Genomic DNA, 57671 nt, shown 5'->3' with positions numbered 1-57671 from the left:
CTGGCATGTGCTGATCTTGTGTGAAGGGATAAAGACGCGACGACTATAACCAGCCGCAATCACATTTAGCAATCACTTCACCCAAGCGTTTTTCGTGGAGGAGGTTTCATGCCGCCGAAGAAGGTCGATCGCTATAATGCCGGTCAGTTTTTTCCAAGGACTTTCAAATGCTCGAACTGCCCTGGCTGTACCTGGCGCTTCTTTCCATTGGCTATGTACTCGCCTTGACCTACGGGCAACTGGGCGTGCTGGCGGTTGTGTCCGTCGCCCTGCTGCTGATTGCCGGGTATGCCGTGCGCCAACAACGCAACCCTTGGGCGCGCTACCTTGGCCACGGGTTGTTCATCGTGCTGGCGCTGGGCCTGGCGATGCATTGGCTGCCGGGGTTCTACAACGGGCGCGGTATCGACCCGCAGCGGTTTACCCCGGACGCCGTGCCCTTCTCGATGTACCTGAACCAGGACAAACCCCTGATCGGCTTCTGGCTGCTGCTGGCCTGCCCGTGGATTGTGGCGCGCCGCTCATTGCGCCTGTCGATCTGCGTGACCGCCCTGGCCCTGACCCTGACCGCCATTGCCGCCCTCGGTGGCGCGGCGTTACTGGGAATTATCAGCTGGGCGCCGAAATGGCCGGAACAGGCGTGGCTGTGGGTACTGAATAACCTGCTGCTGGTGACGCTGGTGGAAGAGGCGCTGTTTCGTGGCTACATCCAGGGCGGCCTCAACCAGCGCTTCAAACATTTGCCCTACGGCGAGAACCTCGCACTGTTGCTGGCCTCACTATTATTTGGCTTGGTGCACCTGGGCGCGGGCTGGCAATGGGTGCTGCTGGCGAGCATCGCCGGTGTCGGTTACGGCCTGGCTTATCGCTTCGGCGGGCTGGGCGCAGCGATTGCCACGCACTTTGGTTTGAATCTGCTTCACTTCGGGTTGTTTACCTACCCGATGCTGGCCAGCTGATTATTACAAAATTAAGCTAAATAAAAGCCCTCTACGGCCGACAACACCTGAAAGCCTTGCGGATTGAACAATCATGCGTAATAACCAACCCGTTACCCAGCGCGAACGTACCTTCCCCGCTCAGCAACGGTTGATCTCCACCACTGATGCCAAAGGGGTGATCACCTACTGTAACGACGCGTTTGTCGAAATCAGTGGGTTCTCCCGTGACGAACTGGTGCGTGCCCCGCACAACCTGGTGCGTCACCCGGACGTTCCGGCGGCCGTCTTCGCGCACATGTGGTCGACGCTCAAACAAGGCTTGCCATGGATGGGCATTGTCAAGAATCGCAGCAAGAGCGGTGATCACTACTGGGTTAACGCCTACGTGACACCGGTCTTCGACGGCAACCAGGTGGTCGGCTACGAATCGGTGCGCGTCAAGCCCACCGCCGAGCAGATCCGTCGGGCCGAAGCGCTCTACCAACGCATCAACCAGGGCAAGTCTGCCATTCCCCAGCGGGACAAGTGGCTGCCGGTGTTGCAGGACTGGCTGCCGTTTATCCTGGTCAGCCAACTGAGCTTCATGATCGGCGCGTCGCTCAATTCCCACTGGGGCTTTGCCCTGGCGGCGGGGTTGTCGGTGCCGTTGGGCCTGTTGGGCCTGAGCTGGCAACAGCGTGGTCTCAAGCGCTTGCTGCGCCTGGCCGAGCAGACCACGTCCGACCCGTTGATCGCGCAGATGTACACCGACAGCCGTGGCGCTCAAGCGCGACTGGAGATGTCGATCCTCAGCCAGGAAGCGCGTCTGAAGACGTGTCTTACACGTTTGCAGGACACCGCCGAGCACCTCAATGCCCAAGCGGCGCAGTCCAACACCCTGGCGCATAACAGCTCCAGCGGCCTGGAACGCCAGCGTGTCGAAACCGAACAGGTGGCGACTGCGGTCAACCAGATGGCCGCGACCACCCAGGAGGTCGCCAGCCATGTACAGCGCACCGCCGATGCTACCCAGGAAGCCAATCGCCTGACTGGCCGTGGCCGCGACATCGCAGGCGAAACCCGCGAAGCGATTCAGCGTCTGTCGGCGGCGGTTGGGGAAACGGGTATCACCGTCACCCAACTGGCCAAGGACAGCGATGAAATCGGCGGCGTTGTCGACGTGATCAAAGGCATTGCTGACCAAACCAACCTGCTGGCGCTGAACGCCGCCATCGAAGCGGCGCGTGCCGGTGAGATGGGCCGGGGGTTTGCGGTGGTGGCTGACGAAGTTCGCCAACTGGCCCAGCGCACGGCCGAGTCGACCGGGCAGATCCATGCCCTGATCGCCAAGCTGCAGCAGACCGCCAGCGCCGCCGTGCAAACCATGGACGCCGGGCATCGCCAGGCCGAAGAAGGTGTGGCGCGGGTGATGGAGGCGGATGCGGCGTTGGTGGGCATCAGTGAAGCAGTGGCCAATATCACCGACATGACCACCCAGATCGCCGCTGCCACCGAAGAGCAAAGCGCCGTGGCCGAAGAGATCAGCCGCAACATCAGCACCATTGCGCTATTGGCCGATCAGACCTCGGAACAGGCGTTGAGCTCGGCGCAGTTGAGTGAAGAGCTGACGCATACGGCGAATACCCAGTATTCGTTGGTCGAGCGTTTCAACCGGTAGACCGCTATCGGGAGCAAGCCCCCTCCCACAGTTAACCGCGTACATCCCTTGGAATGCGGTCGAATGTGGGAGGGGGCTTGCTCCCGATTGGCCCTAACAGGCGCCAAGAAACCCAGCCACTTGCACCGCCGCAGCCTCCAAATGCTGCTCATGCGTAAATCCCGAAGCCTTCAGCGGCTTCAAGTCATGATCCCCCGCCACCCGCCACATCACCTCGATGCTCGGCGACAACACATACCCTTCCACCGCCGCCCGATTGCCCAGTGCATCGCGCTCGCCCTGCACAATCAACGTCGGCGTCTTCAATCCGGCCAAATGCGCTACACGTGGTTTCTCCGGCTTGCCCACCGCATAAAACGGATAACCCAGGCACACCAGCCCATCGACGCCCAATTCATCGGCCAAAAGACTGGCCATTCGCCCGCCCATCGACTTCCCCCCAATCGCCAGTTTCCCAGCGACATGGCGTCGCACCTCGGCATACACCTCACGCCACGCTTCCAGCAGTTTCGGTGCCGGGTTGGGTGGCCGCCTGCCCCCGTCCACACGGCGCTGGGCCATGTACGGAAACTCGAACCGCAACACGTTCACGCCATGCCCGGCAAGGCGTGCAGCCATGTCGTTCATGAAGGATGAGTCCATCGGTGCGCCGGCGCCGTGGGCCAGGATCAGCGTGACCGGCGTACCCCCGGCAGCGCCAGAGGCGACATCCCACAACCAGCCGTGTTCCCGCACACACTGCGCCCATTGATCCCCGTCAATACTGGCCTTGTGCTCTTTGCCCATGCTTGCCTCGCATTTTAGTCTGCCTATAACTCCAGCCCAAGTGCCACATTTGCTTGGGTTGAACCGTGGATGGGGAACCATGAACACTACTTTAAGTACCGCCTATAACTACAAGGTGGTCCGCCAATTCGCCATTATGACGGTGGTGTGGGGCATCGTCGGCATGGGGCTCGGGGTTTTTCTCGCTGCCCAATTGGTTTGGCCTGCACTCAACTTCGACTTGCCTTGGACCAGCTTCGGCCGCTTGCGCCCGCTGCACACCAACGCGGTGATCTTCGCCTTCGGCGGCTGCGCGCTGTTTGCCAGCTCGTTTTACTCGGTGCAGCGTACCTGCCAAACCCAGCTGTTCGCGCCGAAAATCGCCGCGTTCTGCTTTTGGGGCTGGCAGCTCGTCATCCTCTTGGCCGCAATCAGCTTGCCGCTGGGCTACACCAGCTCCAAGGAATACGCCGAGCTGGAATGGCCGATCGACATCCTGATCACCATTGTCTGGGTGGCCTACGCCATCGTGTTCTTCGGCACCGTGGCCAAGCGCAACACCAAGCACATCTACGTCGGTAACTGGTTCTTCGGTGCGTTCATCATCACCGTGGCCATCTTGCATATCGTCAACAACCTGGAAATCCCGGTCAGCCTGACCAAGTCCTACTCCCTCTATGGCGGTGCGACGGATGCCATGGTGCAGTGGTGGTATGGACATAACGCGGTAGGCTTTTTCCTCACCGCCGGCTTCCTCGGGATGATGTATTACTTCGTGCCGAAACAGGCCGAGCGTCCGGTGTATTCGTATCGCTTGTCGATCGTGCACTTCTGGGCACTGATCACTTTGTACATCTGGGCCGGCCCGCACCACTTGCACTACACCGCGCTGCCGGACTGGGCACAGTCGCTGGGCATGGTGATGTCGCTGGTGCTGCTGGCACCGAGCTGGGGCGGCATGATCAACGGCATGATGACGCTGTCGGGCGCGTGGCATAAGTTGCGCAGCGACCCGATCCTGCGCTTCCTGGTCGTCTCGCTGGCGTTCTACGGCATGTCGACCTTCGAAGGTCCGATGATGGCGATCAAGACCGTCAACGCCCTCTCCCACTACACCGACTGGACCATCGGCCACGTACATGCCGGCGCCCTCGGTTGGGTGGCGATGATCTCCATCGGCGCGCTGTACCACATGATCCCGAAAATCTTCGGCCGCGAGCAGATGTACAGCATCGGCCTGATCAACGCGCACTTCTGGCTGGCCACCATCGGCACCGTGCTCTACATCGCCTCGATGTGGGTCAACGGCATTGCCCAGGGCCTGATGTGGCGCGCGATCAACGAAGACGGCACCTTGACCTACTCCTTCGTCGAAACCCTGGTGGCCAGCCACCCAGGCTTCATCGTGCGACTGGTGGGCGGTGCGATCTTCCTCAGCGGCATGTTCCTGATGGCTTACAACACTTGGCGCACCGTGCGTTCGGCACAACCTGCCGAAGTCACCGCTGCGGCGCAGATGGCCTGAGGAGTCGATGATGAAACACGAAACGATTGAAAAGAACGTCGGCCTGCTGATGCTGCTCATGGTGCTCGCCGTGAGCATCGGCGGCCTGACGCAGATCGTCCCGCTGTTCTTCCAGGACGTGACCAACAAGCCGGTGGAAGGCATGAAGCCCTACACCGCGCTGCAACTGGAAGGCCGCGACATCTACATCCGCGAAGGCTGCGTACAGTGCCACTCGCAGATGATCCGCCCGTTCCGCGCAGAGACAGAGCGCTACGGCCACTACTCGGTAGCGGGCGAAAGCGTGTGGGACCACCCATTCCTGTGGGGTTCCAAGCGCACCGGGCCGGACCTGGCCCGCGTCGGCGCGCGCTACTCGGACGACTGGCACCGCGCGCACTTGTACAACCCGCGCAACGTGGTACCGGAGTCGAAAATGCCGGCCTACCCATGGTTGGTCACCGCAGCCGTCGACAGCAGCCACACCGAGACCAAGTTGAAAGTGATGCGCACCCTCGGCGTGCCGTACACCGACGACGACATCAGTGGCGCAGTGGCCAGCCTCAAGGGCAAGACCGAGATGGACGCGCTGGTTTCGTACCTGCAAGTGCTCGGCACTGCCATCAAGAGCAAGAGGTGAGCCATGGGATTTGAAATCGATGCGGGCACCATTCGCGGCCTTGGCACGCTGGTGGTGGCCATCGCCTTTATCGGCCTGTCGCTCTGGGTGTTCAACAACCGGCGCAATGCGGACTTCGAGCAGGCACGCCTGCTGCCGTTCGCCGATGAACCTTCTCCATCCGACGCTCAAGAAGAGCCTGTAACAAGGAGCAACCGGCCATGACTACCTTTTGGAGTACATGGATCTGCGTATTGACCCTGGGCAGCCTGATCGGCCTGACCTGGCTGTTGTTCGGCACCCGCAAGGGCGAGACCAAGGGTAGCGTCGACCAGACCATGGGCCACGCGTTCGACGGAATCGAGGAATACGACAACCCGCTGCCGCAGTGGTGGTTCATGCTGTTCGCCGGCACCCTGGTGTTCGCCGTCGGCTACTTGATCCTCTACCCGGGCCTGGGCAACTGGAAAGGCGTGTTGCCGGGCTATGAAGACGGCTGGACATCGGCCAAGGAATGGGACAAGGAGATGGCCAAGGCCGACACCAAGTACGGGCCGATCTTCGCCAAATTCTCGGCCATGCCGGTAGAAGAAGTAGCCAAGGACCCGCAAGCGCTGAAGATGGGCGGTCGCCTGTTCGCGTCTAACTGCGCGGTGTGCCACGGCTCGGATGCCAAGGGCGCCTACGGCTTCCCCAACCTGGCGGATACTATCTGGCGCTGGGGCGGTTCGGCCGAAGCCATCAAGGCTACCATCATGGGCGGTCGCCACGCGGCGATGCCGGCTTGGGGTGAAATACTGGGCGAGGACGGTGTGAAGAACGTCGCGGCCTACGTGCGTCATGACCTGGCCAAGTTGCCATTGCCGGCCGACAGCAGCGCCGACCTGGCTGCCGGCCAAGCGGCGTTCAACACCACCTGCGTGGCCTGCCACGGTCCGCAGGGCCATGGGATGGAGGCCATGGGCGCGCCGAACCTGACCCTGCCCGGTGGTTATATCTACGGCACCAGCCTGGCGCAATTGCAGCAGACCATTCGCCATGGCCGCCAAGGCCAGATGCCTGCGCAGGAAGTGCTGCAAGGCAATGACAAGGTGCACCTGCTGGCAGCTTACGTGTATAGCCTGTCCCATCAATAGCAGCAGGTGAGCCGAAAGTTTTAAGCTTCAAGCTGCAAGAGAAGAGTTCCCAACTTGGATCTTGCAGCCGCTTTTTCTTGCGGCTTGCAACTTGCCGCTTATGGCTGCCGCTCTGCGGCAGTTCGTCACACCCTTCCAAAGCACAACTTTCCCCTCTTGCCATTCGGGTCTACGCTTGCTTGCACAGCGGACCGGTTCCAGCGTACGCGGCGACTACCGTTGCGACCTGAAAATTTTCCTGTCCACTTGATCAACTTTCTATTTCGAATTTTATCCTTACACCAAACATGGAAAGGGCGCAGAATCTGGCGTGGAACGCATTGATACAGGTCAGCCATTGCGTTGCAATGGCCCCTTGCTTTCTACATACTTGCGGCCGAATTTTACCTATAAAAAAACCTAAACCGTGGAACCTTAGAATGAGCACAGCAATCAGTCCGACTGCTTATAACTATAAGGTAGTCCGCCAGTTCGCCATCATGACGGTGGTCTGGGGGATCCTTGGCATGGGGCTCGGGGTGTTCATCGCCTCGCAACTGGTTTGGCCGGAATTGAATTTCGGTTTGCCATGGACGACCTTTGGCCGCCTGCGCCCGCTGCACACCAACCTGGTGATTTTCGCCTTCGGCGGATGTGCACTGTTTGCCACCTCCTACTATGTCGTGCAGAGAACCTGCCAGACGCGACTGATCTCCGACAGCCTCGCTGCCTTCACCTTCTGGGGTTGGCAAGCGGTCATCGTCGGCGCCATCGTCACCTTGCCGCTGGGCTACACCACCACCAAGGAATACGCCGAGCTGGAATGGCCGATCGCGATTTTGCTCGCTATCGTCTGGGTGACCTACGCCTTGGTGTTCTTCGGCACCATCGTCAAGCGCAAGACCAAGCACATCTATGTGGGTAACTGGTTCTACGGTGCGTTCATCCTGGTGACGGCGATGCTGCACATCGTCAACCACGCCTCGTTGCCGGTCAGCCTGTTCAAGTCCTACTCGGCGTACGCCGGGGCCACGGACGCGATGATCCAGTGGTGGTACGGCCACAACGCCGTGGGTTTCTTCCTCACCACCGGCTTCCTGGGGATGATGTACTACTTCGTGCCGAAACAGGCCGAACGTCCGATTTACTCCTACCGCCTGTCCATCGTGCACTTCTGGGCGCTGATCACCCTGTACATCTGGGCTGGCCCCCACCACCTGCACTACACCGCGCTGCCGGACTGGGCGCAGTCGCTGGGCATGGCGATGTCGATCATCCTGCTGGCCCCGAGTTGGGGCGGCATGATCAACGGCATGATGACCCTGTCGGGCGCCTGGCATAAGCTGCGCACCGACCCGATCCTGCGCTTCCTGGTGGTCTCGCTGGCCTTCTACGGCATGTCGACCTTCGAAGGGCCGATGATGGCGATCAAGACCGTCAACTCGCTGTCCCACTACACCGACTGGACCATCGGCCACGTACACGCCGGCGCCCTCGGCTGGGTAGCGATGATCTCCATCGGCGCGCTGTACCACATGATCCCCAAACTGTTCGGCCGTGCACAGATGCACAGCGTCGGGCTGATCAACACGCACTTCTGGCTTGCGACCATCGGTACCGTGCTCTACATCGCCTCGATGTGGGTCAACGGCATCACCCAGGGCCTGATGTGGCGTGCGATCAACGATGACGGCACCCTCACCTACTCCTTCGTCGAAGCGCTGCAAGCCAGTCACCCTGGTTTCATCGTCCGCGCCATCGGTGGTGCATTCTTTGCCAGCGGCATGCTGTTCATGGCCTACAACGTGTGGCGCACCGTGCGTGCCTCCGACCCTGCGCAAGCTGAAGCCGCCGCCAAGATCGCCGTTGTGGGAGCCCACTGATGAAGCATGAAGTAGTCGAGAAGAATATCGGCCTGCTGGCCTTCTTCATGGTCATCGCCGTGAGTATCGGCGGCCTGACCCAGATCGTTCCGCTGTTCTTCCAGGACGTAACCAACAAGCCGGTGGAAGGTATGAAGCCGCGCACCGCCCTTGAACTGGAAGGCCGCGATATCTACATCGCCAACGGTTGTGTCGGCTGCCACTCGCAGATGATCCGCCCGTTCCGCGCCGAAACGGAACGCTACGGCCACTACTCGGTCGCCGGTGAAAGTGTGTGGGACCACCCGTTCCTGTGGGGTTCCAAACGTACCGGCCCGGACCTGGCCCGTGTTGGCGGGCGTTATTCCGATGACTGGCAGCGTGCGCACTTGTACAACCCGCGCAACGTAGTGCCTGAGTCGAAAATGCCGGCCTACCCGTTCCTCGTGGAAAACAAGCTCGACGGCAAGGACACCGCGAAGAAGATGGAAGTCTTGCGCACCCTGGGCGTGCCCTACACCGACGAAGACATCGCCGGTGCAGCCGCAGCCGTGAAGGGCAAGACCGAAATGGACGCACTGGTGGCCTACCTGCAGGGCCTTGGCACCATCATCAAAAGCAAACGGTGACCTTCATGGATATCGGGATGATTCGAGGCCTGGGCACCGTTGTGGTGATGGTGGCCTTTATCGGCCTGGCGTTGTGGGTGTTCAGCCCCCGGCGCAAGTCGGAGTTTGACGACGCGACCATGCTGCCCTTTGCGGATGATCCCGAAGCCATCAAGCACGTCGAGCAAGCGTCTAGGAGTAACAAAGAATGACTACGTTCTGGAGTCTGTACGTCACAGTCCTCAGTCTGGGTACCATTTTCGCCCTGACCTGGCTGCTGCTGTCGACCCGCAAGGGCCAGCGCGCCGAGCAAACGGACGAGACTGTCGGCCACTCGTTCGACGGTATCGAGGAATACGACAACCCGCTGCCGAAGTGGTGGTTCATGCTGTTCGTCGGCACCATCATCTTCGCCCTCGGTTACTTGGTGCTTTACCCTGGCCTGGGCAACTGGAAAGGCCTGCTGCCGGGCTACAACTACCTCGACAACGACAAGCAAACCGCCTTCGCCAACGGCCAGACTGGCTGGACCGGCGTGCACGAGTGGGAAAAGGAAATGGCCAAGTCGGACGCCAAGTTCGGGCCGATCTTCGCCAAGTTCGCTTCGATGCCGATTGAAGACGTCGCCAAGGACCCGCAAGCCTTGAAGATGGGCGGCCGCCTGTTCGCCTCCAACTGCTCGGTGTGCCACGGTTCCGACGCCAAGGGCGCCTACGGCTTCCCCAACCTCACCGACGCCGACTGGCGCTGGGGCGGCGAGCCGGCCACCATCAAGGAAACCATCATGAAGGGCCGCCATGCCGTCATGCCGGGCTGGCTGGATATCATCAAGGAACAGGGCGTGAGCGACGTGGCTGCATTCGTCGTGACCAACCTGGATGGGCGCAAGCTGCCGGAAGGCGCCAAGGCTGACGTTGCCAACGGTGAAAAAATCTTCGCCGCCAACTGCGTGGCCTGCCACGGCCCGGCCGGTAAAGGCACCCCAGCCATGGGCGCACCCGACCTGACCCACCCGGGCGCGTTCATCTACGGTTCGAGCTTCGCCCAACTGCAGCAGACCATCCGCTACGGCCGCCAGGGCCAGATGCCTGCGCAGGAACAGTTGCAAGGTAACGATAAGGTGCACTTGCTGGCAGCGTATGTTTATAGCTTGTCCCATGGGGATAAGGTGCCCGAAGCGCAGTAAGTCAAAACAGCAAAATGTGGGAGGGGGCTTGCTCCCGATAGCGGTGGTTCAGTGACAGTTGTGCCAACTGACGACCCACTATCGGGAGCAAGCCCCCTCCCACATTGGGATTGCATTCCAAGCTCTGGAATCTGCAGGATTGAACCCTGCATCGCGGCGAAAACCGTCCATACTTCCCAAGTCAATTGATCCAGATCACCTACACCATCAATTGATTTCCCCCAACGCGACCAAAGGTCGCACCCTTTGCGCACCATCGGGGGCGTATCATTAGGCCACTGCAAGACCCCTAATTTGACCCCGGTTGGCACGTACTGGCCGAGGCAAATCTCCACCGCCGTGGGATGCAATGATGAGCAACCAAATACCGGTACATAACGTTACCCCGCCTGCCAAAAACTCGAACAACAACGTCGACCTCTATGCGTCGCGCGAGAAAATCTACACCCGCGCCTTCACCGGCCTGTTCCGTAACTTGCGCATGCTCGGCGGTGCCGGCTTGTTCCTCCTCTACTTCGGCACCGTGTGGCTGAACTGGGGTGGCCACCAGGCCGTGTGGTGGAACCTGCCGGAACGTAAGTTCTTTATTTTTGGCGCGACCTTCTGGCCCCAGGACTTCATCCTGCTCTCGGGCATTCTCATTGTTGCGGCCTTTGGCCTGTTCTTTATCACCGTGTACGCCGGGCGCGTGTGGTGCGGCTACACCTGCCCGCAAAGCGTATGGACGTGGATCTTCATGTGGTGCGAAAAGGTCACCGAAGGCGACCGCAACCAGCGCATCAAGCTCGACAAGGCGCCAATGGGCGCGAACAAATTTCTGCGTAAGTTCAGCAAGCACACCCTGTGGCTGCTGATCGGTTTTCTCACCGGGATGACCTTCGTCGGCTACTTCTCGCCGATCCGTGAATTGGTGTTCGAGTTCTTCACCGGCCAGGCAGATGGCTGGTCGTATTTCTGGGTAGGTTTCTTCACCCTTGCCACCTACGGCAACGCCGGCTGGCTGCGCGAACAGGTGTGCATCTACATGTGCCCGTACGCACGCTTCCAGAGTGTGATGTTCGACAAGGACACCCTGATTGTCTCCTACGACCCGCGCCGTGGCGAAGTACGTGGCCCGCGCAAAAAAGGCGTCGACTACAAGGCCGAGGGCCTGGGGGATTGCATCGATTGCACGATGTGCGTGCAGGTGTGCCCGACCGGTATCGACATCCGCGATGGCCTGCAGATCGAGTGCATCGGTTGCGCCGCGTGTATCGACGCCTGCGACAACATCATGGACAAGATGGACTACCCGCGCGGCCTGATCAGCTACACCACCGAACACAACCTCTCCGGGCAGAAAACCCACAAGCTGCGTCCACGACTGATCGGTTACGCCCTGGTGTTGCTGGCAATGATCAGCCTGCTGGCCGGCGCGTTTTTCATGCGCTCGCTGGTAGGTTTCGACGTGAGCAAGGACCGCGTGCTGTACCGCGAAAACGCCGAGGGGCGGATCGAGAACGTCTACAGCCTGAAGATCATGAACAAGGACCAGCGCGACCACACCTACGTGCTCGACGCCGCCGGCCTGCCGGACCTCAAGTTGCAAGGGCGACGCGAAATCAAAGTGGCCGCCGGCGATATCGTCAGCATGCCGGTCGAGTTGTCGAGTGCGCCGGAGCAATTGCCGTCGAGCACCAACGAGGTGACCTTCATCCTCAAAGATGCCGATGACGCCAGCGTTCATATTGAAGCCAAGAGCCGATTCATCGGCCCACAGGTCCGTTAAACAGAAAGCCCTTTAACAAGAGAGCAGAACGATGCCCGTAGCTACTGCCGCAAGCCCCTGGTACAAGCACCTCTGGCCCTGGATCATCATTGGCATCCTGGCCTGCTCGGTGACCTTGACCTTGACCATGGTGACCATCGCGGTGAAGAACCCGGACAACCTCGTCAACGACAACTATTACGAGGCGGGCAAAGGCATCAACCGTTCCCTGGACCGCGAACTGCTGGCCCAGACCCTGCAGCTGCGCGCCAAGGTGCACCTTGACGAATTGACTGGCGAAGTCGAGGTGCACCTCACCGGCAACAGCGGCCCTGCAACCCTGGAATTGAACCTGATTTCCCCGACCCAGCCGGAGAAGGATCGCAAGATCACCCTGGCCCGCAGCGACAGCGAACCCGGGCGCTACATCGGCCAGGTCACCGACAAGGTCGAAGGCCGGCGCTTCGTGGAATTGCTCGGCGTGGAAGGCGACCGCACCTGGCGCATGTTCGAGGAAGAACAGGTCAGCCACGACACGGACTTGCTGCTGGGTGACGAACCGCTGCAGGGTGCTGAAGACCTGAAAAAGTAATAGCCTGCCTTTTGCACACTTGATCGTTCCCACGCTCCGCGTGGGAATGCAGCCCGTGACACTCTGCGTCACAGAAGCGGACGCAGAGCGTCCAGCGAGGCGTTCCCACGCAGAGCGCGGGAACGATCTGCGGAAATTAAGCCATGAGCATCCCAACCCCCTGCTACCACTGCGCCCTGCCCGTCCCGCCGGGCAACCGCTTCACTGCCGTGATCCTCGGCGAGCGCCGTGAGCTCTGCTGCCCCGGCTGCCAGGCCGTGGCCGAAGCCATCGTGGCCGGCGGGCTGGAAAGCTATTACCAGCACCGCAGCGAAGCCTCGGCCAACCCCGAGGCACTGCCAGTGCAATTGGCCGATGAATTGGCGCTGTACGACCGCGCAGACGTGCAAAAGCCCTTCGTGCGCCACGAAGGCGAGCTCGCCGAAACCACACTATTAATGGAAGGCATCAGCTGCGCGGCCTGCGGCTGGCTGATCGAAAAACACTTGCGAAGCCTGCCTGCCGTGGCCGAGGCGCGGTTGAACCTGTCCAACCACCGCCTGCAAGTACGCTGGGCCGACGGCCAACTGCCGTTGAGCCAGTTGCTCAGCGAGCTGCGCCATATCGGCTACGCCGCCCACCCTTATCAAGCAGATCGCGCAGCCGAACAACTGGCCAGCGAAAACCGCCTGGCCTTGCGCCAACTGGGCGTCGCCGGGCTGCTGTGGTTCCAGGCGATGATGGCGACGATGGCCACCTGGCCGGAATTCAATATCGACCTGAGCCCGGAGCTGCACGTTATCCTGCGCTGGGTCGCGATGTTTCTCACAACACCCATCGTGTTCTACAGCTGCGCGCCGTTTTTCAAAGGCGCCATGCGCGACCTGCGCACCCGTCACCTGACCATGGATGTGTCGGTGTCGCTGGCGATTGGCGGTGCTTATCTGGCAGGCATCTGGACGGCTATCACCGGCGTCGGCGAGTTGTATTTCGACGCGGTGGGCATGTTCGCGCTGTTCCTGCTGGCCGGTCGCTATCTGGAACGCCGCGCCCGCGAACGCACCGCTGCGGCGACCGCGCAACTGGTCAACCTGCTGCCCGCCTCGTGCCTGCGCCTGAAGGCTGATGGCCAGAACGAGCGCATCCTGCTCAGCGAACTGGCCCTGGCCGACCGCGTGCTGGTCCACCCCGGCGCCGTAGTGCCGGCGGACGGGGTGATTCTCGATGGCCAATCCAGCATCGATGAATCCCTGCTCACCGGCGAATACCTGCCGCAGCCCCGGCAAGTCGGCGACGCCGTCACCGCTGGCACCCTCAACGTCGAAGGCGCGCTGACTGTCGAAGTCCGCGCCCTCGGCCACGACACGCGCTTATCCGCCATCGTTCGCCTGCTGGAACGTGCCCAGGCCGAGAAACCGCCCCTGGCCCAAATCGCCGACCGCGCCGCGCAGTGGTTCCTGTTGTGCTCGTTGATTGCCGCCGTGCTGATCGGCCTGTTGTGGTGGGAACTGGACTCATCGAGAGCCTTCTGGATTGTGCTGGCGATGCTGGTGGCGACCTGCCCGTGCGCACTTTCCCTCGCAACGCCGACCGCCCTCACCGCCGCCACCGGCACCCTGCACAAACTCGGCCTGCTGCTGACCCGAGGCCATGTGCTGGAAGGCCTGAACCAGATTGACACCGTGATCTTCGACAAGACCGGCACCCTTACCGAAGGCCGCCTGGCATTGCGCGCGATCCGCCCCTTGGGCAGGTTGAACAGCGACGAGTGCCTGGGCCTCGCCGCCGCCCTGGAAAACCGTTCCGAGCACCCTATCGCCCGCGCCTTTGGCCGTGCGCCGCTGGCCGCCGATGAAGTACTCAGTGCTCCCGGCCTCGGCCTGGAAGGTCGCGTGGGCGAGCGCCTGCTGCGCATCGGCCAACCGGGCTACGCCTGCGAACTCAGTGGTTGCCCGATCCCGGCTTCGCCGGAGGAAGCCGGGCAATGGCTGCTGCTCGGCGACCGCGAGGGCGCCCTCGCCTGGTTCGTGCTGGACGACCGCCTGCGCAGCGACGCCCCTGCCCTGCTGGCCGCGTGCAAGGCGCGTGGCTGGCGCACGCTACTGCTGTCGGGGGACAGTTCGCCGATGGTGGCCAGTGTGGCCGCCGAACTGGGCATCGATGAAGCCCACGGCGGCCTGCGCCCTGACGACAAGTTGCAGGTGCTGCAACAGCTGCACAAGGAAGGTCGCAAGGTGCTGATGCTCGGCGATGGCGTCAACGATGTGCCGGTACTGGCCGCCGCCGACATCAGCGTGGCCATGGGCTCGGCCACCGACCTGGCGAAAACCAGCGCCGATGCGGTGCTGCTGTCCAACCGACTCGACGCGCTGGTGCAAGCCTTCACCCTGGCGCGGCGCACCCGTCGGGTAATCATTGAAAACCTGCTGTGGGCCGGGCTGTACAATGGCCTTATGCTGCCGTTTGCCGCCCTCGGCTGGATCACGCCGATCTGGGCGGCGATCGGCATGTCCCTCAGTTCGTTGACCGTGGTGCTTAACGCCCTGCGCCTGACTCGCCTGCCGAGTGTGCAGGCCGCCAGCGCCCCTTTGGTAACCCGCCCGCTGCCGGCTTGAGCCGCGCGGGCATGGAGTGCAGATGCCAGCTCTATACGTGATGATTCCGGCGGCGCTGCTGTTAGTGGGCGTGGCCATTTACATCTTCTTCTGGGCGGTGGACAGCGGCCAGTACGACGACCTCGACGGCCCGGCCCACAGCGTGCTGTTCGACGACCAGGACCCGAACCACCTGGCCGCCATCGATGAGGCCAACGGCCTCGAACAACCGCCCACGCCCAAAGACCCACCCCATGCTTGAACTCGCGCCGCTGCTGGTCTCCGCGCTGATCCTCGGCCTGCTGGGCGGCGGCCATTGCCTGGGTATGTGCGGCGGGTTGATGGGTGCGCTGACCCTGGCGATTCCCAAGGAACAACGCAACCGCCGCTTTCGCTTGCTGCTGGCATACAACCTGGGGCGCATCCTCAGCTACGCAACCGCCGGCCTGTTGATCGGCCTGGCGGGTTGGGCGGTGGCCAACAGCCCGGCGGCGATGTTCATGCGCGTGCTCGCCGGGTTGCTGCTGATCTGCATGGGGCTGTACCTGGCCGGCTGGTGGAGCGGGCTCACCCGTATCGAAAGCCTCGGGCGCGGCCTGTGGCGGCATATCCAGCCCGTTGCCAACCGTTTGCTGCCGGTGTCCAGCCTGCCGCGCGCCTTGCTGCTGGGCGCGCTGTGGGGCTGGTTGCCGTGCGGGTTGGTCTACAGCACATTGCTGTGGGCGGCGAGCCAGGGCAACGCGGTGGACAGTGCGCTGCTGATGCTGGCGTTCGGGTTGGGCACCTGGCCGGTTTTGCTGGCGACCGGCCTGGCTGCCGAACGCGTCACGGCGCTATTGCGCAAACGCAGCGTGCGCATGGCCGGTGGTCTACTGGTGATCGTGTTCGGGATATGGACGTTGCCCGGGCCCCATCAGCACTGGCTCATGGGCCACTAGTGCCCTGCCTCGTAAGTACGATCCTTTTTTGACGAGTGGCTGTTGTCGTCAGGCAAGGCGCCGCAACGACTCATAGCTGGCTATGGGGAGAAGCGGCAACGCAGCATGGCGGCAACAGACGCCGTCAAAAAGGATCAGTACTTGCAAGGCATGGCACTCGGCCATGTGGCATAGCGCCGCTCCCCCGTTGATGCAAATCAAGATGGCATACCGGCCACACCCCTAGACTCGGTCCACTAGCCTATCCGGGGGACCGCCCGCATGCTCGACGCCATTCGTTGGGACAGCACTCTGATTCATCGTTACGACCTGACGGGGCCGCGCTACACGTCCTACCCCACCGCCGTACAATTCGACAGCCAGGTCGGCAGCTTCGAACTGCTCCATGCCCTACGCGACAGCCGCAAGGCCGTTCGGCCCTTGTCGTTGTATGTACATGTGCCGTTCTGCGCGAATATTTGCTACTACTGCGCCTGCAACAAAGTGATCACCAAGGACCGTGGCCGAGCCCACGCCTACCTGCAACGCCTGGAGCAGGAAATCCAGCTGATCGCCTGCCATCTCGACCCGAAACAAGCAGTGGAGCAACTGCATTTTGGCGGCGGCACACCGACTTTTCTCAGCCACGACGAGCTGCGCCAGCTGATGAGTTGCCTGCGCCAGCACTTCAACTTGATGGACGACGATTCCGGCGACTATGGCATCGAGATCGACCCGCGCGAAGCCGACTGGGCGACCATGGGACTGCTGCGTGAGTTGGGCTTCAACCGCGTCAGCATCGGCCTGCAAGACCTCGACCCGGACGTACAACGGGCAGTCAACCGCCTGCAAAGCCTGGAAGAAACCCGCGCAGTGATCGACGCAGCGCGCACCTTGCAGTTTCGCTCGATCAATATCGACCTGATCTACGGCCTGCCCAAGCAAACGCCGATCAACTTCGCGCGCACCATTGAGGAAGTGATCAAGCTGCAACCGGACCGTCTGTCGGTGTTCAACTACGCGCATCTGCCGGAACGCTTCATGCCCCAGCGGCGAATCGATGCCGAAGACCTGCCCTCCCCGGCGGCAAAACTGCTGATGCTGGAAACCACCATCGAACAACTGACCCAGGCCGGCTACCGCTACATCGGCATGGACCACTTCGCCCTGCCGGATGATGAGCTGGCCATCGCCCAGGAAGAAGGCACCCTGCAACGCAACTTCCAGGGCTACACCACCCACGGTCATTGCGACCTGATTGGGCTGGGTGTGTCGGCCATCAGCCAGATCGGCGACTTGTATTGCCAGAACACCAGCGACCTCAGTGGCTACCAGAACTCCTTGGCCGGCGCGCAACTCGCCACCAGCCGTGGCTTGCTGTGCACCACAGACGACCGGTTGCGGCGGGAAGTGATTCAGCAGTTGATCTGCAACTTCAGCCTGCCCTTCGAGCCCATCGAACAGGCATTCACTATTGATTTTCGCGGGTACTTCGACGAGGTCTGGCCACAGCTGGAGGCGATGGCCGAGGATGGCCTGATCGAACTAGATGCACAGGGCATCCGCGTACTGCCGGCCGGGCGGCTGTTGGTGCGATCCGTGTGCATGGTGTTCGATGCCTACCTGGAGCACCAGAACAGGCAGCGATTTTCACGGGTGATCTGAACGCGCTTACTTCATCGCCAGACCGGCGGCCTTGATCGCGTCGCTGCCGCTCATGCCTTTCATCGCTTTGGTCAGGGAAGCCTGGGCACTGGTCAAGCCGGCTTGCAGCCCGCTCAATGCAGATTGCAAGCCAGAGATTCTGGCGCGTGCCTGTTCAGGGCTGAGGTTTTTATCAGCCATGACTGCGGCCATCTCCGCCTGCTTCTCGGCAATCTGCTTCTTGATGTCGCGAATCATCTTCAGCAGCTGCTTGACGTTGTCATCCAGACCGCTGTCGTCAATATCGCTGTTGGAGGTTTTCTGGGCCGCCGCAGCCTTCATTGCAGCACCGGAAATGGTGACGGCAACCGCCGGCTTGGCCTCATCCGCGGCTGGCGCTGCGGAAACGTCTTTTTCGGCTGTCGCCTTTTTCGTTTCAGGCAATGCCTGGATCTGGGTGCGAGAGGCAAGATTGGTACTGAGGGAAAGCATCTGTTGAGCCACCGTTTTCCTATTTGATAGCAGTTTATCGGCCGCCTTTGGAGATCCTTTATACCCTTGCCTATTTTTTGTACAGGCTGGCCTCACGGCCACCCAGTGGGTTACCCTTACGTCTTATGTGTGTTTTTCCCACAAGGATTTAAGAAATGTCCGAGCCAGTCAAACTGCGCGCTCACAGCCAGGCCCATTGCAAGGATTGCAGCCTGGCCCCCCTCTGCCTGCCACTTTCGCTGAATCTGGAAGACATGGAAGCGCTGGACGAAATCGTTAAACGCGGCCGCCCGCTGAAAAAAGGCGAGTTTCTGTTTCGCCAGGGCGACAAGTTCGATTCCGTCTATGCAGTACGTTCGGGTGCGTTGAAGACATTCAGCCTGAGCGACGGCGGCGAAGAACAGATCACCGGTTTCCACTTGCCGAGCGAGTTGGTCGGGCTGTCGGGCATGGACACCGAGATCCACCCGGTCTCGGCCCAGGCCCTGGAGACCACGTCGGTGTGCGAAATCCCTTTCGACCGCCTGGACGAACTGGCCCTGCAATTGCCGCAACTGCGTCGCCAGTTGATGCGGGTGATGAGTCGCGAGATCCGTGACGACCAGCAAATGATGCTGCTGTTGTCGAAAAAAACCGCCGACGAGCGCATCGCGACCTTCCTGGTCAACCTCTCGGCGCGGTTCCGTGCCCGTGGGTTTTCGGCCAACCAGTTCCGCTTGAGCATGTCGCGCAACGAAATCGGCAATTACCTGGGCCTGGCGGTGGAAACTGTGTCGCGGGTGTTTACGCGCTTCCAGCAGAACGAACTGATCGCCGCCGAAGGCAAGGAAGTGCATATCCTCGATCCGATCCAGCTGTGTGCATTGGCCGGCGGTTCGCTGGAAGGCTGATCCAGATGCCTGTGGCCGCGCCAACCGGCGAGGCCGCAGGTATACTTTGAGTCCGTTTTCCTCCCCCAGGACTCTTCGACGATGGTCTTCGATTCGTTCGACATCAAATCCCTGATTCGCCCAGTCATCGACTTCCCCAAGCCTGGGGTGATCTTTCGTGACATCACGCCGCTGTTCCAATCGCCCAAGGCCCTGCGCCTGGTGGCCGACACTTTTGCCCACCGCTACGTTGAAGCCGACTTCACCCATATCGGGGCGATGGACGCACGGGGCTTCCTGATCGGGTCGATCATCGCCTATCAACTGAACAAACCGCTGATCCTGTTCCGCAAGCAGGGCAAGCTGCCGGCTGACGTGCTGGCCGAGGGCTACCAGACCGAATACGGCGAGGCCTTCCTCGAAGTGCACGCCGACAGCCTGTGCGAAGGCGATTCGGTGTTGATGTTCGATGACCTGATCGCCACCGGCGGCACCCTGATCGCCGCAGCGAACCTGGCGCGACGCATGGGCGCGAAGATTTTCGAAGCGGCGGCGATTATCGACCTGCCAGAGTTGGGGGGTTCGCAGCGCCTGGAAGACATGGGGATCCCGACGTTTTGCCTGACGCAGTTTGCGTTGACTGAGCGCTGATTAAAGGCCCATCTGCTTGCTGATGATCTCGTTCATCACTTCGCGGGTGCCCCCTCCTATCGACAGGATGCGGTTGTCGCGATACAGCCGCTCCACCAGGCTGCCGCGCATGTAGCCTTGGCCGCCAAGAATCTGCACGGCATCGTAGGTGACGCGGTCGGCGGTGTCGGTGGCGAGATTCTTGGCCATGGAAATCTCCTTGATCACACTCTTGCCCGCCGCCATCTTCGCCGCCTGCCGGTAGGTAAACTCCCGCGAGACTTCCACGGCTGTGGCCATTTCCGCGAGGCGATGCTTGAGGACCTGGAATTTACCGATGGGCTTGCCGAATGCTTCGCGCTGGGCGGCCCATTTGAGGCTTTCCTCCAATGCAAGCTGCGCGGTCATATTGGCCATGAGGGCCAGGGCCAGGCGTTCGCTCTGAAAATTGCCCATGATGCAGGCAAAGCCCATGTTCTCGGCGCCGATCAAATTTCCCACTGGCACCCGGCAATCGTCGAAGAACAATTCAGCCGTATCCGACGCCCACCAGCCCATTTTCTTCAGCGGCTGGCCTACAGTGAAACCGGGGGTGTGTTTTTCGATCAGCAGCAGGCTGATGCCGCCAAAGCCCGGCCCGCCGGTGCGCACTGCCACGGTGTAGAAGTCGGCTCGAATGCCGCTGGTGATAAAGGTCTTGCTGCCGCTGACCCGGTAATGGTCGCCGTCGCGCAGGGCACGGGTTTGCAGGTTGGCCACATCGGAACCGCCACCGGGCTCGGTGACGGCCAGGGCGATGATTTTCTCGCCCAATAACACCTGCGGTGCAACGCGCTCGCGCACCTCGGGCCGTGCCCACTTCACCACCGGCGGCAAGCCGATATCCAGCGAGCCCAACCCCGCTACCACGCCACCGGAGCCGCAACGCATCAGCTCTTCGCTGGCGGCGACCTTGGCGAACAGATCGCCCTCATGGCTGCCCCCCAGGGCTTCGGGGTAGCCGATCCCCAGGATCCCCGCCGCACCGGCCTTGAGGTACAGCTCACGGGGAAAGCTTTCGGCCTCCTCCCATTGCTCGATCCCCGGCAGCATCTCGCGCTCGACGAAACGGCGCACGCTGTCGCGGACCAATTGATGGCTGGGGTCGAAGTAGTCCTGATAGGCAGACATCGGCAAGCTCCACACAGAGGTGTAGCGAACTTACCAAGCGCTTGCTTGGCTATCAAGAAATGATCGTTCCTGCGCTCTGCGTAGGAATGCATCCTGTGATGCTCCGCGTCACGACCTCAACTGCGGACGCGGAGCGTCCAAGGCAGCATTCCCACGCGGAGCGTGGGAATGATCTGTAGGAGCGTGGAGGGATCTGTAGGAGCGTGGGAGCGATCAATATCAGAGGGCGATAGGTTTGCGGCCTGCGAACGAATGCGCCAACGTGCCACCGTCCACCAACTCCAGCTCGCCACCCAACGGCACGCCATGGGCGATACGCGAGGTGATCAAGCCTTTATTGCTCAGCAGTTGGGCGATGTAATGCGCGGTCGCTTCACCTTCCACGGTCGGGTTGGTGGCCAGGATCACCTCGGTAAAGGTGCCCTGCGCTTCGATACGTGCCACCAGTTGCGGAATGCCGATGGCCTCCGGCCCCAGGCCGTCCAGCGGCGACAGATGGCCCTTGAGCACGAAATAGCGCCCGCGATAGCTGGTCTGCTCGACCGCGTACACGTCCATCGGGCCTTCCACCACACACAGCAGTGTGTCGTCGCGGCGCGGGTCGGCGCATTGCGGGCAGAGTTCTTCTTCAGTGAGGGTGCGGCACTGGCGGCAGTGGCCCACCCCTTCCATGGCCTGGCTCAAGGCCTGGGCCAACCGGGAGCCGCCGCTGCGATCACGCTCCAGCAGTTGCAGCGCCATGCGCTGGGCGGTTTTCTGGCCGACACCCGGCAAGGTGCGCAGGGCGTCGATCAGTTGACGAATCAGGGGGCTGAAGCTCATGGGCGTAGGGTCCGACAAAACAACGAGACGCGGTTTATACCCGCGCCCCGGATTAGCGTCAAATCCTCAATCCTGCGCGACGCGCACCACCAACTTGCCGAAGTTGCGCCCTTCGAGCAAACCGATAAAGGCTTCGGGGGCCTGCTCCAGTCCTTCCACCATGTCTTCGCGGAACTTGATCTTGCCATCCCGCACCCACGGTGCCATCGCGCTGAGGAATTCCGGCTGGCGATCGCCGTAGTCATCAAACACGATAAAGCCCTGGATGCGCACGCGCTTGGTCAGCAAGGTGCGTTGCAGCGCCGGCAAACGGTCAGGACCGCTCGGCGCTTCATGGGCGTTGTAGCCGGCGATCAGCCCGCACAGCGGAATCCGCGCTTTGGGGTTAAGCAACGGCACCACTGCGTCAAACACCTTGCCGCCGACGTTTTCATAGTAGATGTCCACGCCGTTGAAACAGGCCTGTGCCAGCTCATCGGCGAAATCAGCGCTCTTGTGATCGACGCAAGCGTCAAAGCCCAACTCATCCACCACATAGCGGCACTTGTCCGCACCGCCCGCGATACCCACCACACGCAAACCCTTGAGCTTGGCCACCTGGCCCACCACCGAGCCCACGGCGCCGGACGCCGCCGCCACTACCAGCGTCTCCCCTTCCTTGGGCTGGCCGATATCCATCAGGCCCATGTAGGCAGTCATACCCGGCATGCCGAGCACACCCAGTGCCATCGACGGGCTGGCCAGGCCAGCAGGCACCGGCATCAGGTTACGCCCGTCAGAAATACTGTGGCTCTGCCAACCGGTTGAACCGACGACCAGGTCGCCCACTTCAAACTTCGGATTACGCGACTGCTCGATGCGGCTGACAGCGCCACCCGTCATCACCCCGTCGATTTCCACCGGCGCGGCGTAGGACGGTGCGTCACTCATGCGTCCGCGCATGTAAGGGTCGAGGGACAGGTACAGCGTCTTCAACAGGACCTGGCCGTCTGCCAACTCGGGCAAGTTCACGCGTTCCAGGCGGAAGTTTTCCGGGGTGGGGGCGCCTTGAGGGCGTGAGACCAGAACAATACGCTGGTTCAGAATCGGTTCTTGAGACATCAGGGGGCTCCTTTATCGAATTCATCGGTATAGGGTGCAGACCATGGGTGCCGTGCCAGGGTTCGATCGGATCGACACAAACAAAAATGCCAGGCTGTAGGCCTGGCATTTTTATTCTAGCTAAGACCGGCTGATCAGAACGGCAGCTTCATACCCGGCGGCAGTTGCATGCCAGCGGTCACGCCGGACATTTTGTCCTGGCTGTTGGCTTCGATCTTGCGCACGGCGTCGTTCACCGCCGCAGCAAACAACGCTTCGAGCATTTCCAGGTCGTCTTCGCTCGCGCCCGGCAACACGCTTGGGTCGATGCTCACGCGCTTGATGTCGTGACGACCGGTCATCACCACGCTGACCATATCGCCACCGGCTTTACCGGTGACTTCGGCGTTGGCCAGTTCTTCCTGCATCTTGGCCATTTTTTCCTGCATCTGCTGCGCCTGCTTCATCAGGCCGGCCATGCCACCTTTCATCATGGGAATCACCTCAAAAGTACGTGGATCAATTAATAGCCCGGTGTTATGACGCCTGGGGCACCGGGGCTTCGACAGGTTCAATAGTATCGTGACGGACGACCGCACCGAACTGTTGCATCATTTGCTGGATGAGCGGATCACCCTGGATCGACTCTTCGGCCTCGCGCTGGCGGTTGATGCGCCGGCGGGCGGCGGCCTGGGCCGGGGTTTCCTGTTCGGGCTTGATCAGCTCGATGGCGATGGTCAGCGTGCGCTCATGGTACTGGTTGAGGGCATCGTTGAGGCGGCGCTGCTGGGTCGCGTTGAACAGGGCGCTGTGGGCCGGGTCCAGGTGCAGCAGCCAATGGTCGCCATCGACGGCAATCAAAGTGCAGTTGGCGGCAATGCTGCCGGTCATGCCAGAGATCGGCAGTTTCGGGAACAGCTCCAGCCATTGCAGGGCCAGGCCGGTGGCCGGGGCCGCAGCGGGTTCCGCTTCCGGCTCGGGTGTCGGCTCGGCGGTGTGCTCGCTGGCGAGTTCGTCCAGGTAGCTGTAGGCCGAATCCATGTCTGGCTCGATGTAGTCTTCGTCCAGCGGCGGTTCGTCGTCGAGGTCGATGCCGGGCGTTGCCGCTTCGACCTGGGCGACAGTCGGCTCTGGAACGGGGGCTGAAACCCACTCGGGCGCTGCCGGAACCACGCTGTCCGGCGTCGGTGCCGGCATTGGCGTCAGCTCGGGCTGCTCGCCAGCGGTTTCCAGTACGGGGTCCACGGCGGGCAGCAGCTCCACTTCGGCTTCAGCTTCGACCGGGTCATTCCAGGGCAGGTCGACGACAGGCGCAGACTCGGACTCGGGCTCGGGCTCGGGCTCGGCTTCGACAACCGGTTCCGGCTCAACCACAGCCTCCGCCACAACGGGCGCAGGCGCAGGCACCACTGCAACCGGCACAACCGGTGCAGGCGTAGCAACCACTGGCGCGACAACCGCAGCGCCAGCCACTGGTTTGGCGGAATCAACTGTGGCCTGGCTGATCCCCACTGGCTTTAGCGGCTGTCTCGGCGCGTCTGCCGAGTCGGCGGGCCGGAAGGCCAGCATCCGCAGCAGGACCATTTCAAAGCCACCGCGCGGGTCCGGCGCCAGGGGCAGATCCCTGCGACCGATCAGGCCCATCTGGTAGTAGAACTGCACATCTTCGGCCGGCAACGCCTGGGCCAGGGCCAATACGCGATCGCGGTCGCCATGGCCGTTGTCGACACCCTCCGGCAGCGCCTGGGCGATGGCGACGCGGTGCAGCACATTAAGGATTTCCGAGAGCACGCCATTCCAGTCCGGGCCTTGCTCCGACAAGTGGCGCACGGCTTCGAGCAACGCCTTGGCGTCGCCTTCAATCAACGCGTGCAGCACGTCGAACACCTGACCGTGGTCGAGGGTGCCGAGCATGGCGCGCACGTCGGCGGCCATGACCTTGCCTTCACCGAAGGCGATGGCCTGGTCGGTGAGGCTCATGGCGTCACGCATCGAGCCGTCAGCGGCGCGGCCGAGCAGCCACAGTGCGTCGTCTTCGAACGGTACGTTCTCGACGCCCAGCACATGGGTCAAATGCTCGACCACGCGCTCGGGGGTCATGTTTTTAAGGGAGAACTGCAGGCACCGCGACAAAATCGTTGCCGGAAGTTTCTGCGGGTCGGTGGTGGCCAGGATGAATTTTACGTAGGGCGGCGGCTCTTCCAGGGTTTTCAACAGCGCGTTGAACGAGTGGCTGGATAGCATGTGCACTTCGTCGATCAGGTAGACCTTGAAGCGGCCACGGCTGGGCGCGTACTGCACGTTGTCGAGCAGTTCACGGGTGTCTTCGACCTTGGTTCGGCTCGCGGCGTCGATCTCGATCAGGTCGACGAAGCGCCCCTCGTCGATCTCGCGGCACACCGAGCAGGTGCCGCAGGGCGTTGAAGTGATACCGGTTTCACAGTTCAGGCATTTGGCGATGATGCGCGCAATGGTGGTCTTGCCCACCCCCCGAGTACCGGTAAACAGGTAGGCGTGGTGCAGCCGTTGGCTGTCCAAGGCATTGATCAGAGCCTTGAGCACATGGGTCTGGCCGACCATTTCGCGGAACGAGCGCGGACGCCATTTACGTGCAAGAACCTGATAACTCATCGAAAACCGTCGCAACTGGGAAGCGGGAGCCGGTAATGCTAGCGGAGCAAGGGGGAAATTGCATCCGGCACGCTCGTCTAATCTGACTAAGCTCTGCACACTTGCCCGCAAAAGGCCTGAACCCGGAGAGTGTATGCGCGTATTCCTGGGCGCTTTATGGCTGATCACCACGGCCAGCCTCGCGGCGCCCGCACCGTTGCGTTTCTCTGTTTCCGACAGCTGGGCGATGCCCGTGGTGCAGCTTGAAGAGGGTCGACCCACCCAAGGCATTTTGTATGACCTGATGTTGAGCCTGGCCACCCAGGTCGGGCACCCCGCCGAATTCCACGTACTGGCCCGGGCGCGCATTGGCAGTGCCATGCAGCATGGCGACATCGATGTGCGCTGCTATATGGCCCAGGCCTGGCTCGACAACCTGTCCGGCGACTACACATGGAGCATCCCGTTGCTGGTGCAGCGCAACGTACTGGTGAGTACCGAGAGCTCGCCGCAGCCGGTACAGGTAAACCGACTGGCGCCACAGTCAATCGGCACGGTGCTCAACTATCGTTACCCAACCCTCGAGCCGCTGTTTGCCAGTGGTCAGCTCACCCGCGACAACTCCCGCAGTGAAGAGCAGGTGTTGCAAAAACTGGTGGCTGGACGCTTCCAGTATGCGGTGAGTAACGAATGGACAGTGGACCGCTTCAACCACAACCTGCCATCGAGCCAGCCGTTGCACAAGGTCGCCGTTATCGAGGAGCAAAGTGTGGGCTGCGTAGTGCGCAACGACCCAAAGGTGCCGGTGCAACGAATCCTGCGTACGTTGTTGCGGATGAAGATGTCGGGCGAGATCGACGACATCGTCAAGCTGTACACCGGGAAAAGTGAGTCACCCCAGCAGACTCCTGACAAAAACTGACACTCCCTCCTCATAGACTGGCCTCACTTAACCGCCCGTCCTCAAGGAGCCTGCATGAACACCGTCGCCCATTATTTAGTGCTGTACGTCGACAGCCCAGCCACCAGCGCCAACTTCTACGGCCGCCTGCTGGACAAGCCTCCGGTTGAATTGAACCCGACCTTCGCCCTGTTCATTCTCGACAACGGCGTGAAGCTTGGCCTGTGGTCGCGCCACACCGTGGAGCCCGCCGCCCACATCACGGGGGGCGGCGGTGAAGTAGGTTTCTCGTTGCCCGATACCGCCGCTGTGGATGCGCTGCACGATCAGTGGGTGGCGCGTGGTGCAACCATCCTCCAGTCACCGACCGTTCTGGACTTCGGCTACACCTTTGTCGCCCAGGACCTCGATGGCCATCGGTTGCGCGCCTTTTCCCTGAACGGGAACTAAGCGCCGGCGCCAATGCCCTTCCAGGCTGATGGCGGCCACGCTGGCCAGCACGATCACCCCGCCGAGCATCACCTGCAAGGCCACATGTTCGCCGAGCATCGTCGCGGCCATCACCATCGCCACCGGCGGGATCAGGTACATCGCCACCGACGCGCGGCTGACGTCGACGTGCTTCAACACATAGGCCCAGGCCAGGTACGCCAAGGCGCTGGGGAAAATGCCCAGCACCAGCACGGCCAGGTTCTCCGGCAAGGACGCCTGGGCCACGGCGGCGGGCAGGCCTGGCAGGTTCACACACAGCATCAAAGTGCCTGACCACACCATGTAGCACGCCATGGTCAGCGGGCTGTAGCGATGGCCATAGTGCTTCTGGAGGGCGAAATAAACACTCCACGAGACTGCCGCCAGTAAGATCAGCAAGCCGCGTGGGTCGATATCGCCGATACCTTGATCGCCCCAGATCACCACCAGCACGCCGAGCAGCCCCAATAGCACGCAACCCCAACGCCAGACGCTGACCCGCTCCTTCAAACAGAAAAACGCGATCACCACACTGGACAGCGGCGACGACTGCGCCAACACACTGGAGGCCGCCGCCGTCACCCATTGCTGGCCGTAATTGAGACTGGTGTGGTGCAGGAACACCCCGAAAAAACCCAGCACCAACAGCCATGGCACATCCCGCAGACACGGCCGACCGATGCCCAGCACCAGCGCCACGCCGCCCATGAATACCGAAGCGATCAGAAACCTTGCCAACGCCAGTTGACCGGGGCTGTAGCTGTGCAGCCCCAGGTGTACGCCAATCGGCGAATAGGCCCAACAGAGGATCACGCTGGCGATGACTAGCGTAAGCTTTACGGGTGACGGGGGATTCATCAACGGCATCCAGAAACAGGGAAGGAATGCCGTCAGTCTTGTTCCGCGCCAGCCGCAGAACAATTAAGCGTTTCTGACTTCTGAAATCAGTGGAACTGAGCAATGGAACTGGCCCAACTGAAAATGGTGCGAGCCGTGGCGCAAACCGGCAGCGTGGCCCAGGCCGCCCTGCAATTGCACTGCGTGCCGTCCAACATCACCACGCGTATCAAGCAGTTGGAAAGCGAGTTGGGCACGCCGCTGTTCATCCGCGCGGGACGTGGGCTGGCGATCAGCGCGGCCGGTGAAATTTTTTTGGATTACTGCGAGCGCATCCTGGCGCTGGTGGACGAATCCAAGCGCGCCGTGGATGCCAACGCCATTCCCAGTGGCACCTTGCGCATCGGCGCGGTGGAATCGAGCGCCAGCGGCCGTCTGCCGCCGCTGCTGGCGGAATACCACCGACGCTACCCTGACGTCAGCCTGGAACTGGTCACCGGCGCCTGGTCGAATCTGCTGGACGACCTGCAACACCATCGCCTGGATGTCGCGTTGGTGGCCTCCGGCGGCAAACGCGCCAAACTGGAACACAGCGTGGTCTACAGCGAGCGCCTGGTGCTGATCGCCAGCGCGTCCAGCGCCCCGATCAGCAGCGCCGAAGACCTGGCGGGGCGCACCCTGCTGGTCTGGCCGCCGGGCTGCCCTTATCGCGCGGCGCTGGAAAACTGGCTCAAGCCCCATGACTTCAAACCGGCCATCGCCAGTTATGCCAGTTGGGGCACGATCATCGGGTGTGTCAGCGCCGGGATTGGCGTGGCGTTGGCGCCGGAAGGCATCCTGGCCCGCTATGAGCAGGCCAATCAGCTGGCGTCGTATCGATTTGAAGCATTGGCGGCCGTGGACAATCTGCTGTTCTGGCACAAGGACACCCAGCGGCATCTGGCACGGGATGCGTTTGCCGAACTACTGCGCGAAACGTTTGGCTGACATAAGTCAAAAATGTGGGAGAGGCGGTGCGATCAGCGCTTCGGCGCGGCCAGCCGTGCGTACTGGGTTTGGCTGATCCAGCCACTGAACGAACGGTCCTCGGCATTGATAAACTCGACTTGGGCCCAGCCGTCCTTGAACGCCAACACACCGACCACATCATTCTTGACGATATACGGACGCTTGGCGGCCTTTGCGCCTGGCGTTTTCAGCAGGTAAGCCTTCTCGGCCGACACCGTCACCAGGCCGATCCACTTTTTGTTGGCGGTCTGAGTCAGGTCCAGGCCGGTGGCGATCTCCGGCATCAACACGCTGACACAGCCAGGATGCTGACGGCCCTGCTCCACGCTCAGGGTCACGCCGTCGGACGAGGCTGCCACGCTGCCGGGGTAGGCGTCGTCGAGCCAGGTGGTCAGCGCCTCGGGCTTGCCGTTTTCAGCGAGCGGGAAACCCATCTTGGGAATGATCAGATTGAACAAATACTGGACGCACTGAACATCAGCGGGCAAGTTGCGGGCTTTACCCGGAGCGCCTACTGAAGCACTGATAAGACGGGGCAACCCTGTCAGTTAAAGAAGTGATAGCACTTCAATATCAAATCGACACCCTTGTTATATTCCGAAACAAGTGGCCGGCGGAAACTAACAAGCCGGTTTATGGATGTACAGAAAGGGATTTTAAAGGTGTGAAAAAGCCCTCACGAACCACAGCCTTTTCACTTAAACGGAGTAATGGGCAAGGCATTTGGCGACTGTCAGTGGCGCAAGACGCTTGGACTCAACAATATTCAAGGATTGAAATGAAAGCCCCCCCTGCTCATCCTGTCGCTCCTGGTCCTGCTATCCGGCTGTGCCTCGTCTCCGACTAAAGCACAGAAGAGATAGGCCGGGAAATAGTGCCGGTGATAAAGGCATTTCCCCTTTACCGCCCGTAATGCGGTTTAGCGCACAGCAGAAATCGGTTCGCAGACAGTGATTGTCAGCAAAGCTCGTTCAAAACTTGGAATGGGGGATTTGCAGGAAGATCGTTATGGAGGCAACCCCACCAGCCACACCCCGGCACACAATGTTCCCGCTGTGGCTGCTGCCTTCCGGCTCTGACCAGGTTCACGGGTAATCGTTGCGGGGGGACCGATGGGGTCACCATAACGACGCTCGCCTCTCGGCAAGCCGCGCCATTGTACCGATCTCATCGGAAGTTACAACCGTTGGTGCCGGATTAAAAATATTCGATGGTTCAAGCACTTGCCCACTGGTTTCACGCCGCTCCCAGTAGGCGCGAGCTTGCTCGCGATGATTTCAGACGCACCGCGCTTATCCAGAATGCCAGCGTCATCGTTAACGATCTTCGCGAGCAAGGGCTAGCCGCCCGCCTCGCTCCTACAGCGTCACGGCTTCGTCGGCCCGGCCGCCCTCTTCCTGGATCACCAGATGAATGAAGTGCAGCTTGGCGATCACCGCCGGTGGCAGCACGAACGGGTAAAAATCCGGCTGGCCCATGCTGCGTGACAGTTCGTTGAGCATGCCGGCCAGTTCGATCCAGGCGTTGACGAACGACAGGAACGCCGTGCCGCCGGGGTGATCCGGGTCGTAGAGGGTGCTCAAGGGAAACGGCTGGTAGTCCAGGTCCATCTCGCGAGCGCTCATGCCAAAGCCGAGCGCCGTGTCGACGGCGTCCATCATATGCAGGTAGTGCGCCCAGGTTTCGGCCCAGTCTTCCCAGGGGTGCATGGTGGCGTAGGCACTGACGCAGGTTTGCTGCCAGTCCGGGCGCGGGCCGTTCTGGTAGTGCTGGTCGAGAGCGTCGGCGTAACTGGCTCGCTCATCGCCGAACAAGCTGCGAAATGGTTGCAGCCAGTGGCTGTTGGCAATCAGGCGATCCCAGTAGTAATGGCCGACCTCATGACGAAAGTGGCCGAGCAAGGTGCGATAAGGCTCGCGCATTTGCACGCGGACTTTTTCGCGGTGGGCGTCGTCGGCTTCCTTGATGTCGAGGGTGATCAGACCGTTGGCGTGGCCAGTGGTGGGCGCGTTGCCTTCGAGGTCGATGCCGACGAAGTCGAAGGCCAGGCCAGTGTCTTCGTCAGCGCTCTTGGGCACCACTTGCAGGCCCAGGCTGATCAGTTGCGCGACTAGCCGGCGCTTGGCGGTTTCCACTTTGCGCCAGCGTTCGGGGTTTTCCGGGATCGACAGGTCGGGAATGGTTCGATTGAGGCCACAGGCAACGCACAGCGGTGCAGTACTGTGGGCCGGAATCAGCCAGTTGCAGGCCGCCGGGGTGTCGAGATTGGCACAGAGGCGGAAGGCGCCGGCGTCGAGGTTGTCGTCCTGTAGCCAGGTGTCGACCACGGGGCCGGGTTGCAGGGACGACAGTCGGCTTTGCTGGGGTTGATAGCCCAGCAGCGCCGAGCAGGCCAGGCACTGGCTGTTACGAAAGAACAGCGATTGCCCGCAGCGGCATTGCCACACCTTGCTGTTACGCGAGGATCCGGCCATGAACGGTGCAGCGATGCGCGAACTGAGTTGCTCGAAATAACGGAACATGGCGATCTCTCCCTGGGGTGACCAAGACTAGATCATTTAGCGCTTAAGATCGTTCCCACGCTCTGGGTGGGAATGCCGCTCGGGGCGCTCTGCGTCCGCTTTTAAACGCGTGACGCAGAGCGTCACAGGATGCATTCCCACGCGGAGCGTGGGAACGATCGACGCATCAGACAGTGATGTTGTGCTTGGCCAGGAAGGCGACGAAGGCTTCTTCGTCCAGCACCTTCAAGCCCAGTTCGCTGGCTTTGGCCAACTTTGAACCCGCGCCTGGCCCAGCCACTACACAGTGGGTTTTGGCTGACACGGAGCCCGCCACCTTCGCCCCCAGGCTTTCGAGCTTGTCCTTGGCCACGTCGCGGCTCATCAGTTCCAGGGAGCCGGTCAGCACCCAGGTATGCCCCGCTTCCGGCAGCCCTTCAACCACCTTCTTCTCGCTCTGCCAGTGCATGCCGAAGTCCTTGAGCTGCTGCTCGATGGCCAGGGCGCGGTTGGCGTTGTCGGCGTTATCGAAGAAGTCGCGCACGGCCTTGGCTTGTTTCTCGGGCAACGCCTGGCGCATATCCAACCAGTCGGCCTTGATCACGCCATCGAGGGAGCCAAACTTGTCCGCCAGTTTCTGCGCGGCGCCCGGGCCCACGGACGGGACGTGAAGCTTGTCGAGGAAACCACCCAGGGTAGTGCTGGCGGCGAACTCGGCACTGAGGTCGCCTTGATCCTGCAGTTGCAGGCCGCATTCGTCCGGCGATAACAGTGCACCGATCACGTCCTGGTTATGGCTGTCTTCAAAGAAGCTGTGGATCTCGTGCGCCACTTCCAGGCCCACGTCCGGCAAGTACGTCAGCACTTCCGGCAAAGCCTTCTGCACACGCTCCAGGGAGGCCAGGGAGCGCGCCAGCACCTTGGCGGTCTCCTCGCCTACATCGGGAATGCCCAGGGCGTAGATAAAGCGCGCCAGGGTCGGCGTCTTGCTGTTCTCGATGGCGGTGATCAGCTTCTTGCTGGAAATGTCGGCAAAGCCTTCCAGGTCGATGATCTGCTCGTATTTGAGCTTGTAGAGATCGGCTGGCGAGCCGATGAGTTTTTCATCCACCAGTTGCTCGATGGTCTTGTCGCCCAGGCCATCGATGTCCATGGCACGACGCGAGACGAAATGGATGATCGCCTGCTTCAGCTGCGCGCCACAGGCCAGGCGCCCGACGCAACGGTACACCGCGCCTTCGCTGACGGTTTCCTTGCCCTTGCTGCGCTTGACCAACTGCGTGCGCTCGACGTGGGAGCCACACACCGGGCAACGCTCGGGGATCTGCACTGCGCGGGCATTTTCCGGGCGGCGCTCAGTCACGACCGACACGACCTGCGGGATCACATCACCGGCGCGACGGATAATCACCGTGTCACCGATCATCAAGCCCAGGCGCGCGACTTCATCCATGTTGTGCAGGGTGGCGTTGGATACGGTCACACCGGCGACCTTGACCGGTTTCAAGCGCGCCACCGGGGTGACGGCGCCGGTACGGCCGACCTGGAATTCCACGTCAAGCAGCTCGGTCAGCTCTTCCATGGCCGGGAATTTATGCGCAATCGCCCAACGCGGTTCTCGGGCGCGGAAGCCCAGTTCTCGCTGGGAGGCGATGCTGTTGACCTTGAACACCACGCCGTCGATTTCATACGGCAGGCTGTTACGTCGCTCGCCGATATCGCGGTAGTACTCCAGGCAATCCTGAATGCCCTTGGCCAGCTTCAGCTCGTGGCTGATGGGCATGCCCCATTGCTTGAGTTGCTGCAGGTTGCCGATGTGGGTGTCGCTGATATCGGTGGTCACGCCGTAGCAGCAGAATTCGAGCGGGCGGCTGGCGGTGATTTTCGAATCCAGCTGGCGCAGGCTGCCGGCGGCGGCGTTGCGCGGGTTGGCGAAAGTCTTGCCACCGACCTCCAGTTGCGAGGCGTTCAACCGCTCGAAACCGGCCTTGGACATGAACACTTCGCCACGCACTTCGAGGGTCGCGGGCCAGCCGCTGCCTTGTAGCTTCAACGGAATATTGCGCACGGTGCGCACGTTGACGCTGATGTCTTCGCCGGTGGTGCCGTCGCCACGAGTCGCACCGCGCACCAGTTCGCCATCCTGATACAGAAGGCTCACCGCCAGGCCGTCCAGCTTGGGCTCGCAGCTGTATTCCACCGCTGCGCCGCCACCAAACAGATCGCCCACCGGCAGGTCGAGCCCTTCGGTGACCCGGCGATCAAACTCCAGCATCGTGGTTTCATCAAAGGCATTGCCCAGGCTGAGCATCGGGATCTCATGCTTGACCTGGGTGAATGCCGACAACGCGGCACTGCCGACCCGCTGCGTCGGTGAATCGCGCGTGACCCACTCCGGATGCTCGGCTTCAAGCGCCTTGAGCTCGTGGAACAACCGGTCGTACTCGGCGTCCGGAATGCTCGGTTCATCGAGGACGTGGTAACGGTAGTTGTGCTGATCCAGTTCAGCGCGCAGTTCGAGGATGCGGGTGTGGGCGGCGGTCATGGGTGTTCTCTCAGAAAGCAAAAGAGCAGCCGAAGCTGCTCAATATGTTAGTGCGCTTATTCTACTGACAACGCTTGCGGCCAATCCTCAGCGTTTCTGTGTCAGGGCGCGACGCTCGAACTCGACAATGCGCTGACGGTAGTGTTCGATGGTCTGGGCGGTCAGGACGCTGCGTTGATCGTCCTTGAGCTCGCCGTTCAGTTCCTGGGACAGCTTGCGGGCGGCGGCCACCATCACGTCGAACGCTTGCTTCGGATGACGCGGGCCTGGCAGGCCGAGGAAGAAACTCACGGCCGGGGTGCTGAACAGGTCGATATCGTCCAGATCGAAGGTGCCCGGCTTGACCGCGTTGGCCATGGAGAACAGCACTTCGCCATTACCGGCCATGCTTTCGTGGCGGTGGAAAATATCCATCTCGCCAAACCGCAGGCCGCTTTCCAGGATGTTCTGCAGCAGCGCCGGGCCTTTGAAGCCGGCGGCGTCGCGGCAAATCACGCTGATCACCAAAACCTCTTCGGCGGCCGGCTGATCATTTACCGATTGGCGCGGCGCGCTCTTGGTCGGGGTCTCGTCGGGGAAATCGTCATCGCGGCTGCTGAAGCTCGGGCCGTCATCGACGTCGAGGTTCAGGTCGCCCTGATGCGGCTCAGCCACAGCACCGCCGCCGCGCTTGCCGCGCTTGGAAGACGGTTCACGGGCTTCACGCACCGGCGCGCTCATCGACGGCAAGTCGTGCTCGTCCAGTTGCGGCTCTTTGTGCGTATCCAGCACACGTGGCGGCCCCAGCAGCTCGGCGCCGCCGTCGTCGTCAGGCAAGTTGGACAGGTTGCGGTCCAGACGGAATTTAAGCTTGCCCTTGCCGCCGCGCATCCGGCGCCAGCCATCAAAAAGAATACCGGCAATGACAATAATGCCGATGACGATCAGCCACTCGCGCAGACCGATTTCCATGTAATCCCGTGCCTCTAATAAAAAATGCTGAAAAATAAGGGGTTTAGCACCGTGCAAACCGCTTTAAAACGTGGCGCCAACTCTATGTTCTGAATGACGTTTTGCCCACGCATACGAAAATTGACATTAAACTAGCACGACCTTCGATAACTTTACACAGTTGGCGCAAATTGTGTCGATTTGCCATCTTTTCGACAACATAGGCAATCTCCTACAGCTGGCACCAACTGCGAGCTACAAGCCCTAAGCTAAAGGCTTCAAGCCAATTCACTTGCCGCTTGCGGCTTGAAACTAACAGCTCGCCGCTAGGCGTCCACCATCGCCATCGCTTCTTCGACATCCACCGCCACTAATCGCGAACAACCTGGCTCGTGCATCGTCACACCCATCAGCTGATCAGCCATTTCCATGGCGATCTTGTTGTGAGTGATATAGATGAACTGCACGGTCTGGGACATTTCTTTCACCAGTCGTGCGTAGCGTCCAACGTTAGCGTCATCCAGCGGTGCGTCAACTTCGTCGAGCATGCAGAACGGCGCCGGGTTCAACTTGAAGATGGCAAATACCAGGGCCAATGCGGTCAGGGCCTTTTCGCCACCGGACAACAAATGGATGGTGCTGTTCTTCTTGCCCGGAGGCCGCGCCATGATCGTTACCCCTGTATCGAGTAGATCTTCGCCTGTCAGTTCCAAGTAAGCGCTGCCACCACCGAAAACTTTTGGGAATAAGGCCTGTAAACCGCCATTAATCTGATCAAAGGTATCTTTGAAGCGGTTACGGGTTTCCTTGTCGATCTTGCGGATCACGTTTTCGAGGGTGTCCAGGGCTTCCACCAAATCGGCGTTCTGGGCGTCCAGATAACGTTTGCGCTCGGACTGCTGCTGGTATTCGTCGATAGCCGCAAGGTTGATCGCGCCCAGACGTTGAATGCGTGCTGCAATCCGTTCGAGTTCTTCTTCGGCGTCTTTTTCGTTGGCCTGGGCGGTCAGGGTGTTGAGCACGCCGTGCAGGTCGTAGCCATCTTCCAGCAACTGGTCTTGCAGGGTTTTGCGGCGCACGGTCAGGGCTTGCCATTCCATGCGCTGTTGTTCGAGTTGGCCGCGGATCAGCTGGGACTGCTGCTCGGCCTGGGTGCGGCGTTTTTCGGCGTCGCGCAGTTCGCGGTCGGCGTCTTCGAGGGCGATCTGCGCGGTCTTGAGTTCTTCGTCGACGGTCATGCGCTTGTCGAGCAACTCTTCGAGCTTGAGCCGCAACTCTTCCAGTGGGGCTTCGCCCTCCTCCAGGTTGAGGCTCAATTGCTCGCGCTTTTCGGTCAGGCGTTCGGACTGCATCTCCAGGCGCTCAAGGGCCTGGCGCGTGGAATCGTGCTGGGCCTTGAGTGAACCCAAGCGTACTGCCAACTGATGCGCGTGATCCTTGTGCTGGCGCGCCTCCTGACGTACACGGTCGAGGCGCTCGCGCAGGCTGTCGCGCTGGGCCAGCAGCAGTTCGCGCTGCTCGGTGTCGAGGGCCATGCTGTCGAGGGCTTCCTGCAACTGCAGGCGGGCTTCGCCAATCTGTTCGTGTTCGAGGGCGCGCTGCTCGCCCATCTCCGCCACTTCCTCGTCGAGACGGGTGCGGCGCAGGGTCAGTTGCTCGGCCTTGGCCTTGCTCGCCGACAGCTGGGCTTTCAATTCGCCTTGCTGGCGCGCTTCGTCCTGCAACAGGCGGCGCAAGTGTTCGCGGCCGGTCTCTTGCTGGCGCTGGGTAGCGCGCAGGGTTTGCAGTTCGGTTTCCAGGCTTTCGAGGGTCGCTTCGCGCTCTTCACGCTCGGCGCTCAGGTTGACGATTTCCTGGCCTCGGGCCAACACGCCGCTTTGCGCTTCGCTGGCGCGGCGAACGCGCAGGAAGTGTCGGCCGACCCAAAAGCCGTCGCGGCTGATCAGGCTCTCGCCAGCGGCCAGTTGACCGCGCTGGGCCAGGGCCTGCTCCAGAGAATCCACCGGTTTGACCTGGCCCAGCCAGGGCGACAGGTCACTCGCCGACTCGACCTTGTCCAGCAAGCTGCCCGGTACTCGGGTGCCATCGGCCGCCGGGCTGAGCAAGCGCAAATCACCCTGGGAAAAACCGGCCAGGTCAAAACCGCCAAAATCGTCCACCAGCACCGCTTGCAGGTCGGCACCTAGCACGGTTTCCACCGCCAGCTCCCAGCCGGCTTCAACCTTCAAGCCCTCAGCCAGACGCGGGCGCTCGGCCAAATGCTGATCACGCAGCCATTCGGCAGTGCCGGTGCCAGGGTCCAGCGCGGCTTGCTGCAAGGCTTCGAGGGAGGCCAGCCGGCCGTTAAGCCGCTGCAAATCACCCTGGGCCGTTTGCTGTGCCTGGGTCGCCTGTTGCAGTTGCTGACGCAATTGCTCCAGGCGCTCCACTTGTTGTTCTTCGCTGGCCTCCAGTTCTTCCAGCGTCATTTCGCTTTCAGCCAGCTTCTCACTCAGTTCCATGATCGCCGCGTCTTCCGGGTCGGCAGCGAGCAACACACGCTCTTCCTGCAGACGACGCTGACGCTCGGCCAAGCGCTCCATGCTGGTTTCCAGCTGCTGGATGCGCGACTGCTGCACCTCGGCCTGGCGGCGCGGCTCCGCGGATTGCAGGTTGAAGGCGTCCCACTGCTCCTGCCAACCGTGCATGGTGGTTTCGGATTCTTCGAGGGTGGCGGCGGCTTCTTCGGCGGCGGCGCTGGTGACTTCCTGCTCGGGGGTGAGCATGTCCAGTTCCTCGCCGAGGGTCAGCAGCAAGGTGCGGTCATGGCCCAGGTGGGACTCGGTCTCCAGGCGCGCACGCTCGGCTTCTTTCAAGTCGTCCTGCAACTGGCGCAGACGCTGCTGGCCGTGCTGGATGCTCTGTTCGACCCGGGCGATATCGCCGCCAACCGAATAGAAGCGCCCCTGCACCAGATTGAAGCGCTCGGACAGGTCATGGTGACCGTCGCGCAGGCGCTCGATGCTCGCGTCGGCATTGCGTTGCTCGGCCACCAGCGCTTCAAAGCTGATTTCCTGGGTGCCGATGATCGCTTCGCGCTGGCCCACCTGCTCGTTCAGCGCCTGCCAGCGCAGGGCCGAGAGTTGCGCCTTGAGTTGGCGTTCTTCGCCCTTGTATTCCTGATACTTCTCGGCGGCCTGGGCCTGGCGGTGCAGGCGCTCCAACTGGCGCTCCAGCTCGTCGCGCAGGTCGGTCAGGCGGGCGAGGTTTTCATGGGTGCGGCGGATGCGGTTTTCGGTCTCGCGACGGCGCTCTTTGTACTTGGAGATGCCGGCCGCTTCTTCGATAAAGTTACGCAGGTCTTCAGGCTTGGCTTCGATCAGCTTGGAGATCATGCCCTGCTCAATGATCGAGTAGCTGCGCGGGCCCAGGCCAGTGCCGAGGAAGATATCGGTAATGTCACGGCGCCGGCACTTGGTGCCGTTGAGGAAGTAGCTGTTCTGGCTGTCGCGCGTAACTTTGCGGCGAATGGAAATTTCCGCGTAGGCCGCGTACTCGCCGACCAGCGTGCCGTCGGAGTTGTCGAATACCAGCTCGATGCTGGCCTGGCTCACCGGCTTGCGGCTGGTGGAGCCGTTGAAGATGACGTCGGTCATCGACTCGCCACGCAGGTTTTTTGCCGAGCTCTCGCCCATCACCCAGCGTACGGCGTCGATGATGTTCGACTTGCCGCAGCCATTGGGCCCCACCACTGCCGCCATGTTACTGGGGAAGTTCACCGTGGTCGGGTCGACGAAGGATTTGAACCCCGCCAGTTTGATGCACTTGAGCCGCACGCTTAGGCGTCCGCCAACGCAGCGATCACCAGCGAGCAACTGCGCTGGCCGTAAGCCGACAACACCAGGCGAATCTGCACCAAGTCACGGGCCAGCACGGCGGCGAGCAATTGCTCGAACAGCGCCAGGTACTCGCTCATTTCCGCCTTGCGCTGATCCAGTGCCAGGTAATAGGCGCGGTTCATCGCCGGCTGCAGGTTCTCGACGGTTTCCTGTAAATACGGGTTGTTGGCGAAGGGGTACGCGGCGCGCATCACATTGAAGCTTTCTTCGACGAAGGCGCGGATGTCCTGGCGTTCGAAATTGGTTACCAGGCGCTGCTGGATCTGCACGAACGGCGCCATGTCGGCCTGGGTCTGCCAGCCTTGGGCAACCGCATTGCCGAGCAGGATGTACAGCTCGCCCATCAATGTGCACAGGCTCTGCACCTTGTGCGCGGTGAGTTCGGTGACGTGGGCGCCACGGCGCGGGAGGATCGCGATCAGGTGGCGACGTTCGAGGATCAGCAAGGCTTCACGCACGGACCCACGGCTGACATTAAGTGCCAGCGTGACCTTCTGTTCCTGGATCCGCTCCCCAGGCTTGAGATCGCCGCGAATGATACGTTCGGCGAGGTGATGAGCGATTTGCTCGGCGAGACTGTCCGGCGCCTTGAACGTCATGTTTTCCCTTCAAAATCTTCTATCGATACAAGCGCGGCAGTGTAGCGCATTGGCCCGCTGATGGCGCTACGCCCACCTTTCAGAATTTGGCATGAAATAAGCAGCATTGAAAACCCAGAAGCCCCCAAAAACGCCGGTTCCAGAAGACTGGACCATAATTGAAAGTGTTGCGATCGCAATTTCTTGACCTTCTGGTCAGAAAATCGTTGACCGAAAAGTCAGACATGACTAGATTCGGCGCAAAGCGGTTAACAACAATAATGAGTCTGCGAGGCCTTCCGTGATCCAGTTTTTACTTAACCAGGAACTCCGTAGCGAGCACGACCTGGACCCCAACCTGACCGTGCTCAACTATTTGCGCGAGCACCTGGGCAAATCCGGTACCAAGGAAGGCTGCGCCAGCGGCGATTGCGGTGCGTGCACCGTGGTGGTCGGCGAGCTGCACACCGACGCCCACGGCGCGGAGCAGATTCGTTACCGCAGCCTCAATTCGTGCCTGACCTTTGTGTCTTCATTGCACGGCAAACAATTGATCAGCGTCGAAGACCTCAAGCACCAGGGCCAACTGCACAGCGTGCAACAGGCCATGGTCGAGTGCCACGGCTCGCAATGCGGCTTTTGCACCCCCGGTTTTGTGATGTCGCTGTTTGCCCTGCAAAAGAACAGCGACGGCCCCGACAGCCAGAAGGCCCACGAAGCCCTCGCCGGCAACCTGTGCCGCTGTACCGGTTATCGCCCGATTCTCGCCGCCGCCGAACAGGCCTGCTGCAACAAACCGCAGGACCAGTTCGACAGCCGTGAGGCCCAAACCATCGCCCGCCTCAAAGCCATCGCGCCGACCCAAACCGGTGAACTCAACAGCGGCGACAAGCGCTGCCTGGTGCCCCTGACCGTCGCCGACCTGGCCGACCTCTACGACGCCTACCCGCAAGCCCGCCTGCTCGCCGGCGGCACCGACCTGGCGCTGGAAGTCACCCAGTTCCACCGCACGCTGCCAGTGATGATCTACGTCGGCAATATCGAAGCAATGAAGCGCATCGAAGACTTCGACGACCGCCTGGAAATAGGCGCCGCCACCCCCCTCTCCGATTGCTACGCCGCGCTGCACCACGAATACCCGGACTTCGGCGAACTGCTGCACCGCTTCGCCTCGCTGCAAATCCGCAACCAGGGCACCCTCGGCGGCAATATCGGCAACGCCTCGCCGATCGGGGATTCGCCGCCGTTGCTGATCGCTCTCGGTGCGCAGATCGTGCTGTGCAAAGGCACGACACGTCGCACCCTGGCACTGGAAGACTACTTCATCGACTACCGCGTCACCGCCCGCCAGGACAGCGAATTTATCGAAACAATCATCGTGCCCAAGGGCCACGCATTGTTTCGCGCGTACAAGGTTTCCAAACGCCTGGACGATGATATTTCCGCCGTCTGCGCCGCCTTCAATCTGAAGATCGACAACGGTGTGATCAGCGATGCCCGCGTCGCGTTCGGCGGCATGGCCGCCATCCCGAAACGCGCAAAAAATTGCGAAACCGTACTGATCGGTGCCACCTGGAGTTCCGCCACTGTGGAGAAAGCCTGCGCCGCTCTGGCCGAGGATTTCACGCCGTTGTCGGACTTCCGCGCCAGCAAGGAATACCGCCTGCTCAGCGCGCAAAACCTGCTGCGCAAATACTTCATCGAACTGCAAACGCCGCACATCGAGACTCGGGTGACCGCTTATGTCTAATCATCACGCCGTGGTAAAAACCCAGGCCGAACTGGCCGAGTTGTTTGCCCAGGACCTGACCTCCGGCGTCGGCCGCAGCGTCAAGCACGACAGCGCCGCCAAGCACGTGTCCGGCGAAGCGCAGTACATCGATGACCGCCTGGAATTCCCCAACCAATTGCACCTGTACGCGCGCATGTCCGACCGCGCCCACGCGAAAATCCTCAGCATCGACACCGCGCCCTGCTACGCCTTCGACGGCGTGCGCATCGTCATCACCCACGAAGACGTGCCGGGCCTAAAAGACATCGGCCCGCTACTGCCCGGCGACCCGTTGCTGGCGATCGACACCGTACAATTCGTCGGCCAAGTGGTGCTGGCAGTGGCCGCCCGCGACCTGGAAACCGCACGTAAAGCGGCGATGGCGGCGGTAATCGAATACGAAGACCTGGAGCCGGTGCTGGACGTGGTCGAGGCTTTGCGCAAAAAGCATTTCGTGCTCGACAGCCACACCCATCAGCGCGGTGACTCGGCCGGCGCACTGGCGACCGCGAAAAACCGTATCCAGGGCACGCTGCATATCGGTGGCCAGGAACACTTCTACCTGGAAACCCAGATCTCCTCGGTGATGCCCACCGAAGACGGCGGCATGATCGTCTACTGCTCCACGCAAAACCCCACCGAAGTGCAGAAACTGGTGGCCGAAGTGCTTGACGTGTCGATGAACAAAATCGTCGTCGACATGCGCCGCATGGGCGGTGGTTTTGGCGGCAAGGAAACCCAGGCCGCCAGCCCGGCATGCCTGTGTGCAGTGGTCGCACGCCTCACCGGGCAGCCGACCAAGATGCGCCTGCCGCGCGTCGAAGACATGCTGATGACCGGCAAGCGCCACCCCTTCTATATCGAGTACGACGTGGGCTTCGACGACAGCGGTCGCCTGCACGGTATTAATCTGGAACTGGCGGGCAACTGCGGCTGCTCGCCGGACCTGTCGAACTCGATTGTCGACCGTGCGATGTTCCACTCCGACAACGCGTATTACCTCGGCGACGCCACCGTCAACGGCCACCGCTGCAAGACCAACACCGCGTCCAACACCGCGTATCGAGGCTTCGGCGGCCCGCAAGGCATGGTCGCCATCGAGGAAGTGATGGACGCCATCGCCCGCCATCTGGCCCTCGACCCGCTGGCCGTGCGCAAGGCCAACTACTACGGCAAGACCGAACGCAACGTCACCCACTATTACCAGACCGTCGAGCACAACATGCTCGAAGAAATGACGGCCGAGCTGGAAGCCAGCAGCCAATACGCCGAGCGCCGCGAAGCGATCCGCCGTTACAACGCCCACAGCCCGATCCTGAAAAAAGGCCTGGCGCTGACCCCGGTGAAATTCGGTATTTCATTCACCGCAAGCTTCCTCAACCAGGCCGGTGCGCTGATCCACATCTACACCGACGGCAGCATCCACCTGAACCACGGCGGCACCGAGATGGGCCAGGGTTTGAACACCAAAGTCGCGCAAGTGGTGGCCGAAGTGTTCCAGGTGGAAATCGACCGCGTGCAGATCACCGCCACCAACACCGACAAGGTGCCCAACACCTCGCCAACCGCCGCTTCCAGCGGGGCCGACTTGAACGGCAAGGCCGCGCAGAACGCCGCCGAAACCATCAAGCAGCGTCTGGTGGAATTTGCCGCGCGCAAGTATGACGTGAGTGAAGCCGACGTCGAATTTCACAACGGCCATGTGCGTGTGCGCGACCAGATCCTGACCTTTGAAGCCTTGATCCAGCAGGCCTATTTCGCCCAGGTCTCGCTGTCGAGCACCGGGTTCTACAAGACCCCGAAAATCTTCTACGACCGCAGCCAGTCGCGTGGCCGACCGTTCTATTACTTCGCGTTCGGCGCGGCCTGTTGCGAAGTGATCGTCGACACCCTCACCGGCGAATACAAAATGCTGCGCACCGACATCCTCCACGACGTGGGCGCCTCGCTGAACCCGGCTATCGACATTGGGCAGGTGGAAGGCGGCTTTATCCAGGGCATGGGCTGGCTGACCATGGAAGAGCTGGTGTGGAACAACAAGGGCAAGCTGATGACCAACGGCCCGGCCAGCTACAAGATTCCGGCCGTGGCCGACATGCCCCTGGACCTGCGCGTGAAGCTGGTGGAAAACCGTAAGAATCCGGAAGACACGGTGTTCCATTCCAAGGCCGTGGGTGAGCCGCCGTTCATGCTTGGCATCGCTTCGTGGTGTGCAATCAAGGATGCCGTGGCGAGCCTGGGCGACTATCGCCACCAGCCGAAAATCGATGCGCCGGCCACCCCCGAGCGGGTGTTGTGGGGGTGCGAGCAGATGCGGCAGTTGAACGCTGCGAAAGCGGTAAAAAGCGAAACGGAATTTGCCGACTGATCGCTGATCGTTCCCACGCCCTGCGTGGGAATGCCGCCATGGACGCTCTGCGTCCGCTCTTGTGACGCAGAGCGTCACGGTATGCATTCCCACGCAGAGCGTGGGAACGATCGTAATGTTGAGGTGACTATGAACAACTGGATCAGCGCCCTCGCCGACCTGCAGAACCAGGACGAACCCTGCGTACTGGTGACCATCATTGAGGAACTCGGCTCCACGCCGCGCAATGCAGGTTCCAAGATGGTGATCAGCGCCGCGCAGACCTTCGACACCATCGGCGGCGGGCACCTGGAATACAAGGCGATGCAGATCGCCCGGGACATGCTCGTGCGCGGCCAGCAGAATACCCATCTTGAGCGCTTCAGCCTCGGCGCGAGCCTGGGCCAGTGCTGCGGTGGCGTGACCGTGCTGCTGTTCGAACCCATGGGCCAGGTGCAGGCGCAAATCGCGGTGTTCGGCGCCGGCCATGTCGGCCGTGCGCTGGTGCCGTTGCTGGCGAGTCTGCCGTGCCGGGTGCGCTGGATCGATTCGCGCGAGCAGGAGTTTCCGGAATACATCCCCCAGGGCGTGCGTAAAATCGTCAGCGAAGAGCCGGTGGACGAAATTGCCGACCTGCCCGCGGGCAGTTATTGCATCGTCATGACTCACAATCACGCGCTGGACCTGGAACTGACCGCCGCCTTGCTCAAGCGCAATGATTTTGCCTACTTCGGCCTGATCGGCTCGAAAACCAAACGCGTCAAGTTCGAACACCGCCTGCGTGATCGCGGCTTCGACACCGCGCAATTGCAACGTATGCGCTGCCCCATGGGCCTCACCGAGGTGAAGGGCAAGTTGCCGGTGGAGATCGCCATCTCCATCGCCGGCGAAATCATTGCCACCTATAACGCGAATTTCGGCCAGCACACCGCGAGCGCCGAACCCATTGCCAAACTGCTGCCGGTGTCACGCCGCAGCCAAGCTATCAATTGAGACCATCATGCCTCTGACTCGCAAAGCCTACCGTGCCGCCATCCTGCACAGCATCGCCGACCCCGCTGAAGTGGGCATCGAAGCCTCCTACGAGTATTTCGAAGACGGCCTGCTGGTGATCGACAACGGCCAGATCAGCGCGCTGGGCCACGCCAGTGACCTGCTGCCGACCTTGCCCGCCGATATCGACGTCACCCATTACCAGGACGCGTTGATCACCCCCGGCCTGATCGACACCCATATCCACCTGCCACAAACCGGCATGGTCGGCGCGTATGGCGAGCAGTTGCTGGACTGGCTCAACACTTACACCTTCCCGTGCGAAAGCCAGTTCGCCGAAAAGGCCCACGCCGAGGAAGTCGCGGACATTTTCATCAAGGAACTGCTGCGCAACGGCACCACCACCGCGCTGGTGTTCGGCAGCGTGCATCCGCAGTCAGTGACTGCGTTTTTTGAAGCGGCCGAAAAACTCGACCTGCGCATGATCGCAGGCAAAGTGATGATGGACCGCAACGCGCCGGACTACCTCACCGACACAGCCGAATCCGGCTACCAGGAAAGCAAGGCGCTGATCGAGCGCTGGCACGGTAAAGGCCGCCTGCACTATGCGGTCACCCCGCGTTTCGCCCCGACCAGCACACCGGAGCAATTGACGTTGGCCGGGCAACTGCTGGGCGAATACCCGGACCTGTACATGCAGACGCACATCAGTGAAAACAAGCAGGAAGTCGAATGGGTGAAGGCGTTGTTCCCGGAGCGCAGCGGCTACCTGGATGTGTACGACCACTACAAGCTGCTGGGCGAACGCTCGGTATTTGCCCACGGTGTGCACCTGTGTGATGACGAGTGCGCGCGGTTGGCGGAGACGGGCTCGGCGGTGGCGTTCTGCCCGACGTCGAACCTGTTCCTCGGCAGCGGGCTGTTCAACCTGCCGATGGCCGAGAAGCACAAGTTGAACGTGGGCCTGGGCACCGACGTGGGCGGCGGCACCAGCTTCTCGTTGTTGCAGACCCTGAACGAAGCCTACAAGGTCATGCAGTTGCAGGGTGCGCGGTTGAGCCCGTTCAAATCGTTGTACCTGGCCACCCTTGGCGGCGCTCGGGCACTGCGTTTGGAGGACAAGATCGGCACGTTGCAGCCGGGCACGGATGCGGACTTTTTGGTGCTGGATTACAACGCTACGCCGCTGCTCAGCTATCGCTTGAAGCAGGCGAATAACATTGCCGAGACGTTGTTTGTATTGATGACGCTGGGTGATGACCGGACGGTGTTGCAGACGTATGCAGCGGGCCAGCTGGTGCACCAGCGCTGATTTAGCAGCCTGACCGTTCCCACGCGCAGCAAAGGAATGCCACCCAGGACGCTCCGCGTCCCGCTGTTGGCGCAAGGCTCAGGTTTTACGCGATGGTGACGCGGAGCGTCACGGGATGCATTCCTTTGCTGCGCGTGGGAACGATCAGGTTCAAAGTTTGACCGAAGAACGCCCAGGCTTCTTGGTCTGCAACAAGTGCGAGAACACCGCGTGCAAATCATCCGACGCGCTTTCCTCATCGAGGTTGAGCTTGCTGTCGATGTGATCCATATGATGCATCATCAGGTTCACCGCCAGCGCCGCGTCCCGTGCTTCGATCGCATCGATCAATTGGGTGTGTTCATCGTAGGAACAATGCGAGCGGTTGCCGCTTTCGTACTGGGCGATGATCAACGAGGTCTGGGACACCAGGCTGCGCTGGAAGCTGATCAACGGTGCGTTTTTCGCCGCTTCGGCCAGCTTCAGGTGGAACTCGCCGGAGAGACGGATACCGGCACCCCGGTCACCCCGCGAAAAGCTGTCGCGCTCGTCGTTGACCATCTGGCGCAACTCGCTCAATTGCTCGGCCGTGGCATGTTGCACGGCCAACTCGGTAATCGCCCGCTCCACCAGACGCCGGGCCAGGAACACCTGACGCGCTTCTTCAACGCTTGGGCTGGCGACAACCGCACCGCGATTGGGCCGCAGCAGCACCACGCCTTCATGGGCCAGGCGCGACAGCGCGCGGCGAATGATGGTGCGGCTGACGCCGAAGATTTCGCCCAGTGCCTCTTCACTCAATTTGGTACCGGGCGCCAGGCGTTGTTCGAGGATCGCCTCGAAGATATGCGCATAGACGATATCGTCCTGGGTTCCGCTGCGACCGACCTTGCCGGCTCGCGGTTGTTTCTTGAGAGGTTGCAACTGTTCGTTCATGGGCACTCGGGTTTGGAGAACGGCGGCGAATTAACGGTAATACGGCAACTTTACGGTAATACGGCAACAGCGGGTCGCTGGCAAGTATCACCTAAAAACAGGGCACATTGTACACAACCCAATGCGCCAACACACTGTACGGCTGTTTACGGCCCCGGCTGTATTGCAATGAGTCGTTACGTTTGAGTTTAGGCTTGAATCCGCGCCTTCACCGGCAAACACCCAGGTAAAAGGAACACCTCCCCATGACCGACGCCACCCAAGCGCGCTTGCGCCCGTTGGCCGACACCTCTGCGTCAGCCGTCGTCGCCGGCTTCATCGCCATGATGACCGGCTACACCAGCTCCCTGGTGCTGATGTTCCAGGCCGGCCAGGCTGCGGGCTTGACCACGGCGCAGATTTCATCCTGGATCTGGGCTATTTCCATCGGCATGGCGGTGTGCAGCATCGGCCTGTCCTTGCGCTATCGCACGCCGATCACCATTGCCTGGTCGACCCCGGGCGCTGCGCTGTTGATCACAAGCCTGGGCGGCGTGAGTTATGGCGAAGCGATTGGCGCCTACATCACCTGTGCGGTGCTGGTGACGATCTGCGGGATGACCGGCAGCTTTGAAAGGCTGGTCAAGCGCATTCCCGCGTCGCTGGCCGCAGCATTGCTGGCGGGGATTCTGTTCAAGATCGGCAGCGAGATCTTCGTCGCCGCGCAGCATCGCACCAGCCTGGTACTGGGGATGTTTTTCACTTACCTGATCATCAAGCGCCTGTCGCCGCGTTATGCGGTACTGGCCGCGCTGGTGATCGGCACCCTGCTGTCGGGGCTGATGGGGCTGCTGGATTTCAGCGGCTTTCACCTGGAAGTGGCCACGCCAGTGTGGACCACCCCGCACTTCTCATTGGCCGCGACCATCAGCATCGGCATCCCGCTGTTCGTGGTGGCAATGACCTCGCAGAATATGCCCGGCGTCGCCGTGCTGCGCGCCGACGGCTACAACGTGCCCGCTTCGCCGCTGATCACCGCGACCGGCCTGGCATCCCTGGTGCTGGCGCCGTTCGGCTCCCACGGCATCAATCTGGCGGCGATCAGTGCAGCAATCTGCACCGGGCCGCATGCCCACGAAGACCGTAACAAGCGCTATACGGCGGCTGTGTGGTGCGGTGTGTTCTACGGGATTGCCGGGGTGTTCGGCGCGACCTTGGCGGCACTGTTCGCAGCCTTGCCCAAGGAACTGGTGCTGTCGATTGCGGCGTTGGCGTTGTTTGGCTCGATCATCAATGGCCTGAGCATCGCCATGAATGAGCCGAAGGAACGGGAAGCGGCGCTGATCACCTTTATGGTCACAGCGTCGGGGTTGACGTTGTTCTCCATCGGGTCGGCGTTCTGGGGGATTGTGGCGGGGGTGTTGACGCTGCTGATCCTGAACTGGCGCAACGCATAAAAAAACGGCGACCCGAGGGTCGCCGTTTTTTTCAGTATCACTTAGCCGCGTTGATCGGCTTTTCCGGATACCAAACGTCCAGCAGCGGGCTGACTTCAGCCTTGGTCAGCTCGGAACGGGTTTTCAGCCAGGCTTCAACAGCAGCACGCTGCTCTTCGGATACCGAGCCGCGCTTCTGCAAGCAAACCAGACCGTAGTCATCGCCGCCGACATAGCCCAGACCATTGGCTTCCATGGCTTCTTTAATGAACGCTTCGAGGAAAGCGTCGATAGCCTTTTCACTCAGGCCTTCATTGAAGTCCAGGTTCAGTTCGAAACCCAGCTCTTGAAATTCATCAACGCACAGTTTTTTGCGCAGACGCTGGGAACGGTTAGTCGCCATTGGAACAATCCTCATAAGTAATATCGGGCGGCACTTTAGCAGTTTAAGCACGCGATTGCCCGACTCTCTGGGACAGGCGGCAAGTTGCCTGCAAAAAAACGCCAATTTCCAGCTATCGTTCAGCTACACGTGGAGCCACCTTGGGGCATAATGCCGACACTTTCATGACCATTGAGGGATTTTTCTTACATACCCCTCGCCTTTTTCACCCTCCTCAGCAGTAGGGTTTTATTCTTTATGATCAAATCTTTGCGTTCCCACTCTTTACGTTCAGTGCTACTTGCCGGTTTTCTCTTGCCTCTGGCGTTTTCCGCCACTGCCGCCCCGATCAATACCACCTTGCCACCCAACGTTGCGCAGGCACTGCAGAAGGCCAAGCTGCAAAACACGGCGCTGTCCCTGGTGATGCTGCCGATGAACGGCCCGGGTACACCCACCGTGTTCAACGCCGACGTTTCGGTAAACCCGGCCTCCACCATGAAGCTGGTCACCACCTACGCGGCCCTGGAAATGCTCGGCCCCAACCATCAGTGGAAAACCGAGTTCTACACCGACGGCACCCTCAGCGGTGGCGTGTTGCACGGCAACCTGTACCTCAAGGGTGGCGGCGACCCCAAGCTGAACATGGAAAAGCTCTGGCTGTTGATGCGCGACTTGCGCGCCAACGGTGTGCAGCAAGTCACCGGCGACCTGGTGCTGGACCGTGGCTTCTTTATCCAGCCGCAACTGCCTGAATTCAATGACGACGGCAATGACGAGAACAAGCCGTTCCTGGTCAAGCCCGACGCCCTGCTGGTCAACCTCAAGGCCCTGCGCTTCGTGACCCGCAACGATTCGGGACGGGTGATCGTGTCGGTCGAGCCGCCGATTGCGAGTATCCGCATCGACAACCAGGTCAAGGTCTCCAACGCCAAGCAGTGCACTGGCGATGTGCGCTACAACCCGGTGACCGCCGCCGACGGCAGCGTCACGGTGACCGTCAGCGGCCAGTTGGGTGATGGCTGCAGCTCGCAGACCTACCTCTCGCTGCTCGACCACGCCACCTACACCGCCGGCGCCGTTCGAGCGATCTGGCAGGAGCTGGGCGGCAGCATCCAGGGCCGCGATATTCAGGCGCCCGTGCCCAAGGATGCCAAGGTCCTGGCCCGCGCGTTCTCGCCGGACCTGGCGGAAATCATCCGCGACATCAACAAATACAGTAACAACACCATGGCCCAGCAACTGTTCCTGAGCCTGGGCGCGCAGTTCCGCAACGATGCCGACGGCGACGATGCCAAGGCGGCGCAACGTGTGGTGCGCCAGTGGCTGGCGAAAAAAGGCATTACCGCGCCGCACTTGGTGATGGAGAACGGCTCCGGCCTGTCCCGTGCCGAACGGGTCAGCGCCCGCGAGATGGCGACCATGTTGCAAGCCGCCTGGAGAAGCCCATACGCGGCGGAATACATCAGCTCGATGCCGATTGCCGGCACCGACGGCACCATGCGTAAACGCCTGAAAACCACGGCCATGCGCGGCGAAGCTCACGTCAAGACCGGTACCTTGAACACCGTGCGCGCGATCGCCGGGTTCAGCCGCGACAACAATGGCAATACCTGGGTAGTGGTGGCGATCCTCAACGATCCGAAGCCATGGGGCGCCTCGTCGGTGCTCGACCAGGTGCTGCTGGACCTGTATCGCCAGCCGAAGCTGGCGGCGGCGGCACCCGTCCTCTAGGACACACCGCAGTCCCCCTGTAGGGGGGCTGCGTCATCCCTCAAGTCCGTATCGTCTCCACCGCCACCCGATCCCTGCCCGCCTGCTTGGCCACATACACCGCCGAATCCGCCCTCAGCAGCAACCCGTCGATCCCTTCATCGACCTGCCAACTGGCCACCCCGAAGCTCGCCGTCACAACCCCCACCGGCTCCATCGGCGCGCTGCGCAGCGATGCCCACAAGTCCATCGCCAAACTGTAGGCCTGGGCACCATCGGTGTTGGGGCACAACACCATGAACTCCTCTCCGCCCAGGCGGCAGAACACATCCGTGCGACGCAGGCGCTGGCTGATGCGCCTGCACAGCTCCTGCAATACCCCGTCGCCGACCCCGTGCCCATGCTTGTCATTGATCCGTTTGAAGTGATCGATATCGAGCATGATCAACGAAAGCGCACCCGAGGTGCGGTTGAGGCGCACCATTTCGGCCTTGAGGCGATCCTGGAAGTACCGACGGTTGTGGATACCGGTCAGCGAATCAGTAATGGACAGCGCGCGCAGCTCTTCTTCCACGCGCTTGAGATCTGAAATATCCGACACATAGCCATGCCACAGCGTACCGCCTCCCGGTAGTTCTTCCGGTGTGGCCTCGCCACGAATCCAGCGCAAACCGCGCTGCGGCAGCTGCACACGGTATTCTTCGCGCCAGTGGCTCAACTGCAGCGACGACAACCGAATCGACGCCCGAACCCGCTCGGCGTCCAAGGGATGGATGCGTTCGAAGACCTTTTTCGCATCCTGCTGCAACACCCCAACCTCGATTTCATAAATATCGCGCATGCCATCGCTGGCGTAGATAAAGCGCCAGTTATCGTGAGGCTCCAGGGTGAACTGGAAAATCCCGCCGGGCACATGGGCGCTGAGTTTTTTCAGCAGGCGGTCCCTTGCAGCCAGCGCCTCGTACGCGCGTTTCTGCTCGGTCACATCCAGGTAAATCGCGAGGTGCCCCACCCACAAACCATGGTCATCGAGCAACACGGTGCCCAGCATATTGACCGTCAACTGGCTGCCATCCTGGCGTATCAAGGTCCATTCGCGGGCCTCGTGCAGGCTGTCCGGGTTCTCCACCAGCATCGCCTGGCTCGGCGGGATACGTTTGCCCAACGTCACGCTCAAACTCGCGGCGCGCGCTTCCAGCTCGGCAGCAACATGTAGGCTTTCCAGGGTCGAGCGATTCAAAACCTGTTCGGCCTTGAACCCAAGCATCTGCTCGGCACCGGCGTTGAAGGTGTTGATCACGCCGCGCAGGTCGGTGGCAATGATCGCAACCTGAGTGGCGGCATTCAGCACACTGCGCAACTGGCCGTGGGCGCCGCGCAGTTCCTGTTCGCGCTGGCGCAGTTGCACGGTGCGTTGTTCCACCAGTTTCAAGGCGCGCTGGCGCTGGCTGACCAGCACATAGAGCAACGCACTGAGCAACAGGCTGAGCAGCCCGCCCATGGTCAGGATGGAAGCCAGAGAAGAGTGGTTGGTTTGATCGAACACCTGGCTCGGGCGCAGGCTCAGGGCGTAGACATGATCGCCCAGGGTGAGGCGGCGTGAAGCGCTGAGGTCGCTGCTGGCCAGCGCATTACTGGACTCGTACAGCAAGCGCTTTTGCTGGTCGGAGGTGTCGACGATCTGCATGACCAGGTTGTCACGGTCCGGCTTTGGCAAGCCCTCAGCGACCAATTGGCGCATGCTGATCACGGCCATTACAAAGCCATGGGGTTCAGTCCCGGTCAAGGGGGTGACCGGGGCAACCAGCAACACCCCGGTGGCATAGGCCGGCTCCACACCCACCAATTGCATGGGTTGGGACACCGCAAGTTTGCCGCTGCTTTGCGCACGCTCAACGACCGAACGCCGCAGTGGCTGGGCCAGCAGGTCAAAACCAAGGGGCGAACCGAGCAGGCTCTGAGTCTGGCTGTACAGCACCGGCACGTACTCATCGCGCTCAGCCGCCGGGGCCAACTCGCCGGACGGATTCAGCTCACGAATGCTGAAGGGCGTACCGCGTTGGCGGGACATCTCTTGTTCAAACTGGCTTCGCTGATCACGAAAAACCCGCGGCGCCCAGACATAAGCACGGGTACGCAACAGCAATGGCTGGGCGAAGCCGTCGAACTCTTCGCGGGACACCTCACTGGAATTGACAAAGAACCGCCGCAGGCTGCCCAGGCGTTGCTCCTGGTCCTCGAAACGCTCTTGCAGTCGGGTAAATCGCTCGTTCACCAGCAGCTGGAAACGCTGGCGCACCTGTTGTTGATAGAGGTCGGAAGCCGACCAGGCGACGATTACGGTCAGGGCGCAGCCTGCCGAGAACACCACCAATGCCACCAGCCAAGCCGACGCCTGCTCACTGATAAAGCCTAGTATTTTCGGGCGAACGGCTTGCAACGACATAGACAACACTCACAACGCCAGCATGCGGGGGGTGTCGCTTCGGCTAGGTCTTAGTTATAGCCATCGGCCCAGGGTTTGACCAGCGTAAAAAAGCCGCAAGGCCGGAATAAACCAGGCTTGCGGCTTAGGGGCGCACTCAATTAGCGAGCGGTGATTTTCCAGGCCCGGTGGATCTTCGCATTACGTGCAAAATCCGGGTCGAGGGTCTTGTCGCTGATTTCCTCAACCGCATAGCGCTCGCTGAGGTTGTCCTCCAGTTGGAACTTGCGGAAGTTGTTCGAGAAGTACAGCACGCCACCCGGTGCCAGGCGGGCCATGGCCAAGTCAAGCAACTGCACGTGGTCACGCTGCACGTCGAAGATGCCTTCCATGCGTTTGGAGTTGGAGAAGGTCGGCGGGTCGATGAAGATCAGGTCGAACTCATCGCGACTGGCTTCCAGCCAGGCCATCACGTCGCCTTGCTCCAGACGGTTCTTGTCGGAGAAACCGTTGAGTGAGAAGTTGCGACGCGCCCAGTCCAGATAGGTCTTGGACAAGTCGACGCTGGTGGTGGTGCGCGCGCCGCCCTTGGCCGCGTGCACACTGGCAGTGGCGGTGTAGCAATACAAGTTGAGGAAACGCTTGCCGGCCGACTCCTTCTGGATGCGCATGCGCATCGGGCGGTGGTCGAGGAACAGGCCAGTGTCCAGGTAGTCGGTCAAGTTGACCAGCAGCTTCACGCCGCCTTCGCTGACTTCGGTGAACTTGCCCTGGGCGCTCTGGCGTTCGTACTGCTTGGTGCCGCTCTGACGCTCGCGGCGCTTGACCACCACATGGTTCTTGTCGATGCCCAGCGCTTGGGGAATGGCCGCCAGGGCGTCGAACATACGCGCCGAGGCTTTTTCCGGGTCGATGGACTTCGGCGCGGCGTACTCCTGCACGTGCACCCAATCGTGGTACAGGTCGATGGCCATGGAGTATTCCGGCATGTCGGCATCGTACACACGGTAGCAATCCACGCCCTCACGCTTGGCCCACTTGCCCAGCAGCTTGAGGTTCTTTTGCAGGCGGTTGGCGAACATTTGCCCGCCTTCGCTCAGGCGCGCCTGCTCAACCACAGGGGCTGGCGCCGGTGCCGGCTTGATCGGGTTGCCGTTCTTGTTGTACTGGCGCTCCATCGGCTCAGTCGGAGCCTGATCGTAAGCGGCTTGCTCACGTTCGGCCTGACGCTGTTCCGGGGTACGGCGTTCGCCAGTGACGAACTGGTCCGGGTTGACCTTGATCAGCAGCAATTTGCACGGCAAGGCGCCGTTCCAGAACGAATACTGTTTGTGACTGCGGATGCCCATGCGCTTGCCCAGGTCCGGCGCGCCAGTGAACACCGCGGCCTCCCAGCCCATGCACGCCTGGCGCAGACGCTCGCCAAGGTTCTGGTAGAGGTACAACAGGCTCGCTTCGTCACCCAGGCGCTCGCCGTACGGTGGGTTGCAGATCACCAGGCCTTTCTGGTTCTGGTCAGGGCGCGGCTCGAACGTGCCGACTTCGCCCTGGTACACCTTGATCCAGTGGCTGAGGCCAGCGCGGTCGATGTTGTTGCGCGCGGGCTGGATCAGGCGCGGGTCCGCCTCGTAGCCACGCACCCACAGCGGCGGCTTGTTCATGCCGATGGCCGCCCGTTCGCTGGCTTCGGTGTGGAGTTTTTTCCACAGCGCCGGAACGTGTCCGAGCCAGGCGGTGAAGCCCCACTGTTCACGGTTCAGGTTGGGCGCCATGTCGGCGGCGATCATTGCGCCTTCCACCAGGAAGGTACCGACACCGCACATCGGGTCAGTCAGCGCGCCGCCTTCAGCCGCAATGCGCGGCCAGCCGGCGCGGATCAGGATCGCTGCCGCCAGGTTTTCCTTCAACGGTGCCGCACCCTGCTGCAGACGGTAACCGCGCTGGTGCAGGCTGTGGCCGGACAGGTCGAGGGACAGGATGGCTTCGCCACGGTCCAGGCGCAGGTGGATTCGCAGGTCCGGGTTAATCTTGTCGATGGACGGACGTTCGCCGGTCGGGGTGCGCAGCTTGTCGACGATCGCATCCTTGACCTTCAGCGCGCCGAAGTGGGTGTTGTCGATGCCCGAGCCATGACCGCTGAATTCCACCGCCAGGGTACCGTCGGGGACCATGTGGTCCTGCCATTCGATATCCAGCACGCCATGGTAGAGGTCCTCGGCGTCCTTCATCGCAAAGCGCTTGAGCACCAGCAGCACGCGGTTGGCCAAGCGCGACCAGAGGCACAGGCGGTAGGCGGTTTCCATGTCGGCCATGCCGCGCACGGCCGAGGTGTGCTCGCGGGCTTCCTCAAGGCCAAGCCCGACGGCTTCCTCGATCAGCAGGCCTTCGAGGCCCTTGGGGCAGGTGAGGAAGAGTTCGTAACGGTCCGACATGGGCAATCCAGGCTTTTCAGCAATAAATGAACGGGCGACGCATCGCCGGCTCGGTTTTCAATCAAGCACTTTTCTTGAAGAGTGCCCGCGTGGCACGAATGTGCCGTCCCACCCCGCCTGTCGGGCCTTTGGGCCGTGATTGACGGGGCAGATAGATAATTTGATGCAACAAAAAGAAATATTCCGACCCTTCGTCGAATAATAACCGACTGCAAAAGGCCGGCATTCTCACTAAAGGATTAAACCCATCCTCTTTGCAGGGCACATCATAGCTGGCTTTGCTCAGTAAATGGGGCGAAAAGCCAGCCCAGCTTATGGCTATAGCATCGTTATCGTTACGTGCTTATGACAAAACGATCATTGAATCCATGTGACCTATTGGTTAGAACTCAACACAGGTTGGCGCCGTAACGACGCCAACACATCGGCTCGCCACGCCGGCAGCGAGCCCACCAACGGCAGAAAAACTCTGCCCGACCTCAGACGAGGCCGAAGGATATCAAGACAGTCAACAAGTGAGGGAAACACCCTATGAGAAGACTTAAGCGTGATCCGTTGGAAAGAGCATTTTTACGCGGATATCAATATGGCGTTCATGGCAAATCCCGTGAGCTTTGCCCATTTACTCTACCGTCGGTACGCCAAGCCTGGATTAACGGCTGGCGAGAAGGACGCGGCGACAACTGGGACGGTATGACAGGCACTGCGGGCATCCACAGACTCAACGAACTTCACGCCGTCGGCTAATCAAGGGCATTTAATTCCGACACCAGCACGAATAGGCAATGACTTAACCACGCACGCCCTATCCAGGCGGCGGGCTTCGGCCCAGGGGCTCCTTTTGAGGAGCCCTTTTTATTGGGAGATCGTTCCTGTGCCCTGCGTGGTAATGCCGCCCCGGACGCTCCGCGTCCAGCTGTCAGCGCAATGCAGCAATGGCATCCACCGACTGGCGAATCAGCGCCGGCCCCTTGTAGATGAAGCCGGAATACAACTGCACCAGGCTCGCGCCGGCGGCGATCTTCTCGGCCGCGTGCTTGCCTTCGGTGATACCGCCCACCGCAATGATCGGCAAACGCCCCGCCAACTCGGCCGCCAGCACCTTGACGATATGGGTGCTCTTGTCCCGTACCGGCGCGCCCGACAGGCCGCCAGTTTCATCACCATGGGCCAACCCTTCAACGCCAACCCGGCTGAGGGTGGTGTTGGTGGCAATCACCGCGTCCATCCCCGAATCCACCAGGGCCTGGGCCACCAGAACGGTCTCTTCATCGCTCATGTCCGGCGCAATCTTGATAGCCAACGGCACACGCTTGCCATGGCGTACGGCCAGGTCTTCCTGGCGCTGGCGCAAGGCTTCAAGCAATTGCTTGAGGGAATCGCCGAACTGCAGACTGCGCAGGCCCGGGGTGTTGGGTGAGCTGACGTTGACGGTGACGTAGCTGGCGTGGGCGTAGACCTTTTCCAGGCAGATCAGGTAGTCGTCCACCGCACGCTCCACTGGCGTGTCGAAGTTCTTGCCGATATTGATGCCCAGGATGCCCTTGAACTTCGCCGCCTGAACCCGGGCCAGCAGGTGATCGACGCCCAGGTTGTTAAAGCCCATGCGATTGATGATCGCCTCGGCTTCCGGCAGGCGGAAGATCCGTGGCTTGGGGTTGCCCGGCTGCGGCCGTGGGGTCACCGTGCCGATTTCGACAAAGCCGAAACCCAACTGCGCAAACCCATCAATGGCCGCACCGTTCTTGTCCAGGCCGGCAGCCAGCCCGACCGGGTTAGGGAACTCCAGCCCCATCACCGATACCGGCATCTTCGCCGGAGCCTTGCATACCAGGCCATTGAGCCCCAGGCGGCCACCGGCACCGATCAGGTCCAGGGACAGATCGTGGGAGGTTTCCGGGGAGAGTTTGAACAACAGCTGGCGGGCCAGGGTATACATGGGCGGGCTAGACTCGGATGGCGACGAAAGGTGACGGCGATTATAGCCGGGGTGACAGGCCGCACGCGAGGCGTGCCGCCCAATCCTTAATAGCGCTGCGCCACCAACGCCTCGTAGCGCGCCCAGATTTTCTGCGCGTACTGCATGCGTAGCGCCTCACGCTCCGGGCCCGGGCTCGCGCCGACGTTGTAGGAGCCCACCGCCGTCCAGTTGTAGCCGAAGCGCTGGATAAACTCGGCGAGAATCGAGGCCCCCACCTCTACCGACAGGCACGGCTCACTCAACAGGCGCTCCTCGGTTATGCCTTGCTTGAGCAGGCGCGGCAAATGAATGCTGTTGATCTGCATCAAACCGATATCGCGGGTGCCATTGCGATTGCTGTAGTTCATCGCTTCCGCACGGTAACCCGACTCCACCGCAGCAATGGCCTGCAGTAACTCAGGTTCGATATCGTAACGAGCAGCCGTCTCATCCCAGCAGTAAGCCCTTGCCTCGTGGCTCCACGCCAGTGCAGTCAGCAACAGGCATATACCCCAGGGCTTACCCATGACTTACCTGGCCGCAGGCTGAACAAACGCGCCCCATGGCTCGCCGCTGTTCATGTCCCACGACACTCACCGAACAGGTGAAACGATAGCCCTGACCATAGATCGTCTTGATAAACCCCTTGTCCGCCTTCAGGTGCTTGCGCAGTGAATAAATGCAGCGGGTCAGAGACTCCTCCGCGACCTCCCCATGGGGCCACGCCAGCTCCAGCAGTTGATCCTTGGTCATCAATGCGCCGCTGGATACCAGCAGCAGCCGCAGGACATGCCATTCCTTGGGCGGCAACTGAATATCAACGCCATCGCCGGTCAACTGGCCATGGCCATGCAGGGTCCAACGCGCAAAGACAAGGGTGGCCGTCGTCGATCGATCACTCAGGACGGTCATACACACCTCTGCATCCAACTACTGACATTAAAGGTCCTTATT

48 protein-coding genes, 1 other RNA gene and 1 pseudogene are annotated in these 57671 nt (G+C 61.3%); 28 read left to right on the top strand and 22 right to left on the bottom strand.

Annotated elements, in window-relative coordinates; all coding sequences use genetic code 11:
• Nucleotides 1–167 precede the first annotated feature (167 nt).
• On the top strand, nucleotides 168–959 hold the full coding sequence (locus ACR52_RS03790; RefSeq protein WP_048720675.1) for a CPBP family intramembrane glutamic endopeptidase: 792 nt from the start codon (nucleotides 168–170) through the stop codon (nucleotides 957–959).
• Nucleotides 960–1032: 73 nt separating this feature from the next.
• Nucleotides 1033–2598 (top strand): methyl-accepting chemotaxis protein, encoded by a 1566-nt coding sequence (locus ACR52_RS03785; protein WP_048720674.1) that lies wholly within the window; start codon nucleotides 1033–1035, stop codon nucleotides 2596–2598.
• 93 nt (nucleotides 2599–2691) lie between these two features.
• Here the strand turns inward: ACR52_RS03785 and ACR52_RS03780 are convergent, their stop codons facing one another.
• Nucleotides 2692–3384, bottom strand: coding sequence for an alpha/beta family hydrolase (locus ACR52_RS03780; RefSeq protein WP_048720672.1), 693 nt, complete (start codon nucleotides 3382–3384; stop codon nucleotides 2692–2694).
• 79 nt (nucleotides 3385–3463) lie between these two features.
• On the opposite strand from ACR52_RS03780, the gene ccoN (ACR52_RS03775) reads away from it, so the two are divergent.
• From ccoN (ACR52_RS03775) to hemN, 14 genes are all read left to right on the top strand, one after another.
• Nucleotides 3464–4888: a cytochrome-c oxidase, cbb3-type subunit I gene (gene ccoN, locus ACR52_RS03775; protein WP_048720670.1), complete on the top strand. Its 1425-nt coding sequence runs from the start codon at nucleotides 3464–3466 to the stop codon at nucleotides 4886–4888.
• A gap of 10 nt (nucleotides 4889–4898) precedes the next feature.
• Nucleotides 4899–5507, top strand: coding sequence for a cytochrome-c oxidase, cbb3-type subunit II (gene ccoO, locus ACR52_RS03770; protein WP_017735321.1), 609 nt, complete (start codon nucleotides 4899–4901; stop codon nucleotides 5505–5507).
• A 3-nt stretch (nucleotides 5508–5510) separates the two neighbouring features.
• Nucleotides 5511–5711, top strand: coding sequence for a cbb3-type cytochrome oxidase subunit 3 (locus ACR52_RS03765; RefSeq protein ID WP_048720664.1), 201 nt, complete (start codon nucleotides 5511–5513; stop codon nucleotides 5709–5711).
• Nucleotides 5708–6622: a cytochrome-c oxidase, cbb3-type subunit III gene (ccoP, locus tag ACR52_RS03760; RefSeq protein WP_048720662.1), complete on the top strand. Its 915-nt coding sequence runs from the start codon at nucleotides 5708–5710 to the stop codon at nucleotides 6620–6622. The genes ACR52_RS03765 and ccoP (ACR52_RS03760) overlap by 4 nt, the downstream gene beginning before the upstream one ends.
• Before the next feature lie 419 nt (nucleotides 6623–7041).
• Complete coding sequence (gene ccoN / locus ACR52_RS03755; RefSeq protein WP_048720659.1) at nucleotides 7042–8484, top strand: cytochrome-c oxidase, cbb3-type subunit I; 1443 nt, start codon at nucleotides 7042–7044, stop codon at nucleotides 8482–8484.
• Nucleotides 8484–9092, top strand: a complete 609-nt coding sequence (gene ccoO, locus ACR52_RS03750) for a cytochrome-c oxidase, cbb3-type subunit II (RefSeq protein WP_017845258.1) — start codon at nucleotides 8484–8486, stop codon at nucleotides 9090–9092. Before ccoN (ACR52_RS03755) ends, ccoO (ACR52_RS03750) begins: the two co-directional genes overlap by 1 nt.
• A gap of 5 nt (nucleotides 9093–9097) precedes the next feature.
• The gene (locus ACR52_RS03745; RefSeq protein WP_003193169.1) at nucleotides 9098–9283 is read left to right on the top strand and encodes a CcoQ/FixQ family Cbb3-type cytochrome c oxidase assembly chaperone; all 186 of its coding nucleotides are present in this window, start codon (nucleotides 9098–9100) and stop codon (nucleotides 9281–9283) included.
• Nucleotides 9280–10257, top strand: coding sequence for a cytochrome-c oxidase, cbb3-type subunit III (gene ccoP, locus ACR52_RS03740; RefSeq protein ID WP_048720652.1), 978 nt, complete (start codon nucleotides 9280–9282; stop codon nucleotides 10255–10257). The genes ACR52_RS03745 and ccoP (ACR52_RS03740) overlap by 4 nt, the downstream gene beginning before the upstream one ends.
• Nucleotides 10258–10609: 352 nt before the next feature.
• On the top strand, nucleotides 10610–12025 hold the full coding sequence (gene ccoG / locus ACR52_RS03735; protein WP_048720650.1) for a cytochrome c oxidase accessory protein CcoG: 1416 nt from the start codon (nucleotides 10610–10612) through the stop codon (nucleotides 12023–12025).
• Nucleotides 12026–12056: 31 nt separating this feature from the next.
• Entirely contained in the window at nucleotides 12057–12596 is a 540-nt protein-coding gene (locus tag ACR52_RS03730; RefSeq protein WP_048720648.1) for a FixH family protein, read from the top strand.
• Nucleotides 12597–12739: 143 nt separating this feature from the next.
• Nucleotides 12740–15190 carry a heavy metal translocating P-type ATPase gene (locus ACR52_RS03725; RefSeq protein ID WP_048720645.1) on the top strand — a complete coding sequence of 817 codons (2451 nt, stop codon included), beginning with the start codon at nucleotides 12740–12742 and terminating at the stop codon, nucleotides 15188–15190.
• Nucleotides 15191–15212: 22 nt separating this feature from the next.
• Entirely contained in the window at nucleotides 15213–15431 is a 219-nt protein-coding gene (gene ccoS / locus ACR52_RS03720; RefSeq protein WP_048720643.1) for a cbb3-type cytochrome oxidase assembly protein CcoS, read from the top strand.
• Nucleotides 15424–16107 (top strand): sulfite exporter TauE/SafE family protein, encoded by a 684-nt coding sequence (locus tag ACR52_RS03715; RefSeq protein WP_048720641.1) that lies wholly within the window; start codon nucleotides 15424–15426, stop codon nucleotides 16105–16107. Before ccoS ends, ACR52_RS03715 begins: the two co-directional genes overlap by 8 nt.
• Nucleotides 16108–16368: 261 nt before the next feature.
• Nucleotides 16369–17751 carry an oxygen-independent coproporphyrinogen III oxidase gene (gene hemN, locus ACR52_RS03710; protein ID WP_048720639.1) on the top strand — a complete coding sequence of 461 codons (1383 nt, stop codon included), beginning with the start codon at nucleotides 16369–16371 and terminating at the stop codon, nucleotides 17749–17751.
• A 6-nt stretch (nucleotides 17752–17757) separates the two neighbouring features.
• On the opposite strand, the gene ACR52_RS03705 is transcribed toward hemN, so the two are convergent.
• Nucleotides 17758–18222: a hypothetical protein gene (locus ACR52_RS03705; protein WP_048720637.1), complete on the bottom strand. Its 465-nt coding sequence runs from the start codon at nucleotides 18220–18222 to the stop codon at nucleotides 17758–17760.
• A 155-nt stretch (nucleotides 18223–18377) separates the two neighbouring features.
• On the opposite strand from ACR52_RS03705, the gene fnr reads away from it, so the two are divergent.
• On the top strand, nucleotides 18378–19112 hold the full coding sequence (gene fnr / locus ACR52_RS03700; protein ID WP_048720635.1) for a fumarate/nitrate reduction transcriptional regulator Fnr: 735 nt from the start codon (nucleotides 18378–18380) through the stop codon (nucleotides 19110–19112).
• An 81-nt stretch (nucleotides 19113–19193) separates the two neighbouring features.
• Nucleotides 19194–19742 (top strand): adenine phosphoribosyltransferase, encoded by a 549-nt coding sequence (locus ACR52_RS03695; RefSeq protein WP_048720633.1) that lies wholly within the window; start codon nucleotides 19194–19196, stop codon nucleotides 19740–19742.
• On the opposite strand, the gene ACR52_RS03690 is transcribed toward ACR52_RS03695, so the two are convergent.
• From ACR52_RS03690 to dnaX, 5 genes are all read right to left on the bottom strand, one after another.
• Nucleotides 19743–20891: an acyl-CoA dehydrogenase family protein gene (locus ACR52_RS03690; RefSeq protein WP_048720631.1), complete on the bottom strand. Its 1149-nt coding sequence runs from the start codon at nucleotides 20889–20891 to the stop codon at nucleotides 19743–19745.
• Between the two features lie 219 nt (nucleotides 20892–21110).
• On the bottom strand, nucleotides 21111–21713 hold the full coding sequence (gene recR, locus ACR52_RS03685; RefSeq protein WP_048720629.1) for a recombination mediator RecR: 603 nt from the start codon (nucleotides 21711–21713) through the stop codon (nucleotides 21111–21113).
• 66 nt (nucleotides 21714–21779) lie between these two features.
• Nucleotides 21780–22814: an NADP-dependent oxidoreductase gene (locus ACR52_RS03680; RefSeq protein ID WP_048720627.1), complete on the bottom strand. Its 1035-nt coding sequence runs from the start codon at nucleotides 22812–22814 to the stop codon at nucleotides 21780–21782.
• Nucleotides 22815–22948: 134 nt separating this feature from the next.
• The gene (locus tag ACR52_RS03675) at nucleotides 22949–23287 is read right to left on the bottom strand and encodes a YbaB/EbfC family nucleoid-associated protein (RefSeq protein WP_010563853.1); all 339 of its coding nucleotides are present in this window, start codon (nucleotides 23285–23287) and stop codon (nucleotides 22949–22951) included.
• A 43-nt stretch (nucleotides 23288–23330) separates the two neighbouring features.
• The gene (dnaX, locus tag ACR52_RS03670; protein ID WP_048720625.1) at nucleotides 23331–25424 is read right to left on the bottom strand and encodes a DNA polymerase III subunit gamma/tau; all 2094 of its coding nucleotides are present in this window, start codon (nucleotides 25422–25424) and stop codon (nucleotides 23331–23333) included.
• A gap of 133 nt (nucleotides 25425–25557) precedes the next feature.
• Between dnaX and ACR52_RS03665 the strand changes: the two genes are divergently transcribed.
• Both ACR52_RS03665 and ACR52_RS29085 read left to right on the top strand, forming a co-directional pair.
• On the top strand, nucleotides 25558–26325 hold the full coding sequence (locus tag ACR52_RS03665) for a substrate-binding periplasmic protein (RefSeq protein WP_048720623.1): 768 nt from the start codon (nucleotides 25558–25560) through the stop codon (nucleotides 26323–26325).
• Nucleotides 26326–26379: 54 nt separating this feature from the next.
• Complete coding sequence (locus tag ACR52_RS29085) at nucleotides 26380–26754, top strand: VOC family protein (protein ID WP_082143095.1); 375 nt, start codon at nucleotides 26380–26382, stop codon at nucleotides 26752–26754.
• On the opposite strand, the gene ACR52_RS03655 is transcribed toward ACR52_RS29085, so the two are convergent.
• Nucleotides 26665–27633, bottom strand: coding sequence for a DMT family transporter (locus tag ACR52_RS03655; protein WP_048720621.1), 969 nt, complete (start codon nucleotides 27631–27633; stop codon nucleotides 26665–26667). The two genes, ACR52_RS29085 and ACR52_RS03655, sit on opposite strands and share 90 nt — an antisense overlap.
• Nucleotides 27634–27735: 102 nt before the next feature.
• On the opposite strand from ACR52_RS03655, the gene ACR52_RS03650 reads away from it, so the two are divergent.
• Nucleotides 27736–28599 carry a LysR family transcriptional regulator gene (locus ACR52_RS03650; RefSeq protein ID WP_048720620.1) on the top strand — a complete coding sequence of 288 codons (864 nt, stop codon included), beginning with the start codon at nucleotides 27736–27738 and terminating at the stop codon, nucleotides 28597–28599.
• A gap of 32 nt (nucleotides 28600–28631) precedes the next feature.
• Here ACR52_RS03650 and ACR52_RS03645 read toward each other — a convergent pair.
• The 7 genes and pseudogenes from ACR52_RS03645 to ACR52_RS03620 all read right to left on the bottom strand — a co-directional run.
• Nucleotides 28632–29030: pseudogene (locus tag ACR52_RS03645) on the bottom strand (hypothetical protein); the annotation flags it as partial.
• A gap of 608 nt (nucleotides 29031–29638) precedes the next feature.
• Nucleotides 29639–29735, bottom strand: an RNA gene (ffs, locus tag ACR52_RS29080) — signal recognition particle sRNA small type.
• A 243-nt stretch (nucleotides 29736–29978) separates the two neighbouring features.
• Complete coding sequence (locus ACR52_RS03640; protein WP_048720618.1) at nucleotides 29979–31142, bottom strand: zinc-binding metallopeptidase family protein; 1164 nt, start codon at nucleotides 31140–31142, stop codon at nucleotides 29979–29981.
• Nucleotides 31143–31308: 166 nt separating this feature from the next.
• Nucleotides 31309–33666 (bottom strand): NAD-dependent DNA ligase LigA, encoded by a 2358-nt coding sequence (gene ligA, locus ACR52_RS03635; RefSeq protein ID WP_048720616.1) that lies wholly within the window; start codon nucleotides 33664–33666, stop codon nucleotides 31309–31311.
• Nucleotides 33667–33753: 87 nt separating this feature from the next.
• Nucleotides 33754–34617, bottom strand: coding sequence for a cell division protein ZipA (zipA, locus tag ACR52_RS03630; protein WP_048720614.1), 864 nt, complete (start codon nucleotides 34615–34617; stop codon nucleotides 33754–33756).
• 305 nt (nucleotides 34618–34922) lie between these two features.
• Entirely contained in the window at nucleotides 34923–38411 is a 3489-nt protein-coding gene (smc, locus tag ACR52_RS03625) for a chromosome segregation protein SMC (RefSeq protein WP_048720612.1), read from the bottom strand.
• 2 nt (nucleotides 38412–38413) lie between these two features.
• A complete protein-coding gene (locus ACR52_RS03620) occupies nucleotides 38414–39073 on the bottom strand; it encodes a GntR family transcriptional regulator (protein WP_048720610.1) in 660 nt (219 codons plus the stop codon).
• A 280-nt stretch (nucleotides 39074–39353) separates the two neighbouring features.
• Between ACR52_RS03620 and xdhA the strand changes: the two genes are divergently transcribed.
• The 4 genes from xdhA (at nucleotide 39354) to guaD (ending at nucleotide 45475) form a co-directional block, all read left to right on the top strand.
• On the top strand, nucleotides 39354–40802 hold the full coding sequence (xdhA, locus tag ACR52_RS03615; RefSeq protein ID WP_048720609.1) for a xanthine dehydrogenase small subunit: 1449 nt from the start codon (nucleotides 39354–39356) through the stop codon (nucleotides 40800–40802).
• The gene (xdhB, locus tag ACR52_RS03610; RefSeq protein ID WP_048720607.1) at nucleotides 40795–43191 is read left to right on the top strand and encodes a xanthine dehydrogenase molybdopterin binding subunit; all 2397 of its coding nucleotides are present in this window, start codon (nucleotides 40795–40797) and stop codon (nucleotides 43189–43191) included. The genes xdhA and xdhB overlap by 8 nt, the downstream gene beginning before the upstream one ends.
• Before the next feature lie 129 nt (nucleotides 43192–43320).
• On the top strand, nucleotides 43321–44163 hold the full coding sequence (gene xdhC / locus ACR52_RS03605; RefSeq protein ID WP_048720606.1) for a xanthine dehydrogenase accessory protein XdhC: 843 nt from the start codon (nucleotides 43321–43323) through the stop codon (nucleotides 44161–44163).
• Between the two features lie 7 nt (nucleotides 44164–44170).
• On the top strand, nucleotides 44171–45475 hold the full coding sequence (guaD, locus tag ACR52_RS03600) for a guanine deaminase (protein WP_048720604.1): 1305 nt from the start codon (nucleotides 44171–44173) through the stop codon (nucleotides 45473–45475).
• A 150-nt stretch (nucleotides 45476–45625) separates the two neighbouring features.
• Here guaD and ACR52_RS03595 read toward each other — a convergent pair whose 3' ends face one another.
• The gene (locus ACR52_RS03595; RefSeq protein WP_048720603.1) at nucleotides 45626–46390 is read right to left on the bottom strand and encodes a GntR family transcriptional regulator; all 765 of its coding nucleotides are present in this window, start codon (nucleotides 46388–46390) and stop codon (nucleotides 45626–45628) included.
• A 245-nt stretch (nucleotides 46391–46635) separates the two neighbouring features.
• Between ACR52_RS03595 and ACR52_RS03590 the strand changes: the two genes are divergently transcribed.
• Nucleotides 46636–47826: a benzoate/H(+) symporter BenE family transporter gene (locus ACR52_RS03590; protein WP_048720601.1), complete on the top strand. Its 1191-nt coding sequence runs from the start codon at nucleotides 46636–46638 to the stop codon at nucleotides 47824–47826.
• Nucleotides 47827–47863: 37 nt separating this feature from the next.
• On the opposite strand, the gene ACR52_RS03585 is transcribed toward ACR52_RS03590, so the two are convergent.
• On the bottom strand, nucleotides 47864–48208 hold the full coding sequence (locus ACR52_RS03585) for a YggL family protein (protein WP_048720600.1): 345 nt from the start codon (nucleotides 48206–48208) through the stop codon (nucleotides 47864–47866).
• A 237-nt stretch (nucleotides 48209–48445) separates the two neighbouring features.
• On the opposite strand from ACR52_RS03585, the gene dacB reads away from it, so the two are divergent.
• Nucleotides 48446–49921 (top strand): D-alanyl-D-alanine carboxypeptidase/D-alanyl-D-alanine endopeptidase, encoded by a 1476-nt coding sequence (gene dacB, locus ACR52_RS03580; RefSeq protein WP_048720598.1) that lies wholly within the window; start codon nucleotides 48446–48448, stop codon nucleotides 49919–49921.
• Nucleotides 49922–49961: 40 nt separating this feature from the next.
• Here dacB and ACR52_RS03575 read toward each other — a convergent pair whose 3' ends face one another.
• On the bottom strand, nucleotides 49962–52346 hold the full coding sequence (locus tag ACR52_RS03575) for a sensor domain-containing diguanylate cyclase (protein WP_048720596.1): 2385 nt from the start codon (nucleotides 52344–52346) through the stop codon (nucleotides 49962–49964).
• 140 nt (nucleotides 52347–52486) lie between these two features.
• The gene (gene rlmKL, locus ACR52_RS03570; protein WP_048720594.1) at nucleotides 52487–54757 is read right to left on the bottom strand and encodes a bifunctional 23S rRNA (guanine(2069)-N(7))-methyltransferase RlmK/23S rRNA (guanine(2445)-N(2))-methyltransferase RlmL; all 2271 of its coding nucleotides are present in this window, start codon (nucleotides 54755–54757) and stop codon (nucleotides 52487–52489) included.
• Nucleotides 54758–55288: 531 nt separating this feature from the next.
• On the opposite strand from rlmKL, the gene rmf reads away from it, so the two are divergent.
• Nucleotides 55289–55504, top strand: a complete 216-nt coding sequence (gene rmf / locus ACR52_RS29075; RefSeq protein ID WP_002553055.1) for a ribosome modulation factor — start codon at nucleotides 55289–55291, stop codon at nucleotides 55502–55504.
• 172 nt (nucleotides 55505–55676) lie between these two features.
• Here rmf and ACR52_RS03565 read toward each other — a convergent pair whose 3' ends face one another.
• The 3 genes from ACR52_RS03565 to ACR52_RS03555 all read right to left on the bottom strand — a co-directional run bounded on the left by ACR52_RS03565 (nucleotide 55677) and on the right by ACR52_RS03555 (nucleotide 57629).
• On the bottom strand, nucleotides 55677–56696 hold the full coding sequence (locus tag ACR52_RS03565) for a quinone-dependent dihydroorotate dehydrogenase (RefSeq protein WP_048720592.1): 1020 nt from the start codon (nucleotides 56694–56696) through the stop codon (nucleotides 55677–55679).
• 86 nt (nucleotides 56697–56782) lie between these two features.
• A complete protein-coding gene (locus ACR52_RS03560; protein WP_048720590.1) occupies nucleotides 56783–57244 on the bottom strand; it encodes a transglycosylase SLT domain-containing protein in 462 nt (153 codons plus the stop codon).
• Entirely contained in the window at nucleotides 57237–57629 is a 393-nt protein-coding gene (locus tag ACR52_RS03555; RefSeq protein ID WP_048720588.1) for a winged helix-turn-helix domain-containing protein, read from the bottom strand. The genes ACR52_RS03560 and ACR52_RS03555 overlap by 8 nt, the downstream gene beginning before the upstream one ends.
• Nucleotides 57630–57671: the final 42 nt, after the last annotated feature.

The sequence above is a fragment of the Pseudomonas fildesensis genome (assembly GCF_001050345.1).
In the GTDB taxonomy this organism is placed as follows: domain Bacteria; phylum Pseudomonadota; class Gammaproteobacteria; order Pseudomonadales; family Pseudomonadaceae; genus Aquipseudomonas; species Aquipseudomonas fildesensis.
This window is presented reverse-complemented; position numbering and strand designations above follow the sequence as displayed.

Bases quoted from the DNA above. Each gene is read 5' to 3' on its own strand.
- ACR52_RS03790 (WP_048720675.1), top strand. From the start codon at position 168: ATGCTCGAACTGCCCTGGCTGTACCTGGCGCTTCTTTCCATTGGCTAT.
- ACR52_RS03785 (WP_048720674.1), top strand. From the start codon at position 1,033: ATGCGTAATAACCAACCCGTTACCCAGCGCGAACGTACCTTCCCCGCT.
- ACR52_RS03780 (WP_048720672.1), bottom strand. From the start codon at position 3,384: ATGGGCAAAGAGCACAAGGCCAGTATTGACGGGGATCAATGGGCGCAG.
- ccoN (WP_048720670.1), top strand. From the start codon at position 3,464: ATGAACACTACTTTAAGTACCGCCTATAACTACAAGGTGGTCCGCCAA.
- ccoO (WP_017735321.1), top strand. From the start codon at position 4,899: ATGAAACACGAAACGATTGAAAAGAACGTCGGCCTGCTGATGCTGCTC.
- ACR52_RS03765 (WP_048720664.1), top strand. From the start codon at position 5,511: ATGGGATTTGAAATCGATGCGGGCACCATTCGCGGCCTTGGCACGCTG.
- ccoP (WP_048720662.1), top strand. From the start codon at position 5,708: ATGACTACCTTTTGGAGTACATGGATCTGCGTATTGACCCTGGGCAGC.
- ccoN (WP_048720659.1), top strand. From the start codon at position 7,042: ATGAGCACAGCAATCAGTCCGACTGCTTATAACTATAAGGTAGTCCGC.
- ccoO (WP_017845258.1), top strand. From the start codon at position 8,484: ATGAAGCATGAAGTAGTCGAGAAGAATATCGGCCTGCTGGCCTTCTTC.
- ACR52_RS03745 (WP_003193169.1), top strand. From the start codon at position 9,098: ATGGATATCGGGATGATTCGAGGCCTGGGCACCGTTGTGGTGATGGTG.
- ccoP (WP_048720652.1), top strand. From the start codon at position 9,280: ATGACTACGTTCTGGAGTCTGTACGTCACAGTCCTCAGTCTGGGTACC.
- ccoG (WP_048720650.1), top strand. From the start codon at position 10,610: ATGAGCAACCAAATACCGGTACATAACGTTACCCCGCCTGCCAAAAAC.
- ACR52_RS03730 (WP_048720648.1), top strand. From the start codon at position 12,057: ATGCCCGTAGCTACTGCCGCAAGCCCCTGGTACAAGCACCTCTGGCCC.
- ACR52_RS03725 (WP_048720645.1), top strand. From the start codon at position 12,740: ATGAGCATCCCAACCCCCTGCTACCACTGCGCCCTGCCCGTCCCGCCG.
- ccoS (WP_048720643.1), top strand. From the start codon at position 15,213: ATGCCAGCTCTATACGTGATGATTCCGGCGGCGCTGCTGTTAGTGGGC.
- ACR52_RS03715 (WP_048720641.1), top strand. From the start codon at position 15,424: ATGCTTGAACTCGCGCCGCTGCTGGTCTCCGCGCTGATCCTCGGCCTG.
- hemN (WP_048720639.1), top strand. From the start codon at position 16,369: ATGCTCGACGCCATTCGTTGGGACAGCACTCTGATTCATCGTTACGAC.
- ACR52_RS03705 (WP_048720637.1), bottom strand. From the start codon at position 18,222: ATGCTTTCCCTCAGTACCAATCTTGCCTCTCGCACCCAGATCCAGGCA.
- fnr (WP_048720635.1), top strand. From the start codon at position 18,378: ATGTCCGAGCCAGTCAAACTGCGCGCTCACAGCCAGGCCCATTGCAAG.
- ACR52_RS03695 (WP_048720633.1), top strand. From the start codon at position 19,194: ATGGTCTTCGATTCGTTCGACATCAAATCCCTGATTCGCCCAGTCATC.
- ACR52_RS03690 (WP_048720631.1), bottom strand. From the start codon at position 20,891: ATGTCTGCCTATCAGGACTACTTCGACCCCAGCCATCAATTGGTCCGC.
- recR (WP_048720629.1), bottom strand. From the start codon at position 21,713: ATGAGCTTCAGCCCCCTGATTCGTCAACTGATCGACGCCCTGCGCACC.
- ACR52_RS03680 (WP_048720627.1), bottom strand. From the start codon at position 22,814: ATGTCTCAAGAACCGATTCTGAACCAGCGTATTGTTCTGGTCTCACGC.
- ACR52_RS03675 (WP_010563853.1), bottom strand. From the start codon at position 23,287: ATGATGAAAGGTGGCATGGCCGGCCTGATGAAGCAGGCGCAGCAGATG.
- dnaX (WP_048720625.1), bottom strand. From the start codon at position 25,424: ATGAGTTATCAGGTTCTTGCACGTAAATGGCGTCCGCGCTCGTTCCGC.
- ACR52_RS03665 (WP_048720623.1), top strand. From the start codon at position 25,558: ATGCGCGTATTCCTGGGCGCTTTATGGCTGATCACCACGGCCAGCCTC.
- ACR52_RS29085 (WP_082143095.1), top strand. From the start codon at position 26,380: ATGAACACCGTCGCCCATTATTTAGTGCTGTACGTCGACAGCCCAGCC.
- ACR52_RS03655 (WP_048720621.1), bottom strand. From the start codon at position 27,633: ATGAATCCCCCGTCACCCGTAAAGCTTACGCTAGTCATCGCCAGCGTG.
- ACR52_RS03650 (WP_048720620.1), top strand. From the start codon at position 27,736: ATGGAACTGGCCCAACTGAAAATGGTGCGAGCCGTGGCGCAAACCGGC.
- ACR52_RS03640 (WP_048720618.1), bottom strand. From the start codon at position 31,142: ATGTTCCGTTATTTCGAGCAACTCAGTTCGCGCATCGCTGCACCGTTC.
- ligA (WP_048720616.1), bottom strand. From the start codon at position 33,666: ATGACCGCCGCCCACACCCGCATCCTCGAACTGCGCGCTGAACTGGAT.
- zipA (WP_048720614.1), bottom strand. From the start codon at position 34,617: ATGGAAATCGGTCTGCGCGAGTGGCTGATCGTCATCGGCATTATTGTC.
- ACR52_RS03620 (WP_048720610.1), bottom strand. From the start codon at position 39,073: ATGACGTTCAAGGCGCCGGACAGTCTCGCCGAGCAAATCGCTCATCAC.
- xdhB (WP_048720607.1), top strand. From the start codon at position 40,795: ATGTCTAATCATCACGCCGTGGTAAAAACCCAGGCCGAACTGGCCGAG.
- xdhC (WP_048720606.1), top strand. From the start codon at position 43,321: ATGAACAACTGGATCAGCGCCCTCGCCGACCTGCAGAACCAGGACGAA.
- guaD (WP_048720604.1), top strand. From the start codon at position 44,171: ATGCCTCTGACTCGCAAAGCCTACCGTGCCGCCATCCTGCACAGCATC.
- ACR52_RS03595 (WP_048720603.1), bottom strand. From the start codon at position 46,390: ATGAACGAACAGTTGCAACCTCTCAAGAAACAACCGCGAGCCGGCAAG.
- ACR52_RS03590 (WP_048720601.1), top strand. From the start codon at position 46,636: ATGACCGACGCCACCCAAGCGCGCTTGCGCCCGTTGGCCGACACCTCT.
- ACR52_RS03585 (WP_048720600.1), bottom strand. From the start codon at position 48,208: ATGGCGACTAACCGTTCCCAGCGTCTGCGCAAAAAACTGTGCGTTGAT.
- dacB (WP_048720598.1), top strand. From the start codon at position 48,446: ATGATCAAATCTTTGCGTTCCCACTCTTTACGTTCAGTGCTACTTGCC.
- ACR52_RS03575 (WP_048720596.1), bottom strand. From the start codon at position 52,346: ATGTCGTTGCAAGCCGTTCGCCCGAAAATACTAGGCTTTATCAGTGAG.
- rlmKL (WP_048720594.1), bottom strand. From the start codon at position 54,757: ATGTCGGACCGTTACGAACTCTTCCTCACCTGCCCCAAGGGCCTCGAA.
- rmf (WP_002553055.1), top strand. From the start codon at position 55,289: ATGAGAAGACTTAAGCGTGATCCGTTGGAAAGAGCATTTTTACGCGGA.
- ACR52_RS03565 (WP_048720592.1), bottom strand. From the start codon at position 56,696: ATGTATACCCTGGCCCGCCAGCTGTTGTTCAAACTCTCCCCGGAAACC.
- ACR52_RS03560 (WP_048720590.1), bottom strand. From the start codon at position 57,244: ATGGGTAAGCCCTGGGGTATATGCCTGTTGCTGACTGCACTGGCGTGG.
- ACR52_RS03555 (WP_048720588.1), bottom strand. From the start codon at position 57,629: ATGACCGTCCTGAGTGATCGATCGACGACGGCCACCCTTGTCTTTGCG.